56 protein-coding genes and 3 tRNA genes (2 of these 59 only partly in view) are annotated in these 55,408 nt (G+C 67.7%); 19 read left to right on the top strand and 40 right to left on the bottom strand.

Features of this window, described 5'->3' with window-relative positions:
• Positions 1-101, top strand: partial view of a hypothetical protein gene (locus DK368_RS06770; protein ID WP_114393188.1) — the 3' portion only. It extends 1,180 nt beyond the left edge of the window; only the last 101 of its 1,281 coding nucleotides appear in the window; the start codon falls outside the window, past its left edge; its stop codon occupies positions 99-101.
• An 8-nt stretch (positions 102-109) separates the two neighbouring features.
• On the opposite strand, the gene DK368_RS06775 is transcribed toward DK368_RS06770, so the two are convergent.
• The 5 genes from DK368_RS06775 to trxA form a co-directional block, all read right to left on the bottom strand.
• Entirely contained in the window at positions 110-910 is an 801-nt protein-coding gene (locus tag DK368_RS06775; protein ID WP_162305919.1) for a sensor histidine kinase, read from the bottom strand.
• A gap of 296 nt (positions 911-1,206) precedes the next feature.
• The gene (locus DK368_RS06780; RefSeq protein WP_114393190.1) at positions 1,207-1,611 is read right to left on the bottom strand and encodes a gamma-butyrobetaine hydroxylase family protein; all 405 of its coding nucleotides are present in this window, start codon (positions 1,609-1,611) and stop codon (positions 1,207-1,209) included.
• A 22-nt stretch (positions 1,612-1,633) separates the two neighbouring features.
• Entirely contained in the window at positions 1,634-1,828 is a 195-nt protein-coding gene (locus DK368_RS06785; RefSeq protein ID WP_114393435.1) for a Trm112 family protein, read from the bottom strand.
• A 58-nt stretch (positions 1,829-1,886) separates the two neighbouring features.
• Positions 1,887-2,543: an LON peptidase substrate-binding domain-containing protein gene (locus DK368_RS06790; protein ID WP_114393191.1), complete on the bottom strand. Its 657-nt coding sequence runs from the start codon at positions 2,541-2,543 to the stop codon at positions 1,887-1,889.
• Complete coding sequence (gene trxA, locus DK368_RS06795; RefSeq protein WP_114393192.1) at positions 2,540-3,469, bottom strand: thioredoxin; 930 nt, start codon at positions 3,467-3,469, stop codon at positions 2,540-2,542. The genes DK368_RS06790 and trxA overlap by 4 nt, the downstream gene beginning before the upstream one ends.
• Before the next feature lie 252 nt (positions 3,470-3,721).
• Here trxA and DK368_RS06800 point away from each other — a divergent pair.
• Positions 3,722-3,796: transfer RNA gene (locus DK368_RS06800), tRNA-Gly, on the top strand.
• Between the two features lie 436 nt (positions 3,797-4,232).
• Here the strand turns inward: DK368_RS06800 and DK368_RS06805 are convergent.
• Positions 4,233-4,580: a helix-turn-helix domain-containing protein gene (locus DK368_RS06805; RefSeq protein WP_114393193.1), complete on the bottom strand. Its 348-nt coding sequence runs from the start codon at positions 4,578-4,580 to the stop codon at positions 4,233-4,235.
• 86 nt (positions 4,581-4,666) lie between these two features.
• On the opposite strand from DK368_RS06805, the gene DK368_RS06810 reads away from it, so the two are divergent.
• A complete protein-coding gene (locus DK368_RS06810) occupies positions 4,667-5,116 on the top strand; it encodes a hypothetical protein (protein ID WP_240002397.1) in 450 nt (149 codons plus the stop codon).
• A 7-nt stretch (positions 5,117-5,123) separates the two neighbouring features.
• Here the strand turns inward: DK368_RS06810 and DK368_RS21295 are convergent, their stop codons facing one another.
• The 8 genes from DK368_RS21295 to DK368_RS06840 form a co-directional block, all read right to left on the bottom strand.
• Positions 5,124-6,515, bottom strand: a complete 1,392-nt coding sequence (locus DK368_RS21295; RefSeq protein WP_155524503.1) for a restriction endonuclease subunit S — start codon at positions 6,513-6,515, stop codon at positions 5,124-5,126.
• A complete protein-coding gene (locus tag DK368_RS06815) occupies positions 6,508-8,865 on the bottom strand; it encodes an N-6 DNA methylase (RefSeq protein ID WP_114393195.1) in 2,358 nt (785 codons plus the stop codon). Before DK368_RS06815 ends, DK368_RS21295 begins: the two co-directional genes overlap by 8 nt.
• Entirely contained in the window at positions 8,862-9,068 is a 207-nt protein-coding gene (locus tag DK368_RS06820; protein WP_114393196.1) for a ribbon-helix-helix domain-containing protein, read from the bottom strand. The genes DK368_RS06815 and DK368_RS06820 overlap by 4 nt, the downstream gene beginning before the upstream one ends.
• A gap of 56 nt (positions 9,069-9,124) precedes the next feature.
• Positions 9,125-10,132, bottom strand: coding sequence for a DNA-primase RepB domain-containing protein (locus DK368_RS06825; RefSeq protein WP_114393197.1), 1,008 nt, complete (start codon positions 10,130-10,132; stop codon positions 9,125-9,127).
• Positions 10,133-10,267: 135 nt separating this feature from the next.
• On the bottom strand, positions 10,268-10,891 hold the full coding sequence (locus DK368_RS06830) for a helix-turn-helix transcriptional regulator (protein ID WP_114393198.1): 624 nt from the start codon (positions 10,889-10,891) through the stop codon (positions 10,268-10,270).
• 3 nt (positions 10,892-10,894) lie between these two features.
• Positions 10,895-11,695: a hypothetical protein gene (locus DK368_RS21300; RefSeq protein WP_155524504.1), complete on the bottom strand. Its 801-nt coding sequence runs from the start codon at positions 11,693-11,695 to the stop codon at positions 10,895-10,897.
• A 147-nt stretch (positions 11,696-11,842) separates the two neighbouring features.
• Positions 11,843-12,037, bottom strand: coding sequence for a helix-turn-helix transcriptional regulator (locus DK368_RS06835; RefSeq protein WP_114393199.1), 195 nt, complete (start codon positions 12,035-12,037; stop codon positions 11,843-11,845).
• Positions 12,038-12,252: 215 nt separating this feature from the next.
• Complete coding sequence (locus DK368_RS06840; RefSeq protein ID WP_114393200.1) at positions 12,253-13,527, bottom strand: site-specific integrase; 1,275 nt, start codon at positions 13,525-13,527, stop codon at positions 12,253-12,255.
• Between the two features lie 417 nt (positions 13,528-13,944).
• Between DK368_RS06840 and DK368_RS06850 the strand changes: the two genes are divergently transcribed.
• The 4 genes from DK368_RS06850 to DK368_RS06865 all read left to right on the top strand — a co-directional run bounded on the left by DK368_RS06850 (position 13,945) and on the right by DK368_RS06865 (position 18,733).
• Positions 13,945-14,021 (top strand) — tRNA-Arg (locus DK368_RS06850).
• A gap of 330 nt (positions 14,022-14,351) precedes the next feature.
• Positions 14,352-15,401: a cytochrome-c peroxidase gene (locus DK368_RS06855; RefSeq protein WP_114393436.1), complete on the top strand. Its 1,050-nt coding sequence runs from the start codon at positions 14,352-14,354 to the stop codon at positions 15,399-15,401.
• Positions 15,402-15,566: 165 nt separating this feature from the next.
• Entirely contained in the window at positions 15,567-16,808 is a 1,242-nt protein-coding gene (locus DK368_RS06860; protein ID WP_205028086.1) for a phosphatidylinositol-specific phospholipase C1-like protein, read from the top strand.
• 5 nt (positions 16,809-16,813) lie between these two features.
• Positions 16,814-18,733, top strand: coding sequence for a metallophosphoesterase family protein (locus DK368_RS06865; protein ID WP_114393202.1), 1,920 nt, complete (start codon positions 16,814-16,816; stop codon positions 18,731-18,733).
• 8 nt (positions 18,734-18,741) lie between these two features.
• Here the strand turns inward: DK368_RS06865 and DK368_RS06870 are convergent, their stop codons facing one another.
• The 4 genes from DK368_RS06870 to DK368_RS06885 all read right to left on the bottom strand — a co-directional run bounded on the left by DK368_RS06870 (position 18,742) and on the right by DK368_RS06885 (position 22,813).
• Positions 18,742-19,458, bottom strand: a complete 717-nt coding sequence (locus DK368_RS06870; RefSeq protein ID WP_114393203.1) for an endonuclease V — start codon at positions 19,456-19,458, stop codon at positions 18,742-18,744.
• A 110-nt stretch (positions 19,459-19,568) separates the two neighbouring features.
• Positions 19,569-20,672: a hypothetical protein gene (locus DK368_RS06875; RefSeq protein WP_114393204.1), complete on the bottom strand. Its 1,104-nt coding sequence runs from the start codon at positions 20,670-20,672 to the stop codon at positions 19,569-19,571.
• A gap of 190 nt (positions 20,673-20,862) precedes the next feature.
• Complete coding sequence (ribA, locus tag DK368_RS06880; protein WP_114393205.1) at positions 20,863-22,017, bottom strand: GTP cyclohydrolase II; 1,155 nt, start codon at positions 22,015-22,017, stop codon at positions 20,863-20,865.
• 1 nt (position 22,018) lies between these two features.
• Entirely contained in the window at positions 22,019-22,813 is a 795-nt protein-coding gene (locus DK368_RS06885) for a CDP-alcohol phosphatidyltransferase family protein (RefSeq protein ID WP_114393206.1), read from the bottom strand.
• On the opposite strand from DK368_RS06885, the gene DK368_RS06890 reads away from it, so the two are divergent.
• Genes DK368_RS06890 through DK368_RS06910 form a run of 5 tightly spaced genes read left to right on the top strand, consistent with a single transcriptional unit; the run spans position 22,812 to position 27,140 of the window.
• Positions 22,812-23,939: a zinc-dependent alcohol dehydrogenase gene (locus DK368_RS06890; RefSeq protein ID WP_338045695.1), complete on the top strand. Its 1,128-nt coding sequence runs from the start codon at positions 22,812-22,814 to the stop codon at positions 23,937-23,939. The genes DK368_RS06885 and DK368_RS06890 overlap by 2 nt on opposite strands.
• A gap of 18 nt (positions 23,940-23,957) precedes the next feature.
• Complete coding sequence (locus DK368_RS06895) at positions 23,958-24,371, top strand: 6-pyruvoyl trahydropterin synthase family protein (protein WP_114393207.1); 414 nt, start codon at positions 23,958-23,960, stop codon at positions 24,369-24,371.
• Entirely contained in the window at positions 24,368-25,480 is a 1,113-nt protein-coding gene (locus tag DK368_RS06900) for a glycosyltransferase family 4 protein (RefSeq protein WP_114393208.1), read from the top strand. Before DK368_RS06895 ends, DK368_RS06900 begins: the two co-directional genes overlap by 4 nt.
• Positions 25,477-26,382 carry a class I SAM-dependent methyltransferase gene (locus DK368_RS06905; protein WP_114393209.1) on the top strand — a complete coding sequence of 302 codons (906 nt, stop codon included), beginning with the start codon at positions 25,477-25,479 and terminating at the stop codon, positions 26,380-26,382. The genes DK368_RS06900 and DK368_RS06905 overlap by 4 nt, the downstream gene beginning before the upstream one ends.
• A 53-nt stretch (positions 26,383-26,435) precedes the next feature.
• Complete coding sequence (locus DK368_RS06910) at positions 26,436-27,140, top strand: response regulator transcription factor (RefSeq protein ID WP_205028088.1); 705 nt, start codon at positions 26,436-26,438, stop codon at positions 27,138-27,140.
• Between the two features lie 64 nt (positions 27,141-27,204).
• Here DK368_RS06910 and DK368_RS06915 read toward each other — a convergent pair whose 3' ends face one another.
• The 6 genes from DK368_RS06915 to DK368_RS06940 all read right to left on the bottom strand — a co-directional run bounded on the left by DK368_RS06915 (position 27,205) and on the right by DK368_RS06940 (position 29,581).
• Entirely contained in the window at positions 27,205-27,426 is a 222-nt protein-coding gene (locus tag DK368_RS06915; RefSeq protein ID WP_114393210.1) for an envelope stress response membrane protein PspB, read from the bottom strand.
• A 51-nt stretch (positions 27,427-27,477) separates the two neighbouring features.
• Complete coding sequence (locus DK368_RS06920) at positions 27,478-27,729, bottom strand: hypothetical protein (protein ID WP_114393211.1); 252 nt, start codon at positions 27,727-27,729, stop codon at positions 27,478-27,480.
• A gap of 94 nt (positions 27,730-27,823) precedes the next feature.
• Complete coding sequence (gene pspC / locus DK368_RS06925) at positions 27,824-28,432, bottom strand: envelope stress response membrane protein PspC (protein WP_114393212.1); 609 nt, start codon at positions 28,430-28,432, stop codon at positions 27,824-27,826.
• Positions 28,429-28,659 carry an envelope stress response membrane protein PspB gene (gene pspB / locus DK368_RS06930; protein WP_114393439.1) on the bottom strand — a complete coding sequence of 77 codons (231 nt, stop codon included), beginning with the start codon at positions 28,657-28,659 and terminating at the stop codon, positions 28,429-28,431. The genes pspC and pspB overlap by 4 nt, the downstream gene beginning before the upstream one ends.
• Positions 28,660-28,695: 36 nt before the next feature.
• Positions 28,696-29,373 (bottom strand): phage shock protein PspA, encoded by a 678-nt coding sequence (gene pspA, locus DK368_RS06935; RefSeq protein ID WP_114393213.1) that lies wholly within the window; start codon positions 29,371-29,373, stop codon positions 28,696-28,698.
• 13 nt (positions 29,374-29,386) lie between these two features.
• Entirely contained in the window at positions 29,387-29,581 is a 195-nt protein-coding gene (locus tag DK368_RS06940; protein WP_114393214.1) for a hypothetical protein, read from the bottom strand.
• Positions 29,582-29,869: 288 nt separating this feature from the next.
• Here DK368_RS06940 and pspF point away from each other — a divergent pair, with 288 nt between their 5' ends.
• Entirely contained in the window at positions 29,870-31,036 is a 1,167-nt protein-coding gene (pspF, locus tag DK368_RS06945) for a phage shock protein operon transcriptional activator (RefSeq protein WP_114393215.1), read from the top strand.
• A 40-nt stretch (positions 31,037-31,076) separates the two neighbouring features.
• On the opposite strand, the gene DK368_RS06950 is transcribed toward pspF, so the two are convergent.
• Both DK368_RS06950 and DK368_RS06955 read right to left on the bottom strand, forming a co-directional pair.
• Positions 31,077-32,690 carry an alpha-glucosidase family protein gene (locus DK368_RS06950; RefSeq protein ID WP_114393216.1) on the bottom strand — a complete coding sequence of 538 codons (1,614 nt, stop codon included), beginning with the start codon at positions 32,688-32,690 and terminating at the stop codon, positions 31,077-31,079.
• A gap of 109 nt (positions 32,691-32,799) precedes the next feature.
• Entirely contained in the window at positions 32,800-33,366 is a 567-nt protein-coding gene (locus DK368_RS06955) for a PH domain-containing protein (protein ID WP_114393217.1), read from the bottom strand.
• A gap of 222 nt (positions 33,367-33,588) precedes the next feature.
• On the opposite strand from DK368_RS06955, the gene DK368_RS06960 reads away from it, so the two are divergent.
• Entirely contained in the window at positions 33,589-34,662 is a 1,074-nt protein-coding gene (locus DK368_RS06960) for a lysine-2,3-aminomutase-like protein (RefSeq protein WP_114393218.1), read from the top strand.
• Positions 34,663-34,665: 3 nt separating this feature from the next.
• Here DK368_RS06960 and DK368_RS06965 read toward each other — a convergent pair whose 3' ends face one another.
• Positions 34,666-35,382: a DUF599 domain-containing protein gene (locus DK368_RS06965; RefSeq protein WP_162305920.1), complete on the bottom strand. Its 717-nt coding sequence runs from the start codon at positions 35,380-35,382 to the stop codon at positions 34,666-34,668.
• A gap of 94 nt (positions 35,383-35,476) precedes the next feature.
• Positions 35,477-37,270 (bottom strand): gamma-glutamyltransferase, encoded by a 1,794-nt coding sequence (gene ggt / locus DK368_RS06970; RefSeq protein WP_240002373.1) that lies wholly within the window; start codon positions 37,268-37,270, stop codon positions 35,477-35,479.
• Between the two features lie 234 nt (positions 37,271-37,504).
• On the opposite strand from ggt, the gene DK368_RS06975 reads away from it, so the two are divergent.
• Complete coding sequence (locus DK368_RS06975; RefSeq protein WP_114393220.1) at positions 37,505-38,380, top strand: alpha/beta fold hydrolase; 876 nt, start codon at positions 37,505-37,507, stop codon at positions 38,378-38,380.
• 165 nt (positions 38,381-38,545) lie between these two features.
• Here DK368_RS06975 and DK368_RS06980 read toward each other — a convergent pair.
• Positions 38,546-38,619, bottom strand: a tRNA-Gly gene (locus DK368_RS06980).
• A gap of 92 nt (positions 38,620-38,711) precedes the next feature.
• Complete coding sequence (locus tag DK368_RS06985) at positions 38,712-39,416, bottom strand: GNAT family N-acetyltransferase (RefSeq protein ID WP_114393221.1); 705 nt, start codon at positions 39,414-39,416, stop codon at positions 38,712-38,714.
• 489 nt (positions 39,417-39,905) lie between these two features.
• On the opposite strand from DK368_RS06985, the gene apaG reads away from it, so the two are divergent.
• A complete protein-coding gene (gene apaG / locus DK368_RS06990) occupies positions 39,906-40,298 on the top strand; it encodes a Co2+/Mg2+ efflux protein ApaG (protein ID WP_114393222.1) in 393 nt (130 codons plus the stop codon).
• A gap of 197 nt (positions 40,299-40,495) precedes the next feature.
• Entirely contained in the window at positions 40,496-41,128 is a 633-nt protein-coding gene (gene folE / locus DK368_RS06995; RefSeq protein WP_240002398.1) for a GTP cyclohydrolase I FolE, read from the top strand.
• 78 nt (positions 41,129-41,206) lie between these two features.
• On the opposite strand, the gene DK368_RS07000 is transcribed toward folE, so the two are convergent.
• The 3 genes from DK368_RS07000 to znuC all read right to left on the bottom strand — a co-directional run bounded on the left by DK368_RS07000 (position 41,207) and on the right by znuC (position 43,618).
• Complete coding sequence (locus DK368_RS07000; RefSeq protein WP_114393223.1) at positions 41,207-41,791, bottom strand: hypothetical protein; 585 nt, start codon at positions 41,789-41,791, stop codon at positions 41,207-41,209.
• Positions 41,792-41,919: 128 nt separating this feature from the next.
• Entirely contained in the window at positions 41,920-42,708 is a 789-nt protein-coding gene (locus DK368_RS07005) for a metal ABC transporter permease (protein WP_114393442.1), read from the bottom strand.
• Positions 42,701-43,618: a zinc ABC transporter ATP-binding protein ZnuC gene (gene znuC / locus DK368_RS07010; RefSeq protein WP_114393224.1), complete on the bottom strand. Its 918-nt coding sequence runs from the start codon at positions 43,616-43,618 to the stop codon at positions 42,701-42,703. The genes DK368_RS07005 and znuC overlap by 8 nt, the downstream gene beginning before the upstream one ends.
• A gap of 156 nt (positions 43,619-43,774) precedes the next feature.
• Here znuC and DK368_RS07015 point away from each other — a divergent pair, with 156 nt between their 5' ends.
• Both DK368_RS07015 and dapB read left to right on the top strand, forming a co-directional pair.
• Complete coding sequence (locus tag DK368_RS07015) at positions 43,775-44,722, top strand: zinc ABC transporter substrate-binding protein (RefSeq protein WP_114393225.1); 948 nt, start codon at positions 43,775-43,777, stop codon at positions 44,720-44,722.
• A 93-nt stretch (positions 44,723-44,815) separates the two neighbouring features.
• Complete coding sequence (gene dapB, locus DK368_RS07020; protein ID WP_114393226.1) at positions 44,816-45,613, top strand: 4-hydroxy-tetrahydrodipicolinate reductase; 798 nt, start codon at positions 44,816-44,818, stop codon at positions 45,611-45,613.
• Positions 45,614-45,620: 7 nt separating this feature from the next.
• Here the strand turns inward: dapB and DK368_RS07025 are convergent, their stop codons facing one another.
• The 7 genes from DK368_RS07025 to DK368_RS07045 form a co-directional block, all read right to left on the bottom strand.
• Positions 45,621-46,028: a 3TM-type holin gene (locus tag DK368_RS07025; protein ID WP_114393227.1), complete on the bottom strand. Its 408-nt coding sequence runs from the start codon at positions 46,026-46,028 to the stop codon at positions 45,621-45,623.
• 11 nt (positions 46,029-46,039) lie between these two features.
• The gene (locus tag DK368_RS07030; protein WP_240002374.1) at positions 46,040-46,573 is read right to left on the bottom strand and encodes a lysozyme; all 534 of its coding nucleotides are present in this window, start codon (positions 46,571-46,573) and stop codon (positions 46,040-46,042) included.
• 49 nt (positions 46,574-46,622) lie between these two features.
• On the bottom strand, positions 46,623-46,961 hold the full coding sequence (locus DK368_RS07035; protein WP_114393228.1) for a phage holin family protein: 339 nt from the start codon (positions 46,959-46,961) through the stop codon (positions 46,623-46,625).
• Between the two features lie 130 nt (positions 46,962-47,091).
• On the bottom strand, positions 47,092-47,814 hold the full coding sequence (locus DK368_RS07040) for a hypothetical protein (protein ID WP_155524505.1): 723 nt from the start codon (positions 47,812-47,814) through the stop codon (positions 47,092-47,094).
• 154 nt (positions 47,815-47,968) lie between these two features.
• Entirely contained in the window at positions 47,969-48,700 is a 732-nt protein-coding gene (locus DK368_RS21305) for a hypothetical protein (RefSeq protein WP_155524506.1), read from the bottom strand.
• A 3-nt stretch (positions 48,701-48,703) separates the two neighbouring features.
• Positions 48,704-49,030 carry a hypothetical protein gene (locus DK368_RS21310; protein ID WP_155524507.1) on the bottom strand — a complete coding sequence of 109 codons (327 nt, stop codon included), beginning with the start codon at positions 49,028-49,030 and terminating at the stop codon, positions 48,704-48,706.
• A 4-nt stretch (positions 49,031-49,034) separates the two neighbouring features.
• Positions 49,035-55,408, bottom strand: partial view of a host specificity factor TipJ family phage tail protein gene (locus DK368_RS07045; RefSeq protein ID WP_114393230.1) — the 3' portion only. It continues 1,144 nt past the right edge of the window; only the last 6,374 of its 7,518 coding nucleotides appear in the window; its start codon lies beyond the right edge, outside the window; it ends in the stop codon at positions 49,035-49,037.

The raw sequence follows: 55,408 nt of genomic DNA on the forward strand, positions 1-55,408 counted from the left end.
TGGCGGCGGCGGGCCGGCTGGTCAGCATCGGCGCGCCGGGCCTGGCACTGCCCGGTCTCGGCACCCCGGACGATCTGCGCCAGGCCCTGGCCGGTCTCTGAGACCGCCGTCAGGGACCCTTTCCCACGGGCGCCGGCAGGTCCTCCGCGGTCGTGGCCTGCTGCACGGGCAGGCGGATCTCGAACCGCGTGCCCCGCCCGGGAGCACTGTCCAGCTCAACCGTGCCGCCGAGAGGGCCGGTCACCAGGTCCCGCACGATGTGCAGGCCAAGGCCGCTGCCCCCGTCCCCGGGCCGGGTGGTGAAGAAGGGGGTGAAGGCCTGTTGCCGGACCCCGTCCGCCATGCCGCAGCCATTGTCGGCCACCCGCAGCAGCAGATGTCCCTCGCCGTCCGCCGTGGCGGCAAGGCGGATCAGGGCCTTGTCCGCGGGACTTGGAAAGGCGTGCATCACGGCGTTCTGCACCAGATTGGTGACCACCCGCGCCAGCAGCCCGGGCCGGGTGGTGAGGTAAAGCCCGTCCGCGCCCTCCACCTGCAGGGCGATTCCCCGGCGACGGGCCAGGGGCGTAAGGCCGCGGGCGATATCGCGCAGATAAGCCGTCAGATCCAGGCGACGCGTGGCCGGGCTGCAGCCGTCGGCCGAAACCTGCTTGCAACTGCGCAGCAGCTCGGCACTGCGGCCGAGATTGGTTTCCATGACGGCAAGCCCTTCGCCCAGCAGGTCGAGGAAGCGCTCCAGGGCCGCGCGTGTCAGCCGGTTCTGCCGGAACAGCCCCGCCAGATCCTGGTGCTCCGCCGCCAGATGGCTGGTCAGGGTCAGCGCCACGCCGACCGGCGTATTCAGGTCATGGATGACGCCGGCGGCGAGAAGCTCCAGCCCGCGCGGCTGCTCGCCCTCCCGGTCGAACATCCGGGCTGCCCGGGCCAGGCCCGTCCCGTGGCGGTCGGCGTGGTCGCTTCCCGGGCGGCCGGGCATCCGGCCATCACGGCCACACCCATCATCGTCGTGGTCGTCAGAACCGGAACTGTCTGACCGGGCACGGTTCGGGCCGGCGGGCTGCAGCCGCAGACCATGGGGCGTCCCGTCCTGGTTGTCGTCGCCGTCCAGAATCATGTGCTTCCATAGGGTGTCGTGGCAAAATTCTCGTGCCGCGAGAGAACCCTACGGATTTTCTAAATGGGAGGCAATGCCATCCGCGGCGGCACTCACCGCTGGTGCGGGTCGCGGGACAGTCCCCGGCCGGTCAGGGCCTGCAGATAGGTGCCCCAGATCTCCTCCTGCCGACTTCCCAGCGTGTAGAGGTAGGTCCAGGAGAAGATACCGGTGTCGTGCCCGTCGTCGAACAGCAGCTTGACGGCATAATTACCCACCGATTCGACGCCGGTGATGCCGACTCGGGACTTTCCGGCCACGATCTGCTTCTGGCCGGGGCCATGGCCCTGGACTTCGGCCGACGGGCTTTCCACCCGCAGATATTCCGCCGGCAGCCGGAACAGGCTGCCATCCTCGAAGCGGATCTCCAGCACCCGCTCCTCCCGCTTCAGCCGGATCTCCTCCGGCCAATGGCGGCTGCCCTGGCTGTCGCTGGCGAAGTCTTCCGCGATGGGCATGGTGTCGTGCTCCCGGTCCGGCTCAGGCGGCCGGCTGGTCCAGGGGGCGGGCCTCGTCCACCAGCATGATGGGGATGCCGTCGCGGATGGGATAGGCCAGGCCGGCCCGGTCGCTGATCAGCTCCTGCCGTTCGACATCATAGCGCAACGGACCCTTGGTCAGCGGGCAGACCAGGATCTCCAGCAGCTTCGGATCCACCTTGGCGGCTTCGGGCATGACGGACTCCTCGTTGTCCGCCGGCAACCGGCGGCATCAGGGGCAGGGGGCGATGGCGTCAATGGCAGCAGGGGTCGCCGCCGCCCTTGTCGTGCACCGCCATTTCGATCAGTGCAAGCAGCATCTTCGCCCGTGTCGGCAGGTCGGGCGCCTCCAGCAGCGCCTGTTTCTCCGGCGGCTCGAACGGGCAGATCATCGACAGCGAGGTCACCAGCCGCTCGTCCGGCGCCTCGCCGATGGCGTCCCAGTTGGCGCTGATGTCCTGCTGGCGGAAATAGGCCTTCAGCCCGGCCAGCAGGCGGGGACGGTCGATGCCGCCGTCCGTCTCCTCCAGGTCCGCCTCGAACCCGCCCCAGTCCGGCACGACGCGGCGATAGCCGCGGGTCGTCGCCAGCTCCAGCCCCGGCCGGAAGCGGCAGACGCCGGTGAGCGTGACGAGGAAGCGCCCATCCTCCGTCTCGGTGAAGGAGGTGATGCGGCCGGCGCAGCCCATGGGATAGAGCGAGGGGGGGCCTGCCCCCTCCCGCGGCATGGGCTGGATCATCCCGATCATCCGGTCACCGGCCAGGGCGTCGCGCGTCATGGCCAGATAGCGGGGCTCGAAGATGTTCAGGGGCAGCTTGCCGCGGGGCAGAAGCAGCACCCCCGTCAGGGGAAAGACGGGGATGCTGTGCGGCAGCTGGTCGAAGGTCGGGTCGAAGGGGTTCGGGCTCATGCAAATAAGATAGAGGACAATTTCCGACGGGCCATGACCGTCAGCTTGTCCGTGGGCCCGAAAGCCTCGAAAAGTTTCAGCAGCTGCTTGCGGGCAGCCTGCTCGTTCCACTCCCGGTCGCGCTTGATGATCTCCAGCAGCGCCTCGACGGCGGCTTCGCGCTGGTCGGCCGCATAAAGCGCCATGGCCAGATCATAGCGCGCCTGATGGTTGTCCGGCTCCCGGGCCACAATGTTCGTCAGCTCGGGGATGGGACCGGCCTGCTTGGCCTGCTCGGCCAGATCCAGCTGGGTCTTCACCGCGGCCAGCTCGGCCGACTTGGCCACGGCGTCCGGAGCGCCGTCCAGCATCTGCTTGGCTTCCTCGACCTGGCCGATGGCCAGCAGACAGCGCACCAGACCGGCATAGGCGGCGGCATTCTCCGGCTCCGCCTGCAGCACCTCGTTGTAGATGGCGGCGGCGGTCTGGATGTCGCCCTGGCCCAGGGCGGCGGCGGCTTCCTCCAGGATGGCCTTGATGTCGGCCGCACCGGGCGCGCCGCCGGCCGCCTGCACCAGCCGGTCGACGAAGGCCTTGATCTGGGATTCCGGCAGGGCGCCCTGGAACCCGTCGACCGGCCGGCCCTGGTAGAAGGCATAGACGGTGGGGATGGACTGCACCCGCAGCTGCCCGGCCACGCCCGGGTTCTTGTCGGTGTCGATCTTCACCAGCTTCACCGCGCCCTTGGCGGCGGTGACCACCTTCTCCAGGATCGGACCCAGCTGCTTGCAGGGGCCGCACCAGGTGGCCCAGAAATCGACGATGACCGGCACCGTGCGCGAGGCCTCGATCACGTCGGCCATGAAGGTGGCGTCGCTGCCGTCCTTGATGACATCGGTGGCGGCCGGCTTCGGTCCGGGGCCGGCGTTGGGGGAGATGCTGAACATCGGTGCGGTCCCTGGGGTTTCTCGGGGTCGGTTGATGAGCGGCGATCGCCGCACCGGTTATATAGTCCGCGTCCGCCGCAACCGCAAACGGGGCAGCCGGAGGATGGAAGAGGCGGAGCCGGCGGGCAGGCCGACCGGTCGTGACGGAACGGTGAAGAAAGTGCTTGCAAGCCGGAAAGAGCTGGCTATATTCCGCGCTCACCGCCGGACAGCAACCGGCGGCGCCGCGAAAGCGGACATCCGGACTGGCATGCGGGCGTAGCTCAGGGGTAGAGCACAACCTTGCCAAGGTTGGGGTCGAGGGTTCGAATCCCTTCGCCCGCTCCAGTTTTAGAGCGGAATATCAATGACTTAGGGGCCGTCTGTTCAGCAGACGGCCCCTAGTCGTTTGGGCTGGTGTCCACATGGTGTCCACCGGAACGAAAGTGGTGGACACCAGCGCCGTCCGTGGTGTCCACCGTCCGTTCGGCGGGACGCTCGGGGCGATGCCCAAACGATATCGAGCGACGCGGCTTCCATATCGGAAGCGTCGCTTCGTTCAACGGCGAGCGTCGCGCCAGCGCGGGAGCGTCAGCGCATGATGGTGCGTGGTCGGCGCGGGGCGGAAGGGTTCACCTTCGATCACCCGCCACACCTCCCCCCGCCAAATCCAAAAGGGGGCTTTCATGAGCGCCGGGCACGGCTTGTCAGGTCCGATGCCACGCACTTCGCCGGGCGGAAGCCTTTCCGTGGATGGCGTCACGGGGCAACGATCCCGATTGCGCTACTCCGTCACCGAATCGGTGCGGTGGAAGTCCATCAAGACGGCGGATTGCTTGATGGCGATGCGCAGCCCGTCATCCGACAGCGAACGGATCACCGACAGAAGCTCGCTCACCAGCCGCTCGCGCTCTTCCGGCTCTTCCCGCACGTCGGCAACGCCAAGCAGTTCGTTCGGCGTGACGTCGAGCGTCCGGCTGATCCTCACCAGTGTCGCAAGGTCGGGTTCGCGCGTGTCCGCGACATAATGGGCGTACCGACGCTCACCCAAGCCGACACGTCGGGCGACTTCCGCGTCCGACATGCCCAAGAGCCGCGCTCGCTCGCGCAATCTGTCGCCAAATCCCTGCATAGGAACAAAATGGACTAGCCAGACGGCACGTATCTATGCACGTTATGGGCTCTCTAATCCGTCCATAACGGCATGTGGTGTTGACCGTGCTGCCTCTGAGCTACAATGCGCGCGCAAACGCGGTTCTTGCTGCCGCCCTTACGTTCTCCGTCGCCGCAGGTGACTCACATGCGCAAGAACGTGGCTCCGGCTATCTCGCGTTTCAGCGGTGGTTACACGCGGCGGACGTGGCCGCGAACGATGCCATCACATACGAAGTATGCGGCTGGGGCATGATCGACCTGCGCACACCGTTCCTCGCCGCAGCGATCAAGCAAAGCGTGGACGTGACAGCGTGGGATGATCTGGCGAAGCGGTACGACAACGCGGCCCGTGAACGTCGGCGGACGGAAGCGGTGTTGACCGCGCACGGGGCAAACGCGCCGATGCAGCGCACAAGCGGCCTTTACGCCACGGGAGGATGCACCGACGCGGTTCGGGAGCGGACCGAGCAACAGGTATCGGTGCCTATAGCCTTGAAAGAGAAACAGTTCTGAAAATTGGTCACGCGATAACCGCAACCTGTCCAACGATTATTCTTTCGACATTCCTTATAGAGGCCGATGAAATTTTGTGTGCTGAATCAGTAATAGTGGAAACCTTTGCTTGCTCAATGCGAATTTTATTCATCAGTTCCTGCTGAACATTCAGCGGAGGCAGGGCAAGGCGAAGGTTCAGAAGCGCACCCTTCGTTATGTTTTTCATCGTCGGTGACGTTCCGGTGACGTTCGCCTCAATCTGTTCTCGAAGGAATGGCGTCTTGGTGATGTAATCAAGATACTCTGCATCAATGGGACTATCTGGCAGCCAAACCGCCCGGAATATCTTGTCGCAAAGCATCAATCGCTTTGGGGTATCCTTAACCAACACAGACGCTCCGACAAGCCTAGTAATGTTTGCGCGGCTTATCAGCCAATCTCCGGTCATAATTTCCAAATTTGGACGTGGGTCGAGCGTTTTTGGAAGAGCCTTATTTTCCAGCGGGTTGAATTTCCCAAAGGAAACCGCGCCAAGCCTCAGAACACCCCATTCATCGTCTTCAGCCCGGCGTTCAAGGCATTTCGGGCTCCAACCATTCACCAAATCCGCAATGGTGTCGCCAAGCCGAACAACAGGGTATTTGCCTTCGGATATATCCGAGCGAACAAGCCCCTTCTGATTGACATCTACGCCCCATCGGGCATCAAGCTCACTCCAATTCAGCGCAAATGCTTTTTCAGACCGCCCCGCGCCGGGCATTGTCAGACCCAATGCGGCAAGGAATTCGACTTCAATCGACCGCTCCAAAATGGCAGCTTCGTTTCGCAAACGCTCTGCTTCCAATTGCGCTTGTTGCCATTCGCGCACGATTGCGCGCTGCACGTCCCTTGAGGGAAGCGGCACCTCGATATGCTCAAGATCATCAGGCTGAACGCGTTTCCGTCCACTTGCTCCGCTGATCATGCCATTGATCTTACGGCGAAAAGCCTGAGTTCTGAATAGAAGTTTAATGTAATCTGGATCTGTGACGCTTGTATCTACAGAATACACGGGAAATTCGCTGGTGACAGCGACAGTGCCGAGTTTCCGCGGAATGACGCCAATAGCACCATTTCTGACATCAATTTTTGAGAATACAACATCGCCTGCATCAGCACGGAACAAATTTCCTTTCAGTGCCGATGCTTCCCGCTCGCGCGGAACGATGTCGCCCGTGAACTGGATTGTAATGAGCTTGATGTCGGCGTTACCGTCTTGGCGTGGATCAAGACCAATCGATTTTCTTTTCAACGCCTTCCCAAGCGGGCTTATCACCTGTTTGGGCCAATGCCAATCCAACACGGCGAAACTTGAAACACTCCATCGGTCAATTTCGCTGAAGTTGACGGCAAATGCTTTCCGCATACCGCTAGGCATCGACGTTATCCCCCTGCCGCGCGTCACCTTCTGCCGTTGACATGAAAAACGTGCTCGGATCGTCGCGGAAGCGGCGATACTGGACCAAGGCCGTGTCGTCGGCGCTGAAGTCCGGGGGGAAGCCCAGGGTGTCGTTCGGGTACAACTCGCATGTGTCCTGTTCGCCGGTCGCGGTGATGCCGACGTGTTGGGCGTCGTAGAGGAAAATCGGATAGTCGAACCGATCCTTCAGCAATTGGCGCGCTTCCGCCGTCTTCAGGTCGGTCATGCGCTTCAGATAGCGGGCAAGCTCCGCTTGCGCGGCCTTGCGCGCATCCGCATCACGCGCCCGCTTCGCGGCGGCAATCTCCTGTTCGATCCGGGCGGTTTCCCGGTCGATCTCGGGTTGGTACTTCGCGTCGATCTCCGCGTTCGCGGTGTACCGCTTGTCCTCGAAATCCGCCGCCTCAAGGTCCGTGAACTTCTGCATGAACAGCAACGACGCCTTTACCGTGGCTCCGGCGGAATAGAAGGTTTCTTGCGGCAGGCTGACCACGGCGCGGATGAACGCGCGGTCCTCGCAGAACTCCCGCACATAGGCCAGCGACGGGTTGTTGAAGATGCCTTCCGGCAACACGATGCCGAACCGCCCGCCGGGCTTCAGCAGCGACAGGCACCGTTCGATGAACAGGATTTCCGTCTTGACCTTGCCCAGCTTGCGGTTCGCGCTGTCGTCGCCCCGCTTGGGTAGGTCGAACAGCGACGCGATGGGCACCTTGTCTTCCGCCGCCTTTTGCACCCGCGCTTGCGCGTCGCGGTAGGCGTCGCCGTAGATGCCTTCGTAGAGCCTGCGCTGTTCGTCGGTGGACCGCACGTCGCCGGGGCCAAGCCTGTCGGTGGGTTCGACGTTCGCCCCGAACGGCGGGTTGGTCAGAATGATGTCGAACCGGCCTTCGAAGATGCCGTTGACGTTGATGAAACCGTTGTGATGATGCACGCCGCCGTGACCGTCGCCGTGCATGATCATGTTCATCTTGGACGTGCGCGCCATGCGTTCGTTCGCGTCGCACCCGTAGATGCAGCGGTTGGCGAGCGTCCACAGGCGGGAACCTTCGCTGGCCGGATCGATGGTCGCCTGAAGCTCTTCGTACCGCGCCCGCAGCCGTTCCGCGCGTTCCTCGTCCGACAGGGGAAGCGCGTTCAGGTCGGTCACGGTGGCCTGATACTGACGGTCCACGTCGGCAAGGATTTGCTCGCGCACCATCTCGAAGAAGCGGATGAGGAAGCCGCCCGAGCCGCTGGCGGGATCGCACACTACGTCGCCTTCCTTCGGCTCCACCATGCGCACCATGAATTCGACGATGGTGCGCGGGGTGAAGAACTGCCCGATCTCCCCCCGGAAGGTACGGCCAAGGAAGCGTTCGAAGGCGATGCCCTTGATGTCCTCGCTCGTGTCCGACAGGTTGTAGCGTTCGAGCAACTGGACGATTTCCCGCCCGGTTGGGGCCTTCAGGTTCAGCCGTTCGGTCGGCGCGAACAGGTTGTCGTAACGGAAGGCGTCCTTCGTCTGGCGGAACAGTTCTTGAAGCGGGTCTTCGCCAAGCTGAGTGTCCAGCCAATCCGCCGTGAACAGGTTGAGCCGCTGTTTCTTGCGGCGCATCTCTCGTTCAACCCACGTCTTGATGAACAGAACCTTGGCGATTTCGTCGAACGCCGCCGCCGGGTCCAAATGTTCGCGGTTGCGGATGACGTTGTGGCACTTGTGCAGAAGGTCCGCGAACTCGTCTTCCTTGAAGGTGCGCAGCTTGGCGATGAGTTCATCAATCTCCCGATCCGACGCATCGGCGTGCGGGATGTTCTCGATTTCCTCGATATAGCCCGGCATCTTGTCCTTGCGGACACGCCAGAAGCGGGTTTCGCGCGTGTTGTGGGTGACGAAGAAGGGCGCACCCGCCATGCGGGCGTAGTGTTCGCCCTGGTGGTAATCGTCCTGCTTGATCGTCACGTTGTCGGACTTGCATTCAACGATGATCAAGGGCGGCTTGTCGTCCGCCTTGTCTTGCATCGTGCGCCAGACGATGAAGTCCGCCCGCGCTTGACCGGCCCCACGACCGATCACGCTTTCCTCTTCCTTGATCTGTTCGGGACGGAACCCGTATTCGTTCACCAGCACGGTCAAGTAGGTTTGCCGGACGCCTTCCTCCGGTGTCTCGACCAACCACTTGTGCCGGACATGGCTCCAGATACGCCCTTTCTCGCGGCGGATCGCGATGGACGCGGACGTGTCGCCGTTCGGAACCGCGTCGGTCTTGGCTTTGCGGGATCGGGAACGCCCGTTGCCGTTGGTCTTACCGGCGGATTGGTCGGTCATTCTCCGATGTCCTTCTTCACGTCGAAACGCACCTCAAAGCTCCCATCGTCCGCGTGCCGCTCCAGAAACTCGCGCATCGCTTTGCGGACCAACCACGATGCGGAAACGCCCGTCCGTTTGGCGATGCGGTCGAACCGCTCGTAATCGTCGGCGTCAACGCTCAACGTCACGCGGCGAAGGGGCGGGGTGTCGGCGGTTGACATGCGATGCCTCACGGCGGGTATGAGCCGCTGTGGTGTCGCTCATACCGAATCAGGTGTCAAGAATCGACGGAACCGCCAAGCCGCCGCAGCGCCATCGCCGTTCGATTGCGCGCATAGGATCGGGCGTTCTCCGTGGTGCGTTCCGTCGCCTTGTCGCTGCCTTCCATGATCGCGGCTTCTACGTCGTCGGGCGGCAGGTCGCAGCACAGCATGAAGGCGGCAACGTCGATGTCGCGGCGGCTGCGGTCAACGTCGCCATCGGCACGGCGCGGGAGGGGGTAGCCGTCAGCGAGCATGTGCCGAAGCGCGTTGTCGAACGCCTCCTTTCCCGCTCCGAGTTTCGGCGGGGCGCTGAATTTCCCGACCACCTTTCCCCGATCCAAAAGGATGATGTCGCCGTCGCTTCCGTCATCCAATGAAGGACGCTGTGCCCGAGCGACAGGAACACCAGCCGCGCCCGCTGGCGCGCGGGCAAGGGCGGATCGGGCTTCGGTCAAGATCGCGGTCGCGCGTCGCCCCGGACGGGAATGGATGATCCGAACCAAGGGGAAGTGATTGTTCTCATCCCGGTACTTGGGCTTGCGGTTGAAGAAGCCCGGTGCGCGGCCAAGCTGCATCCGGCCCGTCGCGCCCATGTCGCCACCGTAGCGGCGCGCGAGGATACGAGCGGCTTCCGCGCCTTCGTCCGCCGTCACCTCGCGCATGGTGCCGATGTCGATCCAGGCTTGCACATGATCGGGGCTGGTGCGGACGGCCAAGGCGACGGGAACGCCGTCGTCGAGCAGCGCCTTCAAGCGCGCGTCGCCGTCCGCATCGAAGTCCACCAGCACGTAGTTCGCGAGGCCGGGACGGATGAAGATGTCGGAGTCGTCGGCGTTCGCCGCTCTCAGGAACTTGATGGTGTCCGGGGCCAGCAGCACCGCGCGGGTCCAGTTTCGCGTTGCCGGGCGGTTGCCGCGTTTTCGGGGGATGATGCGCACGTCGTAGCGGTGGGACGGCAAGGCGTTGGTGAAATCGCGAAGCGCGTCATGGGTCAGGCGTTGTTTCTCCGCAAGGTCCAGCATGCGGAACCCTCCCTCGCCCCGGCGCGCAGCGCGCGCCCGTCGGTGTTCATGTCGTTGACGGCCACGGGGCGGAAGTCCGATCCGTGTACCGGCTTAACCCGTTGCCCCGACTCGGATTTTCGATGGTGCGGGGCGCTATGCCGCCGCTCCCGTCCACGTCATGTCCAGATCGAGCGTCCGTGTTGCCGGTTGGTGGGATGACACGCCGTCACTCACGGTCGAGCGGTGGGTGATCCGCGTGACCGAGGTGCGCCGCGTCTCCGTCCAATCGACGATGTTCAGCACGGCGGCATGCCGTCCACGCTCCGCGCACCACGTCGCCGCGTCCGCTGCCGCGATGAACAGGCGGTTGGCGCGACGATGGACGGCGGGAGCTTCACCGCGTGCGCGAAGCGCGTAGAAGGTGCTTCGCGCCATGCCAGTGATGTCGCAGAACTCCGCCAGCGTCATCACGGGTGCGCTGGTAGTGAGCCGCCGCAGGATGTCGGGCGCGGCCAACGTCTCCCACGGATCGGGTTCACGCCACGCGGCACCGCGCCACACCCGTTGACCGTGCGACTTCCCGTGCGCGTAGCCCATTGACCGCATCGCCCGCGCAATGTCGCGCACGGACGGCACGGGCAAGCGGTGGACCGCGCACCAGTCGGCGCAGCGTTCCGACACGATGCGGGATGGAATGCGGTCGGCGTTGTCCGTCGCGGCCAGATGCAGCCGGACGAAGACAAGCGCGGTCGCCGCGCGAAGGGGAGCGTCGATCATCCTTCATCCTTCCACTTCGCCAGGATCATGCGGGCCTTGCGGCGCATCAGCACCGTGCGACGAAGGCCGAGTGCGAGTGACCGCTTTCGGTACTTCTTGCGCAAAAGATCGAGAAGTGTTGGCGGGTGCTTCTTCATCGTCATCCTCCAGTTCGGTGTTTACATCACCGTCTTCGAATGCACCTGTGGTCAGATATCCGATACCATCGGAGAGAGAACCGTTCCATGCATGCAGTGGATTGATTTCGTACCGAAAATATCTCGGTGGACGGCCGCGCGTTTCTGCGCGAGCCTTGCGAATTTTTGTAATTGACTGTTGAGGTATGGTGCGTGGCTTGATCAAACCAATACTCTCCAGCCTTGCCAGAGAATCTCTGACAGATCGCACATCGGCCCGAACCATCTGCGTAAGGTCGTCATAGGTGAATGTTTTTGTTAGGTTTCCGGGTGTGATCAGCACCGCTTGGGCGTAATCCTGATTGGGATGCACGTACAGGGGTTCCCCCGAATGCTCATCGTAGAGAACCTCTGAAACACTTCGATGGCACATGCCCTGTAGCTGCATGAAAATGAAAACATCAAGAAGCGTAAGCGAACCGCCAAGATGACAATGCTCTTGGATGAATTTGTTACGGATACCAACGGTGTAAAGACTTCTGTCAACATACGGCGGGGAACGTAGGATGTACAAAGGCTCCCCATTCCGATCTCGCTTGACGCGCCCTTGTTCATCGCGAAGCACGAACGGTGCGCCAACCTGGATCGTGAAGCGGCGTCCGCGCTTGGAAGAAGGTCGAGTGCGCATGGCGCCCGCTCACAGGGTGGAGCGGCATTTCCGGAAGCGGAGTTCCGGAAATACCCCCTTATCGGAAATCCCAAGCCGACACGGGCCGAAAAGCCATGAGATATCAGCGAGTTCTTGGGTGAGTTGCGGATATACATACATATCCGCTCACGCCGCAGGCTGGGCCGTTTCCAGGGTGTGCGCCTTGGCCCATGCGTCCGCCGCGTCCACGGGGATGAGCACGCGCCGTCCGACGCGCATCACGGCTGGCCCCTGCCGCCGCTCCCACAGGCGGTACAGGGTGGACCGGCTCAGGTTGTAGGCTTGAAGGAACTGTTCAACGGTGTAGGCTCGCGGAGCCATGACACATCTCCCGCCGATAGGGGCGGGGATGGTCGCACCTCACCCGCCCACGGTTGATCCGTAGAGCGGTGAGGGGGTGGTCCGACAGGACGCTCTCACCAATACACCCGAGGCAAAACATAGCCGATGGGGAAAGAAGTATCAAGAGGCGAATTGAGACGTCCCGGCATTTCCCGTCAATTCATCTATTGAACCCTAATGCACGCCGCTGTACTTCATGCTGCGTTCTTGTCTTTGAGAACGACAACATTGCCATTGATCTTTCCTGACATCGCATTCGCGATGCGACGTGAGATGCGATCCGCCGCTTGCTTTGCCGGGTCTTGCGCGATGTGCGAATAGCGATCCGTCGTTCGTGCGTTCGCATGGCCGAGCAACGCGCCCGTCATCGGCAACGTCTCGCCGTTCGACACTGCTTCGCTGGCGACGGTGTGACGCAGTGTGTGCGGCATGACGTTGGGCAAGCCGGCAAGCTCACGCACACGCTTCCACACCCGCTTCAAGCCCTGGAAATGCGAGGAACCGCTTGTCGCAGGGAACACATAGTCGGTTCCGTCGTGACGCGGCAGCGTGCGCAGCAGTTCAAGCGCGGGCGCACCCAGCGGGCGCACGGATTTGCCCGTCTTGGTGTCAGCAAGCCGCAGGCACGCATGCTCGAAATCCACTTCACCCCACCGCAGTCCGCAGATTTCGTTGCGGCGACACCCGGTGAACGCCAACAGACGGATGATGTCCACGGCCATGCGGTTCGCGCCTTCGGCGGCTGCGGTTTCCAGCGCAGTTCCGATCCTGGACAGTTCATCGGCGGAAAGAAACGTTTCGCGCTTGTTGTCGGTGGGCTTCTTGGCGCTTTCGCACGGGTTCTCGGCAACGATGCGGTGCCGCTTGGCGAAGGTGAACACACCGGACAGGTCGCGCACCACCTTCGCGGCTGCGCCGCGCCCGCCTTTGACGATGACGCGGGCACGCGGGCCGACCTTCTCATCCTTCGCGGTCTTGCCGTTGATGACGGCGCGGATCATGCGCTCAATGTCCGCCGGACCAACCTCCGTCACCTTCTTCGTGCCCAGCGTCGGGATGATGTGGTGCTGAAGCCGGGCCAAGGTGTACTTGCGCGTCAGCGGCTTCAGATGTGACGTGCCTTCGTCGGCGTAGATGTCGATCAACTGCGCGATGGTCAGTTCCTTGCGCTTGGCGGAACGCTCCCCCGCCGGATCGTCGCCCTTCGCGGCGGCTCCCAACAACTCCTTCGCCCGCTTCCGCGCATCCTCCATGCAGAGCGTCGGATAGCGCCCCACCGTCATGAACCGACGCGGCGCGGTGCGCCCGCCACCGTTGGCGCGATAGCGGATGATGAACGTCTTCGTGCCGCTCTTCTCGACGCGAAGACCGAAGCCGGGCAACTCGCTGTCCCACAGATCGTAGCGGGCTTCCTTCGATTCGGCACCGTCAACGACGCGCTTGGTGAGCTTCTGCGAGGGGCTGGACATGGCCGTTCTCCGGTGCCGTGGTGGACACCATTGAATCATGGTGTCCACATGGTGTCCACCAAAATTGGAATGTTGGGGAATCTGCCGCGATAGAGCGGCACAGAAAACGCCGTGAAATCAGTAAGTTATGGACATAGAGAGACAACAGGAAACGCCACGAAACAGCCGACAACAACCTTGCCAAGGTTGGGGTCGAGGGTTCGAATCCCTTCGCCCGCTCCAGTCGGATCAGGCCGGATGCCGCAAAGGCGTCGGCGTGTTGCGCTACCGAAAAGGCCGCCTCCGGGCGGCCTTTTGGTTTTCCGGCCCGGTTCCGGCGGTTTGTGCCGCTGTCCCGCCGCCCACGGACCGGCTGGTTGGCGCGCACCGGAAAACCCGTTGTGTTTCCGCCGGGATTGCCTATCTTTGCGCTCGCGTGGCCCCGTAGCTCATCAGGATAGAGCGCGAGTTTCCTAAACTTGAGGCAGCAGGTTCGAGTCCTGCCGGGGTCACCACCTGTCGCCCGCCGCGATGATGCGGCGGTGCCATATCCCAATATCCAGGCGCGCTGATGCGCCGTTCCCGTCCGGGGCGTCATGGCCTGCCGCATCGCCGGACCCGCGGGCAAGCAGGGCCGTGCCGCGTGCGCGGCCTGGCCGGATCCGGGCCGCCCTGCGACAGAATGGACAGTGCCGCCGATCGGCCCCGCGCAGTTGCGCCAGATCAATCCGCCCATCGAGAGGGATACTTTAGACTTCTTCTAGTTCTAAACTGCGCCGCCGGGACCTCGGGGATGGGGGATGCGGCGCGCCACCGGAAAACCAGAAGAAGAGGTGCCGCCCATGATGAAGGTCCTGCTTGCCGGTACCGCCCTGATCGGTGCCGCCCTTGTCGGCCTGTCCGTCCCGGCCCTGGCCGCGGACACGCTGATGCAGGAGGCCAAGGCCGCCTTCCAGCCCATCACCACCAACGTCGTCATCAAGGACAATCCCACCTCGCCCGCCCGGGTCGAGCTGGGGCGTATGCTGTTCTTCGAGCCGCGCCTGTCCGCCAGCCACATGTTCTCCTGCAACTCCTGCCACAACATCGCCACCGGCGGCGTCGACGGCATGCCCACCTCCATCGGTCATGGCTGGGCCGCTGGGCCGCGCAACGCGCCGACCGTGCTGAACGCCGTCAACAATGTGGCCCAGTTCTGGGATGGCCGCGCCGCCGACCTCAAGGCCCAGGCCAAGGGGCCGATCCAGGCGGCGGTGGAGATGAACAGCACGCCCGACCGGGTGGTGGCGGTGCTGAACAGCATGCCGGCCTACCGCGAGGCCTTCGCCCGCGCCTTCCCCAACGAAAAGGACCCGGTGACCTTCGACAATGTGGCCAAGGCCATCGAGCTGTTCGAAGCCACCCTGGTCACGCCCGACTCCCCCTTCGACCGCTACCTCAAGGGGGATACCAAGGCGCTGACCGACAAGCAGAAGCAGGGACTGGCCCTGTTCATGGAGAAGGGCTGTTCCGGCTGCCATAACGGCATCAATGTGGGCGGCCAGGATTACTTCCCCTTCGGCGTGGTGGAGAAGCCGGGCGCCGAGATCCTGCCCGTGGGCGACAAGGGCCGGTTCCAGGTCACCAACACCGCCGATGACGAATATGTGTTCCGGTCGCCGACGCTGCGCAACGTGGCGCTGACCGCACCGTATTTCCATACGGGCAAGGTGTGGGATCTGCGTCAGGCCGTGGCGGTCATGGGCACCAGCCAGCTGGGCGCCACCCTGACCGAACCGGAGATCGACGCCATCACCGCCTTCCTGGACTCGCTGACCGGCAAGCAGCCGGCGGTGGAGATCCCGATCCTTCCGGCCAGCACGCCGGCCACGCCGCATCCCGTGACCACGCGCTGAGTCCGGCACCGGCCGGGGGCGCCTGCGCCTCCGGCCGGCCCCCACTGCCCCCGCAGGGCAGCGTCGCGGTGCCGGGGACGGAAAAATACCCGCACTGTCAACGAACTGTCATCCAATGTCTGTTTTATGCCGCTCCGTTCGTCCCGTCCGGAGAAAGGCATACCGATGCGTGTTCCGCTGTGGCTGGCGCTGGTGCTGGCGTCGACCGCCTCCGTCGTCGCTGCCGCGACGTCTGCCGCTCCAGCCTCTGCCGCTCCAGCCTCTGCCGCTCCAGCCTCTGCCGCCCCGGCCTCTGCCGCCCCGGCCAAGGCGGGGTGCGATCTGGCGGCCGCCGACGCCCGTGCAGCCGGGCCGGGCTGCGCCCGGGCCTGGATGGATGCCAATCTGCGCCTGAACGACATCGTCACCATGGGCACGCACAACAGCTACAAGCAGCGCCAGTCCGCGGCGGAATTCGCCCTGATCGCCGCCAGGAACCCCCAGGCGGCGCAGTCCATCGATTACGGCCACCGGCCGCTGGCGGAGCAGCTGGACGCCGGCGCCCGCCAGCTGGAGATCGATGTCTATTACGATCCGGCGGGCGGCCGCTTCGCCGCCCCGCTGGGGCCGGCGCTAACGGGCCAGACACTGCCGGCGGACTATGCCGCCACCATGGCCAGGCCGGGTTTCAAGGTCTTCCACATCCCCGACATCGACCCGCACAGCTCCTGTCTGCTGTTCGCGGACTGCCTGCGCCGGATCAAGGCCTGGTCCGATGCCCATCCCGACCATGCTCCCATCCTGATCACCATGAACACCAAGCAGGACGCCTCGCCGGTGCCCGGCGGCACCGGCGCCCTGCCCATGACCGAAGACGCCTTCGATGCGCTGGACCGGGAGATCCGCGCGGTGCTGCCGCCGGCCAAGCTGATCACGCCCGACGATGTGCAGGGGGCCTATCCCAGCCTGCGTGCGGCCGTGCTGGCCAACAACTGGCCGACGCTGGGGGCGTCGCGTGGCAGGATCCTGTTCGCCCTGGATGAGCCGCCGGGCGTTGTCGCGGTCTATCGCGGCAGGCGCCATGCCCTGGAGGGGCGGGTGCTGTTCGTCAACACCGATGAATCCTCCCCCGCCGCCGCCTACCTGACCCTGAACGAGCCGCAGGAACTGGCGGCCCGGATCGCCGCCGCGGTCGATGCCGGGTTCCTGGTCCGCACCCGCGCCGATGCCGACACGGTGGAAGCGCGGACCAACAGCACGGGCCGGCGCGATGCCGCTCTGGCCGGCGGCGCCCAGTATGTCTCCACCGACTATCTCTGGCCCGACATGCGCTTCAGCCCTTACACCGCCCGCCTGCCCGGCGCGGCCAAGGCCCTGTGCAATCCCCGGCGTGCGGCGGCGCGCTGCCAGGGTCTGCCGGTGGAGTGAGCGGCATGCTGCGGTGGCGGAGTGATGTCTGGTGCGTCGGGCTGTCGGCGCTGCTGTTCCTGGTGGCCTTGCCGGGATGCGATGAGCGGCCGGCCAAGCTGCCCGCCGCGGCGGCCGATCCGGTGGCCGTCCGTGTCGCCTTCATGCCGGATGTGCATTTCCACGACATCCACGCCCGGTTCAGCGACGGCGCCTTCCCCGGGCTGCCGCCGCTGACGCCGGGGGGCGAGCCGGCCACCATCCGCACCATGGCGGCGCAGCTCTCCTCCACCCGCCTGTTCAACGAGAACTATTTCGCCCTGCGGGCAGCCCTGGACGACGCTGTGGCCCGCGGGATCCGCATCATCGCCCTGCCCGGCGATTTCAGCGATGACGGACAGCCCATCCATCTGCGCGGGCTGCACCGGCTGCTGGATCTGTATGAGCGGCAGTACGGCGTCCGCTTCTTCCTGACACCGGGCAACCATGATCCGGTGCGGCCGGTGGACCAGCCGTCAGGCAAGCCGGATTTCCTGGGGTCGGACGGGCGGCGCCAGCCGCTCTACAGCCCCGGCACCGCGGCCTGTCCGGCCGATGGCGGGGTGCCGCCGGATGCCGCCGGCGACGATCCGCTGCCGGTGATCTGCACGCCGGAAATCCGCAGTCTGGGCTATGCCGGGATTCTGGCCGAGCTGGGCGGCTTCGGTTTCGAGCCGCGGCCCGACGATCTTCACTGGGAAACCCCTTACAGCGCCAAGGGTCCCTACAGCTATGCCGCGGCCCGGGAAGCGGCCATGCCCGACGCCCGGCAATACGAGATCTGCCGCGAGGGCACCGGCGGCGCCTACCGCAAGCCCGGCTATACCGATTGCCGGATGGTGCCGGACGCCAGCTATCTGGTGGAGCCGGTGGCGGGGCTGTGGCTGCTGGCCATCGACGCCAATGTCTATCGGCCCAGGGACGGGGGAAGCTTCGCCGGGTCCGGGGATGCCGGCTATAACCGGGTGCTGACCCACAAGGCCCAGCTGATCGACTGGGTGCGCGATGTGGCGGCCCGGGCCAGGACCCAGGGCAAGACCCTGGTCACCTTCAGCCATTTCCCCATGGTGGAGTTCCTCAACGGTACCGGCGCACAGGTGCAGGCCCTGTTCGGGCCGAAGGCGCTGCAACAGGAGCGGCTGCCGGCCGACGCCACCAGCCGCGCCCTGGCCGCGGCCGGCGTGCGGGTGCATGTGGGCGGCCACATGCATTACAATGACACCGGGGTGCGGCGCTTCGGGCCGGGGGAATTCCTGGTCAATATCCAGGCGCCGTCGCTGGCCGGCTATGTGCCGGCCTACAAGATCCTGACCTTCTCCCCCGGCGCGGTGGAGGTGGAGACACCGGTGCTGGCGGATGTGCCCGGCTTCGACAGCCTGTTCCCCTATTACCGGCAGGAGCACCGCCATCTCCAGGCCGTACACTCCCCGGAGCTGTGGGACGAGGCCATCCTGTCCAGCCCCGATTACCGCAGCTTCACCCGTGACCATCTGCGCCAGCTGGCCCAGCGCCGTTTCTTCCCCAAGGACTGGCCGGCCGATCTGCGTGCCGCCCTGCTGGATGCCAGCGGGCGCGACCTGTGGCAGCGGGCCGGCGGCGGGGCGCTGGCGGACGCGGCCCTGCTGGATGGCTGGACCGGGCTGGATCTGGCCCTGGATTTCCACCGTCTGGCCAATGCCGGTGATCTGGCCCTGCCCGACGTGCCGGCGGCCCGGCTGGCGGCCTACCGCCGGCTGGAACAGGCCCTGGACCGGACTCCGCCGGCCGATCCGGCCCTGGCCGCGCTGCTGCGGGAGCGGCTGGCCCGTCTGCTGGCCGTGGTCGATGGGTTATCGCAGGGGGCGCCCAGCGATCATTTCCGCATCGACATGACCATCGGCGCGCTGGAGGCCCTGCCGCCGGGCTGAGCCGGCGTTCAGCGCCCGTGCTCGGCCGTCCAGGCCAGGCGGAAGGCGTTGGCGGCGTTGTGGGCGGCCCGCGTCGGTTCCGGCAGGCGGTAGCGGGTGGTGGCGGCCAGCGTATGGGCCAGCGCGGCCTCGGGCGTGACGCGATGGCCGACCGAGACATAGAGCGGCGCCACCTTGTCCTTGCTGCGCAGGACGCTGGCGATGGTCCGCCCCTTCCAGACCAGCGGCACGGAGGCGCCGCGGGCCGGGGGCAGGTCGCCCTCCGGCCGGCCGACCAGGACGCTCTTGGCCACGCCGATGGTGGGGCGGTCCAGCAGCACGCCCAGATGGGTGGCGATGCCCAGGCCGCGGGGATGGCTGATGCCATGTCCGTCCACCAGGATCAGGTCCGGCATCTCCGGCAGCTCGGCGAAGGCCGCCAGCAGGGCCGGCACCTCGCGGAAGCCCAGATACCCCGGCACATAGGGCATGGGGGCGATGCGCATGGCCGTGGCTGTGGCCCGGACCTGGAGCGTGGTGGCGTCCAGCAGCACCACGGCAGCGAAGATGCGGCCGGCGGGATCTCGGGGAAAGGCGCTGACATCGACCCCGGCCAGCAGCCGCACCGGCTGTGGCGGCCCCTCCATCACCATCTGCGCCGCCAACCGGCGCTGCACGGCCGCCGCCGCGGTCAGATCCGGCGGGGACAACACGTCATCGGGAATGGGCGGCAGGGTCAGGGGCATGATCACGCGGGGGAAACGGGCGGGCGCGGGCAGGCTGGCCCGTGCTTGTCGTCCCGTCAATGCGCCGGCCGCTGCCGGGGTTCCGCCGCAGGGGGTGACGCCGGCGCCGGTCAGAGTGCCGTGTCGGTGCCGGTGGCCTTGGCGGCGGCGGCACGGGCGCGGGTCTGCGCCTCGTACTTGTTCATGGCCTGCATCATCAGGTCGGCGATGGCGGCCTTGGGCACGGCCCCCGGTCCGCCGGGGGGCCAGCCTGCCGGTGCGCCCGCGGGCGTGCCGGGCTTGGCCGCCTCCGCTGTCCCGGCCTTGGCCGTATCGGCTCTGGTCGCCTCTGCCGCGGCCGGCGTGCCTGCGGCCTGTGCGCCAGCGTCCTGCTGCGGGGTGCCGGCGCTTGCCGTGGCGGGCTTGGCGGCGGGCGCCAGGGTGGCCGTGGCCAGATCGGTGACGCGGCCGCGATCGGGCATGGCCGTCTGCACGGCGGCCGTGGGCACATAGATCTTGCGCACCGGCCCGGACAGGCCCTGCGCCTCCTGCCGGTACTGGGCCAGGGTCTTGCCCTTGGCCTGCTGCGTCTTCGCCGGTGCGGACAGGGCGGCGATGGCATTGGCGTCGGCGGCATCGCCCGGCGCGGACAGGCTGGCCAGCGCCGCCTGCGGCGGCAGACCGGACGCCGCCATGGCCGCGGCGGAGGCACCGGGCATGTGCTTCAGCTGGTTGCGCCTGTAATCGTCCAGCACGGACCCGGGGACCGGGGCGGCGCCGGCGGCCTGGGGGGCTGTGCCGGCGGGCGCCGCGGCGGCTGCGGCGCGGTCGCCGGGGGCGGCATCGGCAGTCGCGGCATCGGCTGTGGCGGCCGGGGCGGCGTCCGGCCCGCCGTCCTTGGCCTTATCGTCTTTGAACAGCGAGGCGATGTTGTCGACCGTGTCCTTGCCGGTGGCATGCTCCACCGCCATGTCGGCGGCGGTGGCGGCCAGACCGATGGGGCCGAAGAACAGGGTGGCGCCCGCCATGCGGGCCGGTCCTTTGATTTCGTCGCCGGTGACGGCGCGATAGATCTTGTTGACGACGGGGATGTGCTGCAACGGATTGACCACGTCCAGCAGGTCCCAGAAGGACATGCCGTCCTCCTGCTTGGGCTCCTTCTGGGCGACAACCTCCACCTCCGGCAGCATCGGGGCCTGGGGCGGGCTGTGGTTCTGGATGGCGCTGATCGACATGCGTGATCCTCCCGGTCGGGCCGAGAGGAAGCAAGGCGCATGCCAAACAACGCTCGTCGCTGAATCAAAGGCTTGGCGGGTCGCAGGCCGGATCGGTCCGGCCCGTTTCCCCCGGCCTGGTCCCGGGCTGGGCGGAATCTGCCGGGCAACCCCGTCCCTCCGCCGTGCCGGCGGCCGCGGCGCCGGCGGGTCAGAACAGGTGCCCGGCCCGCTCGGCCTTGGTGCGGAGATAGGCCTCGTTGTGGCCGTTGCTGGGGAAGATGTGGGGCACGCGCTCCACCACCTCCACGCCCCAGCGCGCCAGCTGGGCCAGCTTGTCCGGGTTGTTGGTCATCAGCCGCACATGATCGAATCCGAGCTGCTTCAGCATGGTGGCCGCCGGCAGATAGACCCGCTCGTCGGCGTCGAAGCCCAGCACGGTGTTGGCGTCCACCGTGTCCAGCCCGCCATCCTGCAGCCGATAGGCCCGCAGCTTGTTGATCAGGCCGATGCCGCGCCCTTCCTGCGCCAGATAGAGCAGAACCCCGGCCCCGGCGGTGGCGATCTCGGCGATGGCGCCGCGCAGCTGCGGGCCGCAGTCGCAGCGCAAGGACCCCAGCAGGTCGCCGGTGAAACATTCCGAATGCAGCCGCGTCAGCACCGGCTGGCCCGGTGCCGGGTCGCCGATGACGATGGCCAGATGCTCCGGCCCGCCATCGGAGGGGCGGAAGGCGACGATGCGGGTGCGCTCGGCATCGGCCAGCGGCACTGTCGCCTCCACCACGCGGTAGAGCGTGCGGGCGGACTGGTGGCGGTAGGCCAGCACATCGGCGGCCCGCACCTGCATCAGGTCGTTGCGGCGGGCGAAGGCGGCGGCATCCTGCACGCCGGCCACGGTGGCGACCAGGGCGGCCGGCAGCAGCCGCGCCACCTTGGCCAGCAGCACCGCCGCGGCCTCCGCCGCGCTGTCGCCGTCCAGGGCGGTGGCCGCGACCAGGCGGACGCGGTCGGCCAGGGTCGTGTGCGGGGGCAGGACCCGGGTGGGGTCGGCCAGATCGCGGGCCAGCTCCGCCGTCAGCGGGCCGGTCAGCAGGACCGGCTGCTCCACCGGCAGGTCGAAGCCCAGGGCGCGGGCGCGCTGGCCGCTGACCACCAGGGCGGGCGTGGCGCCGGACAGGCTGGCCAGGGCGGCCAGGGCCGGGGCGGTCACCGCCTCCGCCGCCAGCATCAGCAGCACGCGTCCGTCCTCGCCCGCCAGCACCACCGGCTCGCTGCGCCGCAGCTCCGACAGGACCCGGTCCACGGCACGTTGGGCGGCGCGGTCCAGGGGGCGGGCAAGGTCGGCGGGGGCGAATTCCAAGGGCATGCTATCCATCGATCATCCGGTCGGCGGCCGTGCCGTGGCGGAAAAGCCAGACGGTATCGACCGCGAAAGAGAAAAGCAAAAGCGCAAGCGCTGCACCGGCCGCAAGCCCGCTCAGCGGCGGGGCCACCAGCGGGGTCAGGGCCGCGGCCGGCACCGCCACCTGCACCACGCAGACAGCACGGCGGCGGCGGCTGAAGGGCAGGGGCGCCGTCAGCCAGGGCCACAGCCATCCGGCCGCCACGAACAGCGGACGCAGCAGCCCCAGACCCAGAACCCAGATCCCCGCCTCCCCCAGACGCCAGACCAGCAGGGCCAGGACCAGGGTCAGCAGCGTGTCCAGCTCCATGTCGAAGCGGGCGCCATAGGGGCTGCTCTGCCCGTGGCGGCGGGCCAGCCAACCATCGACCCCGTCCAGGGCCAGGGCGATGACCGCGGTCACAGCCAGCCCCCACTGGACCGCCGGCCCCAGGCCGGGAGCCAGCGGCACGGCGCCGGCCAGCAGGCAGGTCAGCCCGCCGCGCAGCAGGGTCACGCGGTTGGCATGGCCCCAGCCACGCCCGGAATCATGGCCGTCCAGGCCGGTGCAGGCCAGAGCCGCCACCAGGGCGAAGGTCAGCAGCGTGGCGGCCGGCACGCTGGGCGGCAGCAGGCGCTCCAGGCTGAGGGTCAGCCCGCCGCCGCCCAGCAGCAGCCCGGCGGCGGCCAGATGCAGGCCGACCTCAACCCGCAGGCGGGCCGGGGACCCCGCGGCGGATCGGTGGCCGGATTGGCGGACAGGGGCGGAGGGCGGCGTCATGATCTCCCAAGGTTGTGCCGATTGCGGCGGGGACAAGCCCCTTTCGGCCTATCGCCAGCGGCGGGGCGGACTGGCACAGTGTCCGCTCCCGATCCTTGCCGCGCTGTCCGCCATGCCCCGCACCGCCCGCGCCTTCTGGATCGTCTCCCCCGGCCGGGGGGAGATCCGCAGCGAGACCCTGCCCGATCCCGGGCCGGATCAGGTGCTGGTGCGCGCCCTGGCCAGCGGCGTCAGCCGCGGCACCGAACGGCTGGTGTTCCAGGGCCGGGTGCCGCCGGCCCTGGCGGCGGCGATGCGCTGTCCCTTCCAGGCCGGGGATTTTCCGGGGCCGGTGAAGTACGGCTATTGCCTGGTCGGCCGGGTGGAGCAGGGGCCGCCCGCCCTTCTGGGCCGCCGGGTCTTCGTGCTGCATCCGCACCAGGACCGGCTGGTGGTGCCGGCCGCGTCCTGCCGCCCGGTGCCCGACGGGGTGCCGGACCGCGCCGCCGTGCTGGCCGCCAATCTGGAAACGGCGCTGAACATCCTGTGGGACGGCGGCGCCACGGCCGGCCAGCGCATCGCCGTGGTCGGCGGCGGCGTGGTGGGCTGTCTCGCTGCCTGGCTGGCCGGGCGGCTGCCGGGGGCGTCGGTGACGCTGGTGGACATCGCGCCGGAGCGTGCGGCGCTGGCGGCGGCGCTGGGTGTGGGCTTCGCGGCCCCGGCGCAGGCGCTGGACCGGCTGGCCCCGTCGGGGCGGGACCCGGCCGGGTGCGATCTGGTGGTCCATGCCAGCGCCAGCGAGGCCGGGCTGGCCACGGCGCTGGCCCTGGCCGGGCCGGAGGCCACGGTGGTGGAGGCGTCCTGGTACGGCGACCGGCCGGTGGCGGCACCGCTGGGCGCCGGCTTCCATCCGCGGCGGCTGCGGCTGCTGTCCAGCCAGGTGGGACAGGTGGCCCCGTCCTTCCGGCCGCGCTGGGATCCGGCGCGCCGGCTGGATCTGGCCCTGTCGCTGCTGGCCGATCCGCTGCCGGCGCTGTTGCCGGCGCTGTTAATTGACGGCGAAAGCCGTTTCGGCGCCCTGCCGGAAACCATGTCGCAACTGGCATCGACACCGGGTCTGTGCCATGTCATCCACTATGATCCTTGAACCGCATCCCGCCCCCGCATGTACGCCCTGACCGTCCGTGACCATCTGATGATCGCCCACAGTTTCGTCGGGGCGGTGTTCGGCCCGGCCCAGCGCCTGCACGGTGCCACCTTCGTGGTGGATGCCGAATTCCGCCGCAGCCGCCTGTCGGCGGACGGGCTGGTGGTGGATATCGGTCAGGCGTCCGCCCTGCTGAAGGACGTGCTGGCGCCGCTGGGCTACCGCAATCTCGACGATCTGCCGGAGTTCCGTGGCCGCAACACCACGACCGAGTTCCTGGCTGGTGAGATCCACCGCCGTCTGGCCGCCGGCATCGCCGCCGGCCGGCTGGGCGACGACGGCGCCGCGCTGCACAGCCTCAAGGTCACGCTGCAGGAAAGCCATGTCGCCTGGGGCAGCTATGAGGCACCGCTGACCGGGGGGGCCGGATGAACCGCAGCATCGGCCGCCCCGTCCATATCCTATCGCCGGGTCCCATCGGGCAGCGCACCGGCGGCTATGTCTTCCTGCGCCGCATCGCCGAAGGCCTGGCCGCACGGGGGGAGAGGGTCGGCATCCATGCCCTGCCCGGGCAGCATCCCTGGCCGGACGAGGCGGCCCGGCTGTCGGCGGACGCCATCGTCGGCCGCATTCCCGACGGCGCCGTGGTGCTGGTGGACGGGCTGGCCCTGCCGGCCGCCGCCAATGCCCTGTGGATGGACCAGTACCGTCTGCGCCTGACGGCACTGGTGCATCATCCGCTGCATCTGGAGACCGGGCTGTCCACAGAGCAGGCGACCCTGCTGCGGCAGATCGAGCAGGCGGCGCTGGGTCCGATGCGCCGGGTGCTGGTGCCGAGCGCCGCCACCGCCGCCGCTGTCGTTGCCCTGGGGGTTCCGCCGGCCCGCATCGCCATGGTGCCGCCCGGCACCGACCGGGCGGACAAGGCGGCCGGCAGTGCCGGCGGCGGCCCCCATCGCGCCGATGGCGTCCCGCAGCTGCTGAGCCTGGGCACGCTGACCCCGCGCAAGGGTCATCATCTGCTGATCGGGGCGCTGGCGGCCCTGACCGATCTGCCCTGGCGGCTGGTGCTGGCCGGCAGTGACAGCCGCGATCCCGCCTGTGCCGCCGCCCTGCGTGCGGCGGTGGCCGGTGCCGGTCTGGCTGGGCGGGTCACCATCACCGGCGAGCTGGACGAGGCCGGGCTGGCGCGGCTGTGGGCCTCCAGCGACCTGTTCGTCTTCCCCAGCCTGCATGAGGGCTATGGCATGGCCGCGGCCGAGGCGCTGGCGCGCGGCCTGCCGGTGGTGACCACCACGGCCGGTGCCCTGGCCGAGGTCGTTCCCCCTGGCGCCGGCGCCCTGGTGCCGCCGGGCGATGCCGGCGCCCTGGCGGCCGCCCTGCGCCCGTTGCTGGCCGATCCGGGGGTCCGCGCCGCCGCCGCCCGGGCCGCGGCGGCGGCGGGGGCCCTGCTGCCGGACTGGGAGGACTGTCTCGACCGGGTGCGGTCGGAGCTGGGGCGGGCCGTGCCCGCCGACCAGCGGATCGAGCGCATCGCATGAGCGGTTTCGCCCTGGACTGGCTGCGCCTGCGCGAGCCGCTGGACGGGCGGTCGCGCGCCACGGCCCTGGTGGCGGACTTCGCAGCGGCCCTGCCGGAGCGGCCGGCCCTGCTCGACCTCGGCGCCGGCACCGGCTCGACCCTGCGCCAGCTGGCTCCGCGGCTGGGACGGGCCGCGCAGGGCTGGACCCTGCTGGACAACGACCCGGCCCTGCTGGCCCAGGCCCCGCGGGAGATCGCGGACTGGGCCGCGTCCCGGGGCTGGCAGGTTTCGGACCCTCAGGTTTTGGGCCAGCCTGGTTCGGACGATGCGGGCATCGCCCTGCGCGGGCCGGATCTGACGCTGGATGTGGAAACGCGGCGTTTCGACCTGACGGGCGACCCGGCCGGGCTGGCGCTTGGCCGTTATGACGGCATCCTGGCCAGCGCCCTGCTGGATCTGGTTTCCGCCGCCTGGGTCGGGCGCTTCGTGGCGGCGCTTGCCGCCGCCGGACGGCCGCCGCTGCTGCTGGGGCTGACGGTGGACGGGCGCGTGGCCTTCACCCCGCCGCTGGACGATGATGCGCTGGTCCTGGCCTGCTTCCACGGCCATATGCGCCGCGACAAGGGCTTCGGTCCGGCGCTGGGGCCGGCGGCGGCCGCAACCCTGGCCGGGGCGCTGGACCAGGCCGGTTACCGCGTCGCCCTGGCGCCGTCCGACTGGTGCCTGGGGGCGGAGGAGACCGCGGTGCAGCGGCTGATGATCGACGGCTATGCCCGCAGCGCCGGCGCGCAGGATCCGGCGGTGGCCGGCCGGATCGGGGCCTGGGCCGGGCGGCGGCAGGCGCTGCTGCAGGCCGGCGGGGCCGCACTGGCGGTGGGCCACACCGATCTTCTGGCGCTGCCCCGGCGCCAGCGCTGCTAGTTTATGGCGGTGGCGGGCGTGCTAAGGTTGTGCGCCCCGCCGATGGATGGACCATGACCGGACCGATGAAGACCACGGGTAAACGCGTTCTGCTGGTGGATGACGATGACGCGCTGCGCCAGTCGCTGGCGGAGCAGCTGAGCCTGCACGAGGAGTTCGAGACGGTGGAGGCGGCCAGCGGGGCCGCCGGGCTGGAGGCGGCGCGGGCCGGCCTGTTCGATGCCATGCTGGTGGATGTGGGCCTGCCCGACATGGACGGGCGCGATCTCTGCCGGCTGCTGCGGCGCGACGGGGTGAAGTGTCCCATCATCATGCTGACGGCGGCGGCCAGCGACGCCGACACCATCCTGGGCCTGGACAGCGGCGCCAATGACTATGTGGCCAAGCCGTTCCGGCTGGGGGTGCTGCTGGCCCGGCTGCGGGCGCAGCTGCGCCAGTTCGAGGCGTCGGACGACGCCGTGTTCGCCATCGGCCCCTACAGTTTCCAGCCCGCCGCCAAGCTGCTGCAGGATGAGGGGCGCGGACGCAAGATCCGGCTGACCGAGAAGGAAACCCAGATCCTGAAATATCTCTACCGCTGCGGCAATGCCGTGGTCGGGCGGGAGACGCTGCTGGGCGAGGTCTGGGGCTACAATGCCGGGGTCACCACCCATACGCTGGAGACCCATGTCTACCGGCTGCGCCAGAAGATCGAGGCCGATCCGGCCAATGCCCGCATCCTGGTGACGGAACCCGGCGGCTACCGGCTGGTGCCCTGATCCGGGGCAGCGGGGTCCGGCGGCATCGCCCCGGCTGCCCGCGCGGGACGGGCACCTTCCGGCATCAGTGCTTCAGGCGCCAGCCCGGCGCTTCGGCGTCGAGGATGCGTTCCAGCTGGGCGACGCGGTCCTCCAGCCGTTCGGCCCGGCTGGTCAGTTCGCCGGCGGCGCCCTCGGACAGGCCGCCCGCCCGCAATTCGCGCCATTTCGTCAGATGCTTCATGACGATGCTGACGATGGGGATCATCAGGGCGACGACGGGAACGATGAAGGGGCTGTTGAACATGGCGCGGGTCCGTCGGCGTGGATCGGTGGGGGAGCGGGACGGGCGTCCGGCTCAGTTGCCTTTGTTGTCGGCCAGGCTGCGGAAGCGGCGGTTCAGCTCGAATTCCGGGCTGGTGACATAGCGTTCGATATCGGCGATTCGGCGTTCGGCCTCGTCGAAGGCGCGGAAGCGCCGGCGCAGGTCCACATCGGCCTCGGCCCGCCGGATCTCCAGCTCCTGCCAGCGGCGCAGGGTCTTGGCGATGATGGCGACGATGGGGATGCAGAGCGCGATGACGGGGACGATGAAGGGGGAGCTGAACACGGGCGGCGTCCCTTACTGGCAGGATGGTGCTGACCGGTTGGCGGGCGCTGGGGCCGGGTGACCCGGTCTCTGTCGGCGGAGACCGGGCATCCCGTCACTTGCGCTCCAGGTCGCGGAACTGGCGGTTGAGATCATACTCGCGGGAGGCGATATAGCCCTCCAGGCGGGCGATCTCGCGGTCCAGGTCGCGGAACTTGGCCTTCAGCGCCGCCGCGGTCTGTTCTGGCCGGGTGGAGACCGAGCGCCAGAACTGTTCCTCTTCGACCGTTTCGAACAGGTGACCGGGGCGTGGCTTCAAGATCCACCACAGGGCGACATAGCCGATGAAGAACACCGGCGTGAAGAAGAACAGGCCCAGCAGCGCGCCCAGCCGGACCATCCAGCTATCCACATTGATGTAGTCGGCGATGCCGGCGCAGACGCCGGCGATCTTGCCTTCCGCCACGTTGCGGTACAGCCGGTGCGGATTGGGGGAGCGGGTCAGCGGGTCCTGGCTGGCCATGGGATCCTCCTGTCTCCACCGCGACCCGCCCTTGCGGAACAGGCCTGGATCGACACCCAGATACTGGCTCCAGCTCTGGCCGGGTTCCTTTCCCAGCCACTCCGACTGCCAGTCGGAAGGCCGGCGCGACCCGCTGTAGCGGTAGCGGTTGCGCCGGCCGGGGAAGGGCGGCGGCCCTTCCGGCGGGACATGGTCGCTCATGACGCCTTGGACCTCCAGTTGGGGGCTTCGGCGTCCAGGATCCGCTCCAGCTGGCGGATGCGGTCTTCCATCTTGCCGGCGCTGTGCCACAGATCCGCGAGCATCTTCTCATCGTCGGCGGACAGCGTCTTGGCGATCCGCCATTTGGTGATGTAGTGGAAGATGATCCAGACCGGCGCCACGAACACCAGAAAGAGCACCGCCGGGACGATTACGGCTTCAGACATGCTTGCCCCCATTTAAGGCTGGCCCCCCGGTGGAGGTCAGCCCTGCTGCTGGTCCTTGCCCGCCAGCCTGGCCTTCAACGCCTGCAGTTCGGACTCGACCTTGGCGTCGGCCTCCAGCTCGGCGATCTCTTCGGCCAGGCTTTTCTTGCGACCCATCTCCAATACCTCGGACCGGCCTTCCAGCATATCGAGATTGCGCTCGACCTGCTCGAAACGGGCGAAGGCATCGGTGATGCGCTCGTCATGCAGCTGGGTCTTGACCTTCAGCCGGTCGGTCGCCGTCTTGTGGCGGGCGATCAGGGCCTTTTCGCGGGCCTTGGCGTCGGCCAGCTTCTGCTGCAGGGCGCCGATATCCTCGTTGGTCTTGGCCAGCGCGCTGTCCAGGCGCCCCAGCTCCGCCGACAGGGATTCCGCGGCCTCCATCAGCTTGGTCCGGGCGACCAGGGCGCCCTTGGCCAGATCCTCCCGGTCCTTCGACAGGGCGAACTCGGCCTTGCGTTCCCAATCCCCGGCCTCGCGGCGGAGATCGGTGAGCTTGCGCTCGATTTCCTTCTTGTCCGCCACCGTCTTCACCGCGGAGCTGCGGACCTCCACAAGGGTGTCCTCCATCTCCTGGATGATCAGGCGGATCAGCTTCTCCGGATCCTCGGCGCGATCCAGGATGGCGTTGATGTTGCTGTTCACAATGTCGCCGAGACGGGAAAAGATGCCCATGTCAGGGTCTCCTTCAGGCAAGGGCAATGAAAAGGTTGCTCATCACGGTGGCGACCGCAAGGATGATCCAGGCTTCCACGGGAACCGCCCGGAAATCCTCGTAGAGGTCCCGGAGAAGTCCGCCATGCGGGGGGGCGAAGAAGCCGCCCCGGGTATCCTCCACGGAAGCACGATCGGCAAGATCGCTCTGGAAGGTGAAGTCGGTCATCGTTCGATCCCCAGCATTTTGAGTTCCCCGGTGTCGCGGAGATAAAAAGCAAGGGGCGTGCCAACCGCGGGAAATCGGCGGCAAAGCCTGGAAAACCGCGGGTTTCCCACCCCTTTCGCTTGACCCTGGCCGCGGGGCGCCTGTAGCCTCCATGCCAATCCTTCGTGATTTTCGCCACGGGATGGCCGATTTCGCCAATCCCGCCATCTGGCGCCGAAACGCGAACGGGGAGGCCCCATCCGGCCCGGACCCGCCTGTCGGGACCGGCCCCCTTGCAGGAGCGCGCCCATGTCGCCCAGCAGCCCGCCGTCGCTGATCGGTCAGGCACCGTCCTTCCTGCGGCTGATGGAGCATGTGTCCCAGGCGGCGCCGCTGAACCGGCCGACCCTGGTGATCGGGGAGCGCGGCACCGGCAAGGAGCTGGTGGCGGCCCGTCTGCATTACCTGTCGCCCCGCTGGGACAAGCCCTTCGTCAAGCTGAACTGCGCCGCGCTGAGCGAGACGCTGCTGGAGACGGAGCTGTTCGGCCATGAGGCCGGCTCCTTCACCGGGGCGCAGAAGCGGCATGTCGGCCGCTTCGAGCTGGCCGATGGCGGCACCCTGTTCCTGGACGAGATCGCCACCGCCAGCCTGCGGGTGCAGGAGAAGATCCTGCGCGTCATCGAATATGGCGAGTTCGAGCGTGTGGGCGGCACCACCACCATTTCCATCGATGTCCGCGTGGTGGGCGCCACCAATGCCGACCTGCCGCGCCTGGCCGACAGCGGCAGGTTCCGCGCCGACCTGCTGGACCGGCTGTCCTTCGATGTGGTCACCATCCCGCCGCTGCGGGCGCGGCCCGAGGATATCCCGGTCCTGGCCGAGCACTTCGCCGTGGCCATGGTGAAGGAGCTGGGACGCCCCTTCTTCGGCGGTTTCAGCCCGGCGGCCATGGCGCAGCTGCTGGACTTCCCCTGGCCCGGCAATGTGCGCGAGCTGAAGAATGTGGTGGAGCGCGCCGTCTACAAGGCGGCCGACCCGGAACGCGCCATCGAGGAGGTGCAGTTCGACCCCTTCGACTCGCCCTGGCGCCCCCGGCAGATGGCCATCTACGAGGACGGGCCGCAGCCGATCATTGTCCATGCCCCGGCGGCAGCGCCGGCGGGCGCGGATGGCGCCGCCGGCACTGCCCGCCCGGTCGACGGGGTGTCGCAGCTCTGGCCGGCCGATGGCAGCCCCTGCGATTTCCTGGCCCAGGTGGCGGATTTCGAGAAGGCGCTGCTGCGGGCGGCGCTGGAGCGCAACCAGTACCACCAGAAGCGCGCCGCCGCCGATCTGGGGCTGAACTACCACCAGTTCCGCGGTTATCTCCGCAAGTACGAGCTGCTGGAGAAGCGCCACGGCCCCCGCGGCGCCGAGGATGGTGCCGGCGACGGGGCGGATGAGGGGGCCGGCGAGGGCGCGGACGGGGCGTGAATCCCCGTCCGTCTGCCTTCCGGAGGGAGGCCCGGCCGGTTCAGCGCAGGCTGCGGCCCAGGAAGGCGCCCAGCGGCGGCAGGGTGACATTGCCCTTGAACAGGATCGGTTCCGGCGCCCCCGGCGGTCGTGGCAGCAGCAGGGCCGTCACATCCGGGTCGGGCAGCGGATAGGTCACCGACTCGCCGCTGAAATTGAAGATGCAGGTCAGCCGCTCCTGCCCCAGCACGCGGACGAAGGCCAGCACCGGCCCGTCCTCGTCCACCTGGGTCAGGGCGCCGCTGTGCAGCGGGGCGCGGCTGCGGCGCAGGGCCAGGGCCGCGCGCCAGATGGCCAGGGTCGAGCCGGGGCGCCGGTCCTGCACGGCCACGGCCTGGGCCAGATGCGCGGCGGGCACGGGCAGCCAGGGCTTCGCCTCCGGCGGGCAGAAATCGCCGTGGGGGGCTGTGGGGGTCCAGGGCAGGGGCGTGCGGCAGCCGTCTCGGCCCTTGAACTCCGGCCAATAGGCCTTGCCGAACGGGTCGCGCAGGTCCTCCTCGGCCAGATCGGCCTGGCCCAGACCCAGCTCCTCCCCCTGGTAAAGGCAGACCGTGCCGGGCAGGCAGGCCAGCAGCAACGCCTGAAGCGCGGAGGCGGCGGCCGGATCGCAGCCGGGGGGACACCAGCGGCTGGCGGCCCGCTCCACATCATGGTTGCTGAAGCTCCAGCAACTGTTGCCGCCCACCGCCATCAATGCAGCGTGGAAGGCGGCCGGCGTGAAGGGACGCTTGGGCAGGTCCAGCGTATAGGCGGAGTGCAGGCCGCCAGGGGCGGTGTAATGGGCGATGCGGCCGGTGGCGCCGGGCTGGCTCGACAATTCGCCCAGCAGCACCGTGCCGGGATACTCGTCCACCACCTGCCGCAGCTGTTCCAGCACGGGGCGGACGGCATCGAACACCATGTCGTGGACATGCCGCTGCATGCCGAACAGCTTGGCCGGGATGCTGGCGGGATGGGCCGTGGCCGGCGGATTGTCGCGCAGGGCCGGGTCGTGCATCAGATGATCGACGGCATCGACACGGAAGCCGTCCACGCCACGCTCCAGCCAGAAGCGGGCGACATCCAGCACCGCGGCCAGCGCCCCGGGATGGCGCAGGTTCAGGCTGGGTTGCTCGGGCAGGAAATGGTGCAGGTAATACTGGCGCCGGCGTGGCTCCCAACTCCAGGCCGAGCCGCCGAACACCGAGAGCCAGTTGGTGGGCGGGGTGCCGTCCGGGCGGGGATCGGCCCAGACGTACCAGTCGGCCTGGACGCCGCTGCGGCTGCGGCGGCTGTCCTCGAACCAGCGGTGGCGGGTGCTGGTGTGGCCGATGACCAGATCCATCAGCACCTTCAGCTCCAGCCGGTGGGCCTCGGCCAGCAGGCGGTCGAAGGTCTCCAGATCGCCGAACCGCGGGTCGATGGCGCAATGGTCGGCCACGTCATAGCCGAAATCGGCCAGCGGCGAGGTATAGACCGGCGACAGCCAGATGGCGGTCACGCCCAGGGAGGCGATGTGCGGCAGCCCGTCGATGATACCCTGCAGATCGCCCCAGCCATCACCGTTACCATCCCGGAATGACAGCGGGTAGATCTGGTAGAGCGTGGCCCCCTGCAACCAGTGTCCCGACTCCATCAACCGACTCTCCTTCACCCGCGGACGGGGATGGCATCCGCCGTCAGTGCGGATGTCCTACCCCCTTTGCGCGGCGCAGCCTGCGCCCGCGGTGGTTAAGGAGCGGTTTTCAGACGATTTTGCCATCAATATTCCGCAACAGGTCGCGGATCTCGGCCAGCAACGGGGCTGTTGCGTCCCCGACCGGGGCCGATACGGGGCCGGGGGCCTCCGGCCGGGCCTCGCTGTGCATCTGCTGGTCGCGTTGGGCCAGAACCCGTTCCTGGAAGGCTTTGGCCCCCACCAGCCCGACCAGATCGGCGGCGCTGCTGCCCGGCGTGGCGCTGGCGCCCGCCGTCTCGATGCGCAGGGTGCACAGCCCCAGCGCGTTCAACAGCGGCCCGCGGATCAGCGACAGGTCCTGGATCTTGTCCAGCGGGATGGTGCGCTCGCGCTGGAACAGGATGCCATAGCTGAAATAGAGCCGCCGCCGTGTCAGCCGGCAGCGGATGGTGGTGAAGAAATGGCCGGACCACCACCAGGCCGCCCACAGCGACAGCGGCAGCAGCACCAGCCCGATGCCGGTCACGGCCAGCAGCAGGCCGGCCTTCAGGAACAGATACAGCCGCAGCTTGGGATCGAAGACCGCCGTTTCCAGCAGATCGGGATCGGGGCCGGTGGATGGAACGGGCGCCATGGGATCTCCCCGTCAGGGTTGTGCTGCTCTATCCTGCCGTGTCGGAGGGGCCGATGCCAGCCCGCCGGGCATGGCTGCCCGCAAGCGGCTGCCGCCGGCGTGGGGTTGACAGGCGGGGGCAGCGGGGCACCTATCGCCCCCATCATGCCGCGCGATCCCCGTTCCCCCCGCCAGACCCCGCCCGCCCGCTCCGCCCAGGCCAACCGGACCGGACCCGGCCCGATGGCGCCGACCCAGTCTCTGCCGGACCACAGCCCGCCGGCCCGGACCCTGCGGCGCCCGGCTGAGCTGGTGGAGCAGGGGCTGGTATCCGCCGAGCGGCTGCCGGCGCTGGAGGCGGTGGCCCGGTCTTTCGCCGTGGCCGTGACCCCGGCCATGGCCGCGGCCATCGACCCGGCCGATCCGGCCGATCCTATTGCCGCCCAGTTCGTGCCGAGCGAGGCCGAACTGACGGTCCTGCCGGAGGAACGGGCCGATCCCATCGGCGACGAGCCCTTCTCCCCCGTCAAGGGCATCGTCCACCGCTATCATGACCGGGTGCTGCTGAAGCCGGTGCATGTCTGCCCGATCTATTGCCGCTTCTGCTTCCGGCGGGAGATGGTGGGGCCGGGCGGCGAGGGGCTGGACGCGGCCGAGCTGGATGCGGCCCTGGCCTATATCGCCTCCCGGCCGCAGATCTGGGAAGTGGTCATGACCGGCGGCGATCCCATGATCCTGGCGCCGCGGCGCATGGCCGAGCTGGTGGAGCGGCTGAACGCCATTGCGCACCTGGGGCTGGTGCGCATCCACACCCGTGTGCCCATCGTCGATCCCGACCGCATCACGGCCGAACTGGTGGCGGCGCTGAAGGGCAGCCGCATCCCCACCTGGGTCATGCTGCATTCCAACCACTGGCAGGAACTGACGCAGGCCGCCCGCGCCGCCATCGGCCGGCTGGTCGATGCCGGTATCCCCATGCTGGCCCAGACCGTGCTGCTGAAGGGCATCAACGACGATGTGGAGACGCTGACCCGCACCTTCCGCGCCCTGGTCGGCGCCCGGGTCAAGCCGCACTATCTCCACCATGGCGATCTGGCCAAGGGCACCAGCCATTTCCGCACCAGCCTGGCCGAGGGCCAGGCGCTGATGCGGGCCTTGCGCGGCGATGTCTCCGGCCTGTGCCAGCCCACCTATGTGCTGGACATCCCCGGCGGCCACGGCAAGGTGCCGGTGGGGCCGGGCTATCTCACCGACCATGGCGACGGGCAATGGACGGTGGAGGACCCCCGCGGCAACCGCCACGCCTACAGGGGGTGAGGATCAGCCCAGGCGGTCCGGCCGCTCGCCGAGGTAGCGCTGCACCGCGGCCAGGGCCGGCGAGCGGAACTGGCGGCTGTAGAGGATGAAGGTCACCCAGGCCACGGCGGCCATGGACGCATAGGGGTGGACGAACCAGCCCAGCGAGGCGAAGGCGTAGTAATAGGCGCGCATGCCGGCGTTGAAGTTGCGCACGGCCATGGACATCATCTGCGCCGCCCCTTCCGCCATTTCCTCCACCCGCGGGCCGGGGTCCAGTGGTGCTGCGCCGATCAGGGCGATGGTGTAGTTGTACTGGCGCACCGCCCAGGTGAACTTGAAGAAGGCATAGACGAAGATACCGATCAGCAGCAGCAGCTTCACCTCGAACAGAAGCTGGCTGGTGCGGCTGGCCACGCCCAGGTCGGTGGCCAGCTGGTGCGCCTTGTCCGACCCGGCCAGACCGCCCACCAGACCGGCCAGCAGCAGCACGCTGGTGGAGGCGAAGAAGGACACGCTGTTGATGAGGTGGCCCATCAGCATGCCGTCCATCACCCGGTTGTCCCGGTGCAGCATGTTGCGCATCCAGTCCACCCGCACCATGGCCATGTGCCGGTTCAGGCTCAGCGTGCCGCCGACGCTGCGGTTGGCCAGCCGGCTGTAGACGATCCAGAAGCCGAACAGCCAGACCAGGAACAGCCAGTCGGGCGGGGTCAGGTCGGCAAGCAGGCGCTGAAGCATGGTCATCGGTCCGGAAAGGGCGGGGACATGCCGGCGGGGACGACCCGCCGGCGCTGAACGGGATAGGACGGGGGGCTTGCGGATCGGCGGCGGGTCAGAAGCCGGCGGCGTGGCCGTCCACCCGCATTTCGGTGGCCCCCCGGTAGACGCCGGTGGCGGCGTCGCGCTGGATGCCCTCGTAGCTGCCGTAATGGGTGCCGGGCTTGTACATCACGGCATGGCCGCGGCGCTTCAGCTCCGCCAGCACCGCCGGGTCGATGCCCTGTTCCAGATACAGCTCGCCCACGCCCTTGCCCGGTTCCCCGGTCGGTTCGGCGCTGCCGTCATGCTGCCAGCGGGCGGCGTCGCCCGCCTCCTGCACGCCCATGCCGAAATCGATCATGTTGACCAGCACCTGCACCTGCCCCTGGGGCTGCATGGCGCCGCCCATGACGCCGAAGGCCAGCCAGGGCTCGCCATTCCTGGTGACGAAACCGGGGATGATGGTGTGGAACGGGCGCTTGCCCGGCGCATAGGCGTTGGGATGGGCGGGGTTGAGGGCGAACTGCTCGCCCCGGTCCTGCAGCATGAAGCCCAGCCCGTCCGGCACCAGGCCCGAGCCCATGCCGCGATAGTTCGACTGGATCAGCGCCACCATCATCCCGTCCTTGTCGGCCGTGGCCAGGAAGATGGTGTCCTTCGATTCCGGCATGGTGCCGGGAGCGGGGTCGGCCGCCGCCCGGTCCATCCGGATCAGCGGCCGGCGCTCGGCCGCATAATCCTTGCTGACCAGACGCTCCAGCGGAACCTTGACGAAGGCCGGGTCGGCGTACCAGCGGGCGCGGTCGGCGAAGGCCAGCTTCTTGGCCTCCGCCATCACATGGATCATGTCGGCGGAATTGTGCCCCATGGCCTTGAGGTCGAAGCCCTCCAGCAGGTTCAGCATCTGCAGCGTGGCCAGCCCCTGCCCGTTGGGCGGGATCTGCCAGACATCATAGCCGCGGTAATTGGTGGAGATGGGCTCGACCCAGGTGCTGCTGTGGGCGGCGAAATCCTCGGCCCGCAGCGGACCGCCGATCCGCTTCATATAGGCGTCGATGGTGCCGGCCACCGGCCCCGTGTAGAAGGCGTCGCGCCCGCCCTTGGCCAGCAGCTCATAGGTGCGGGCCAGATCCGGGTTGCGGAAGACCTGTCCGGCCGCCGGCGCCTTGCCGTCGATCAGATAGGTCTTGCGGGCGTTCTCCTTCTCCTCGATGACGTCCATCGCCAAGATGCGCGTCATGTTGCGGTTCCAGGCATAGGCCACATAGGGGCTCAAGGGGAAGCCGTCGCGGGCATAGGCGATGGCCGGGGCCAGGATCCTGTCCATGGGCAGCTTGCCGAAGCGTTGGTGCAGGCTGAACCAGCCATCCACCGCCCCCGGCACCGTCACCGAAAGGGAGCCGTGACTGGGGATGGCGTCGCGGTCGCCCAGGCGCCGGCGCAGCTGCTCCAGAGTCTGTCCCAGCGGCGCCCGGCCGGAGGCGTTGAGCCCCACCACCTTGCGCGTTTTGGGGTCCCAGACCAGGGCGAACAGGTCGCCGCCCATGCCGGACCCGGTGGGTTCGACCAGCCCCAGCGTGGCGTTGGCGGCGATGGCCGCATCCACGGCGGAGCCGCCCTGCTGCAGGATGCTGATGGCCGCCTGGGTGGCCAGGGGCTGGCTGGTGGCGGCGATGCCGTTCCGGGCGATGATCTCGGCCCGCGTGGCGAAGTTGGCGCCCACCAGCCGGTCGCCGCGGCCGGGCTGGGCCAGCGTCTCGGCCGCCCCGGCGATCTCCGTCATCAGCGGCATGGATACCAGCGCCGCCAGCAGCAGCGCCCCCGCCCGCCACCGGTTCCGTCCGTCCCGGCCTGCTCCATGCTGCATCCCCCGCTCCATGTCCGTTGCGCCTTCCCGCCGGTCATTGCCTGTGCCAGGTCCTTCGGACCCCGCCCGGTCTTCCGCCCATCTAGGCCATGGCGGCCCCGCCGGTGCAAGATGCGCTTGACCGGCGGGGGGCGGGCCGGGGCACTCTGCCCCGGCAGGGGCCACGCTTCCGGAAGGGGCGGCGATCGACGGCCCCGGTGATCAATGGCCGTGGCGATGACGGGGAGAGGGGCGGTGCAGGTTCAGGTCAATGGTGTCCCCCTGTTCTTCGATGTGGAGGGTGCCGCGCTGGTGCCGGACGGCGATATCCTGCGTCCGCGGCCGACAGTGCTGCTGCTGCATGGCGGTCCCGGATTCGACCATGCCAGCTTCAAGCCGGCCTTCACCGCCCTGACCGATTGCTGCCAGCTGGTCTATCTCGACCATCGCGGCCAGGGCCGCAGCGGCGGCGGCCGCTCCGGCTGGACGCTGGACCAGTGGGCCGACGATGTGCGCGGCCTCTGCGACGCGCTGGGCATCGTCAAGCCGGTGGTGCTGGGCAACAGCTTCGGCGGCTTCGTGGCCCAGGCCTATCTGGCCCGCCACCCCGACCATGCCGCCGGGGTGATCCTGTCCTCCACCGCCGCCCGCATGACTCTCGACCTGATCCTGGCCGCGTTCGAGCGCCGCGGCGGGCCGGCCATCCGCGATGCCGCCGCCGCCTTCTGGCAGGATGTGCGGGCCGAGAAGGTGGAGGCCTATGCCCAGGTCTGCATGCCCTTCTACACGGCGGCCCGCCCGCGCGACGGCGTGCCCGGCCGCGCCCGCTCCATCGTGCGGCCGGAGGTGCTGGAGCATTTCTCCGGCCGCGACGGCGAGATGTGGCGCATGGATTTCCGCGACAGCCTGCGCCGGGTGCGGGTGCCCGTGCTGCTGCTGGCCGGCGACCTGGACCCGGTGACGCCGTGGGAATGCGCCGAGGAGCTGGCGGCGTGTCTGCCGCCGCGGCATCTGACCTATCACCGCCAGCCCGATTGCGGCCACGGCCTCTGGCGCGACCAGCCCGACCGCACCTTCGCCGCCATCCGCGCCTTCATCCGGCGGGTGGCGGCCGAGTGCCAGTGCGGCTGATGCCGACCCGGTCCAATCCAAGCGGGCCGTTGCAGGGGGCCGTTGCATCCCCGACGCGCCTGTTCCCCCCGTGATTCCACAGAGTCAGAGGACCGACCCGGCGGCAAAAGACAAACCCCAGGGCACCGGAGCGCCCCGCGACTGTCCCGGAATGTCGAGGAAAGCTGGAGCGGGTGAAGGGAATCGAACCCTCGTCGTAAGCTTGGGAAGCTTCTGCTCTACCATTGAGCTACACCCGCGCTGGGACGGCTTTATACGGTGTCCGCCGCTGCGGTTCAAGGGTCTTCGCGGCGATGGGGGCGCGGGGACCCCGCCGGAGGGTCAGGAGGCGTCAGCGCGCGGCGCGCCGCAGTCGGCGTCGTCCGCCCCCGGACGGGGCCGCGGCATCCAGATCGGCGGGGCGGCCATCCTCGTGCACCGCCAGCGGCGTGATCGCGGCGACCGCATCCGCCGTCACGCCGGCCGTGGCCGGCAACGGATGGGCGAGGGGCGGGGTCTGCTGGCCCGGATGCGGGGTGCGGCCGGCCTTCGACCGGGACACGCGCCCGACCATGCCGGTCACCCCGTCCAGGGCGCCGGGCACCAGCTCCAGCCCCAGGAAGCGGGCCGGGTCCACCGGACCCGGCAGGGCCAGGGCCAGTGTCTTCTCGCGGCTGAAACCGAAGCGCACATAGTAGGGCGCATCGCCCACCAGGATGACGATGGCGTGGCCCAGCTCGGCCGCGCGGGCCAGGCTGTGCCGGATCAGCCGGCCGCCCAGCCCCTGGCTGCGCCAGGCCTCGGCCACGGCGATCGGCCCCAGCAGCAGGGCCGGCGTGGTGCCGCCCAGCAGGATCGGCCAATAGCGGATGCTGGCCACCACCTGCTCCTGCCCGGCGGCGTCGGTGTCGATGGCGACGAAGGACAGGTCGGCGATGGGCGCCACGTTCCGGCGCAGCCGGTACACGGTCTTCTTGTTGCGCTTGGGGCCGAAGGAGGTGTCGAGCAGGGCTTCGATGGCGCCGGCATGCGCCGGCTGCTCAAGCGTGATGTTCATCTCTGTGGGGTGTCCCGGCACTACGGAAACGGGGGAAGCGAATTCTTCGCCGGCCGGGGCCCCCGTGCGCATGGCGCCGTCAGCCCAGGGCGGAACGAATGGACCGCCCGGTCAGGGGGCGGACGCAGGGTCGTCGTCGCAGGGAAATGAGGCGCAGCATTGCGCGGCTCGTCGGCAGTTGCATCTGATCGCGGTATATGACGGCAACCGCCCCGGCACGCAAGGGCGATTTTCCAGTCCGATCCCCGCGCCGGGCGGCCAACGGCCCTGCGAACTTTGCGCGGCGGCCACCATCCCCCGGCCGCGGCGGCCGGTCGGCCCGGACCGGGCCGGAAAAGGCGGGGCCGGACCGGCGGCTGTGCGCTTGCAACAGGCATTGGACCCGGCCCCGTCCCGCCCTATAGTGCAGCCGCAACACAGTTCCGCGTCCTTGCAACGCGGCGGATGGATGTTCACGGCCCGGCGGACGTGGACCGGAGGGAGTGACAGGTGTACAGCGAATCCACGCGGTCCATTCGCGTGTCGGTCGAGCCGCGCTATCTGCCCGACCAGTCGGACCCGGCCGAGGGCCGCTATCTCTGGTCCTATACCGTCCGCATCGAGAACCAGGGCGGCGAGACGGTGCAGCTGCGCACCCGGCACTGGCAGATCACCGACGCGCTGGGCCGGCGGCAGGAGGTGCGCGGCGCCGGTGTGGTGGGCGAACAGCCGGTCCTGACACCCGGCGCGGCCTTCGAGTACACCAGCGGCACCCCGTTGCCCACACCGTCCGGCATCATGGTCGGCAGCTATCGGATGGTCACGGCCGACGGCGAGCCGTTCGATGTGCGCATCCCCGCCTTTTCCCTGGACAGCCCGCACCAGCAGCGCTGCCTGCAGTGAGGTGAGGGTGGCCGCGGCGCCGGTGGTGCGGGGCGGCGCCGCCACCCGGAGGGCGTGATCCGGCTTGAAAGCCCCCCCTTTGCGCTCCACCTTGCCTGCGGAGGCAATGTGCTCCGCTGCGCCGGCCGGTACAGCGGATACCAAGGTTGTTACGAAGGAGCCTACCCGTGACGTCACCCAAAGCGTCGACCGGCACCGTGCTGCCGGGTCCGGCCCATGGCCGCCGCAGCTCGCCCGCCCTGTCCAAGCCCAGCCGTGCCGAAGCCGAGGCCGCCGTGCGCACGCTGATCCGCTGGGCCGGCGACGATCCCGACCGCGAGGGGCTGGTCGGCACCCCCGACCGTGTGGCCCGGTCCTATGAGGAGTTCTTCGCGGGTTATGAGGTCGACCCGGTCGAGCTGCTGACCCGCACCTTCGAGGAGACGGACGGCTACGACGAGATGGTGGTCCTGCGCGGCATCCGCTTCGAGAGCCATTGCGAGCACCATATGGTGCCGATCATCGGCAAGGCCCATGTGGCCTATCTGCCGCGCAACCGGGTCGTGGGCATCTCCAAGCTGGCCCGCGTGGTCGAGGTCTATGCCAAGCGCCTGCAGATCCAGGAGAAGATGACCTCCCAGATCGCCAACACCATCGAGGAGGTGTTGCAGCCGCTGGGCGTGGCCGTGGTGATCGAGGCCTCGCACCAGTGCATGACCACCCGCGGCGTGCACAAGCCGGGCGTGACCATGGTGACCAGCCGCATGCTGGGCGCCTTCCGCAGCGATCCCAAGACCCGCCGCGAATTCCTGGCCATGATCGGCAACCCGTCCAGCAATCTGGAGGCCTGAGCGGCTCCCGGCCGTCCCTGGTCCCGTCGATGGAACCGCCCCCGTGCCGCCGGCCGGGGGCGGTTGCGTTCTGGGGGCTTACAGGATCACCACCTGGAACAGGGCCGTCTTGATGGCCTGGGACAGTTGCGCATCGAGGTCGCCGGTCAGTTCCCGCACCAGGGTCAGCATGGTCTTGTCGCGGTCGGCCAGGCTGACATCCTCGCGCACGCTGGTGGAGCGGGCGACCGCGGCGCTGGCGGACCCGGTGAAGCCCGAGGGCTTGTCGATCAGCACCTCCACGGCCAGACGGCCGGTGTAGCGCTCGGACTGGTCCTTGGTGAACCAGCCCTTGACGCCCCCGGTCCGCTTCAGTTCCTCCTCCACCACGGCGGCGTCATGGATGACGATGCGGGCGCGGCCCGCGCTGCCGCCGGCTTTCAGCCGGCTGGAGGCCCACAGCCGCACGGCGTCCGACGGGGTGATGGGGAGCAGATGCTCCACATTGGGCTCCTTCATCGGCGCCACATAGTCGCTGCTCACCTCGATCTCGGCCACGTCCAGGGTGATGACGCCACCGCTGGTGAAGGAGAAGCCGTTGGGGTCCTGCGCCCGGGCCGGAAGGGCCAGGGTGGCCAGCGGCAGCAGGGCGGCCAGGAACAGGCGGGCGAACAGGCGGCGCATGGACGGAGACCTCGTCGAAAGGGGAACCCGGGCGCATGTTTGCGCCGGGAAGCCGGCAGGATCAAGGCGGTCGCACAGGGTCTGCGTGCACCGTGGCGTCCGGCACGCAGCGGCGGTTGCGCGCCGGCTCAACGCCCGCGGGCCGGCAGCAGATGTCCGGCCAGGAACAGGCCGGCGGCGGCAGCGACGATGGCCGGACCGGTCGGCAGATCGGCGGCCAGCGACAGGCCCAGCCCGGCGGCCACGGCCAGCAGCCCGGCTCCGGCCGCCAGCACGGCCATCTCCTCCGGCCCGCGGGCGAAGCGGCGGGCGGCGGCGGCCGGGATGATCAGCAGGGACGTCACCAGCAGGATGCCGACGATCTTCATGGCCAGGGCGATGGTGCCGGCGATCAGCAGCATGAAGATCAGACGGATGCGGCCCACCGGCATGCCCTCCACCCGCGCCAGGTCGGGGTCCACGGTCAGGGCCAGCAGCCGGCGCCAGATCAGGGCCAGGATCACCAGCACCACGGCCCCGCCGCCCCAGATCCAGGCCAGATCGCCGCCGGTCACGGCCAGGATGTCGCCGAACAGATAGGCCAGCAGATCGACCCGCAGCGACTCCATCAGGGCGATGGCGATCAGCCCCAGGCTGAGGGCGGAGTGGGAGATGATGCCCAGCAGCGTGTCCGTGGCCAACCGCCGCTGCTCCTGCAGCAGGCTCAGCAGCACGGCGATGCCGACACAGACCAGGGCCACGCCGGTGTTCAGCCCGATGCCGAACAGGAAGCCCAGGGCCACGCCCAGCAGGGCGGAATGGGACAGGGTGTCGCCGAAATAGGCCATGCGGCGCCAGACCACGACACAGCCCAGCGGTCCGGCCACCAGGGCCAGCCCGGCACCGCCCAGCAGGGCCCGCAGCAGGAAATCATCCATGGCGGTGTTCCCCCGGCGTCCGGCCGTGATCATGGGGGGCAGGCCCCTGCGGGCCGTGGTCCTGATCACCCCCGTCCTGATCTCCCTGGTCCTGGTCACCGTGGGCGTGGTCGCCGTGGTCATGGTGGTGCAGGGCGTGGGGCGTGTGTTCCTGTCCGACCGGCACCACGCAGCCATCATCGGCATGGGCGTGGTCGTGCATGTGGTGATAGATGGCCAGGGCCTCCGCATGCTTGCCGAACAGCGCGACATAATCGGGATGGCGGCTGACATCCTCCGGCCGCCCCTGGCAGCAGATATGCCGGTTGAGGCAGACCACCGTGTCGGTGCGGGCCATGACCAGATGCAGATCGTGGCTGACCAGCAGCACGCCGCATTGGCGCCGCCGCCGGATCTCGCCGATCAGTTCGAACAGGGCGATCTGCCCATGCACGTCCACGGCCTGCACCGGCTCGTCCAGCACCAGCAGATCCGGCTGGCGCAGCAGGGCGCGGGCCAGCAGCACGCGCTGCATCTCGCCGCCGGACAGGGCCTGCACGGCCCGGTCCAGCGTGTGGGCTGCCCCGACCTCGGTCAGGGCGGCCTCCAGCGCGTCGGTGCGCACCGGTCCCCACAGCGACAGGAAACGGCGCACGCTGAGCGGCAGGGTGGCGTCCACCGCCAGCCGCTGCGGCATGTAGCCGACGCTGATGCCGTCGCGCCGGAACACCGACCCGGCGCTGGGCTGGACCAGCCCCAGAACGGTCTTGACCAGGGTGGTCTTGCCGGCACCATTGGGGCCGATCAGGGTGACGATCTCCCCCTCGCCCACCGACAGGCTGACATCCTCCAGCGCCATGCGCCCGTTGTAGCGCACGCTGAGATGCTCGGCCCGCAGCAGGGGAGCGGATGCGGAAGCGGTGGCGGCCATGAACCTAATCTCTGGTGGGCCCATCCCGGACGGGTTGGATGCGGACCCCGTCCGACGCAGGGCAGCGGGCAGATGTACGCCGATCCGACCGCCCTTGACAAATGTTATACTATAACAATCTATGCGCCCCCGATGCTGCTGTTAAGGTCTGCCGCCATGTCCCTCCTGAAACCTCTTGCGGCGCTGCTGCTTCTGGCCGGCTTGGCTGCCGGCCCCGCCCGGGCGGACGCACCGCCGGACGCACCGCCCGACGTGGTGGTGACGGTGAAGCCGCTGCATGCGCTGGTGGCCGGGGTGATGCAGGGGGTGGGGGAGCCGGCGCTGCTGGTGCCGGGCTCGGCCAGTCCGCATGCCTTCTCCCTGCGTCCGTCCGATGCCCGCGCCCTCAACGGGGCCGACCTGGTGGTCTGGGCCGGGCCGCGATTGGAGACGTTCATGGAGCGCCCGCTGCGCGCCCTGGCCGGCAATGCCACGGTGCTGGAACTGATGCAGGCGCCGGGGATGGAACTGCTGGACAGCCGCGGCGGCGGCGTCTGGCAGACGGACCATGGCGATCATGGCGATCACAGCCATGGCGACGGTGCCGGCGGCAAGGACGGGCACATCTGGCTGGACCCGCACAATGCCCAGGCCATCACCCGGGCCGTGGCCGCTGCCCTGATCCGGCTGGATCCGGCCCGCGCCGACATCTACCGCACCAACGAGGCCGCCCAGCTGGCGCGGCTGGCCGCGCTGGACCGCGAGATCGGGGAACGGCTGGCGCCGGTGAAGGACCGGCCCTTCATCGTCTTCCATGACGCCTACCAGTATCTGGAGCACCGCTACGGGCTTAACCCCGCCGGGACGCTGACGGTGACGCCGGACCAGAAGCCGGGCGCGGCCCGCCTGTCGGCCCTGCGCCGGCAGATCACCGAGGCCGGGGCCGCCTGTGTCTTCGCCGAACCGCAGTTCGAGCCGACCCTGGTGCGCACCCTGGCCGAGGGCACCCCGGCCCGCACCGGCGTGCTGGACCCGGAAGGCGCCAGCCTGCCCCCCGGACCGGGCCTGTACGAGGCCTTGATGCGCTTCAACGCCGACGCCCTGGCCGGCTGCCTGGGGCGATGACCCCGGCCGCCGCGGCGCATAGGCCTCCGCCGCTCCCCTGTGCTATGGGGAGCAGGAGAGGGCGGACTTGAAGCGGGCTTGAAGGAGAGTGCCATGCGCGTCGGGATCGTGGGCTGTGGCGGGCGGATGGGCCTGATGCTGGTGCGGGAAGTGGCGGCCACGCCGGGCGCCATCCTGGCCGGCGGCACCGAGCGGCCGGGTGCCGCCGGGCTGGGCCGGGATCTGGGCACGCTGGCCGGGCTGGACCCGCTGGGCGTTGCCGCCAGCGACGATGCCGCCGCCCTGTTCGCCGCGTCTGATGTGGTGATCGACTTCACCGCCCCCGCCGCCACCGTCGGCCATGCGACGCTGGCGGCGGAGACGGGCACGGCCCTGGTGGTGGGCACGACCGGCCTGTCCGCCGCCGACCATGCCGCGCTGGCCGAGGCTGCCAGCCGGGCACCGCTGGTGCTGTCCGCCAATTTCAGCCTGGGCGTCAACCTGCTGCTGGGGCTGGTGCGCAAGGTGGCGGCGACCCTGGGCGATGATTGGGACATCGAGGTGCTGGAAATGCACCATCGCCACAAAGTCGATGCGCCCAGCGGCACGGCGCTGGCCCTGGGCCGGGCGGCGGCGGCCGGCCGCGCTGTCGATCTGGACGCGGTCAAGGACACGGTCCGCGACGGGCACACCGGCGCCCGCGTGCCCGGCCATATCGGCTTCGCCACCCTGCGCGGCGGCGATGTGGTGGGCGACCATACCGTGCTGTTCGCCACCGAGGCCGAGCGCATCGAACTGACCCACAAGGCCGGCAGCCGCGCCATCTTCGCCCGCGGCGCCGTCCGCGCCGCCCTCTGGGCGCCCACGCAGCCGCCCGGCCTCTACGGCATGGAGCATGTGCTGGGCCTGTGAACCGGCCCTATTTGGCGGCGCCCCGCACCTTCTCCACCGACCGGGCGCCGACATAGCCCAGCATCACCCACTGGAACAGCTCCACAATGTCGGTCGGGATGGCGGCCAGCCAGGCCTGCATGCCGGCCGCCACCGCCTTCGCCGTCTCCGGCGCGAAGGCGGAGAGCACGCCCATGGGTAGTGAGGCCAGGATCAGGGCATAGACCACATAGAGGAAGGTCGGCCGCGCCCGGCTGGTCCAGGGATCGGCGCTCTGCGCCTCGGCCAGGATGGCCGACAGCTGCACCTTCACCTCTTCCAGCGCGCCGGCCTGCTGCTGGCGCAGCAGCTCCAGCTTGGCCGCTTCCCGCGCCTTTTCATCGGGCAGGACCCGGTCGATGACGGCCATCAGCGGGGTCAGCAAGGCGTCCCACATGGGTGCCTCCATCACGGGGTCAGGAACAGGGCGCGCTCGGCCGCCCGGCGGCGGACCAGGCCGGGCAGCACGCGGCCGCCGGCCCGGCACCAGCGCGGGAATTCATCCGCCGCGCCGGCCGTGTCGCCGGCCAGCAGCAGGCGGCGCAGGGTGGAGCCGCCCAGGGCGTCCAGGCCGATATTGTAGGCCAGGCTGCCCAGCGCGGCGAACTGGTTATCCGTCAGCGGGACGGGGCAGAGCCGGACGATGCCCGTCTCCACAGTGGCCAGGTCCTGGCGCAGCAGGGCGTCTGCGTCGGCCAGGGTCATGCCGGCCGGCCACAGGCGCCGCCACGCGGCCATGGCCGCGGCACGGTCGGCCCCGCCGCGCAGCTGGCGTCCGCCGTCGGTCAGGGCATGGCCCCAGCCGACGCTCCAGACGCCGGCCGGGCACAGGGCGGGCTCCAGCGTTGGTGTCGAAGGGTCGCCGTCATGCAGCCCCTCGAAGGATTTGATGAGGTCGAGTCCCGGCGCGTTGATGCGCCGGGACCGGTCCATGGTGGGCATCTGCCCCTCCTTGTCGGCACGGAAAGCCCGCCGGCAGGCGGGCGGGGGATCAGGACGCGTCGGCCGCGCCCTTGCGGCTGGCCGGCGCCGACCGGTCCAGCAGCCGCCAGATCACGGCTTCGGTAAAGCCGGGTCCGAGATAGCCGGCGACCACGATACAGGCCGTGGCCTGCCAGCCGGCCAGGCCCAGATAGTCCGCCACCCCCTGGCCGATGACGCCGGTGCCGACGGCAATCGGCAGCTCATAGAGCAGGCTCATGGACAGGAAGGGCCGGCGTCCACGCTGGGCAGCGCTGGCGCGGTACATCAGCCGACCGACCAGCGCCCACAGGAAGGCCAGAAGCCCTCCCATGACCGTCTCGCCCGGCGGCAGGGTCTCCAATGGCATCGCGGGATGCCTTTCCGATCTGCGGAATTGAGGGCCGCTCTGACGTTCGAGGGCCGGCGAGGGGAGGGCGCCAAGCCCTGCCCTCTACACCACGCGGGGTGTTCCTCGCATTGAGCGGGCTGACAGCCGCTCACGCAATGCCGTCGGGCCAGGCGACCCCGTTCAGGATCTGATCGACCTCATGCACCGTTTCGGCCGTCATCACCGCCCTTTTGGCGGCAAGCCGCGGCCCTTCAATGGCCGCAGCACGATTGTTGAAGGCGCGGGCCTTTTCGAGAACGACAGCGGCGACATCGCCAAGGGTTTCGGCGGGCTGTCCGTCGGCAAGGCGTCGGGTCGTGCCCACCTCGGCGCTCAGATAGGGGTACTTGTCCGACGACGTCAGGGTGCTGTCAGCCTCATCAATGGAGCTGGCCTCGGCAGCCTTGCCATCATAGACCATAGCCATGCCGCTTCCGCCGGTGATGATCTTCAAGCGGTGATTTTCCGCGGCCGCGTCGAGGCGCTGAATGGCCAGCGTGCGATACGTTTCGAGGTCGATGACACCGGGGGCACCATTCGTCGGCATGGGATCGGGCCATGCAATCTCCTTGGCCGCGTAGGCACGCAGAACCGCCGCCGGGATGTCATATGAGGAAGTGAACTGCTCATACTCCGCGGGAACGAGTGTCCCGAGACCGGAAGCTGCCATATGCACGTAGCGGCTGATGTAGGACGATCCTATGGCCGACAGGGCGACCACCGCGAAAAGGAAATCATGGGTCACGCGGCCATCGCTCTGCACGTGAGTGCCAGAGGCGAAATCCCGCTCAACAATGTTTCGAAGAGCCGTAATAAGATCAGGGGTGGGCATCCTATATGTCCTTCTTTCATTAGGCTGTAGGGGAGGGGATAGTGCTGCCCGTGGCGCATCCGGAAGTCAGAACAACTATGCCATATCCTCTCTGCAGAATGATAATTGCGTGAATTCAATTAAAATAAATCATGGTATTGTGTGTATTTTGCTGCTAATAGCCAGTCACGTCAACGAGCAGGATGTTTGTTGAGAAATTCATATCTTTGTATATGTCTGGGACTATTCCTTTTCCCTCTATCGTTCGTTCGTATAGAACATATACTTTTCCTGTTGTCTCTGTTGTTGTCATGAGGATGCCGGCATACCAGAAAAGCTTTGGCTTGGGGTCGGATGGGGGCGATTGCAACTCGCTTTGTTCGTATACAACCTTGGACTGACAAAATGCAGCAATTTTTCTACCCGAAAAATCTGCGATGGAACTCCTGAAGACACCAAGAGGCAGTGACTCCTGGTAGATCAAATCCCGGACAACGAGTGGCTTGTATGCCGAGCTCATGCGCAGCCGACCAGCGGCATCATACACTTCGATTCCGGTGCCACCCGATACTGTCGCCTGGGCCTGGTCGAAGAAGAAGCACTCCAGCGGTTGGCTACTCGTGGTGACGATATCCCAACTCCAGGTCTCCACGGCACCAACGATTTGCGATGACGTGCGCAGGACAGAAAATCCGCTATTCGGTGCATGAACAAACATCAATGGGGTGGAAATGGCCGAGCCGACATATTGGACGGTAGCTTTTCGGATTATTCCAAGCAATCCACCCTTCACAGGATAGGTTTGGTTTGGGATCACTGTCTGCTTTTGGACGAAAGCAAGATTTGAGGCGTTCTCATCAATCTGAACAGTCCCATTGTTCGCGTAGGAGACAAATCCGACGGGCATGGCTCAGTACTCTCCGTAGAAGATCGTTGCATGGGTGTAATCCAGGCTTACGACTTCGCCATCTGGCAGCTGTCTGCTATATATCAAAACTGATCTGTTGGGATTAGTGTCGCCTGAGCCGACAGTCACATCGTGAAATTCTCCATTTGCAACCACTGTCCACCATAATTTTTTGTTTTGATCTTTGTTTACAGTGATTTCCCCATATGACGGAGAGTGAGGTATTTCTTCCTTGGAAAGACGGAGCATCCCTATCTGCCTGGACGTAACAGTATTGGCGTCGAGCAGCGTCGATCCGTCCGGGGCAAAAATCTGCAATCCTTGTGGCATGGTGTCACCATATCCCTAATCGCACCCTCAAGGTGCCGTTACTGTCGAAGACCTGAATTAGGGAGTTGTTGATCTCCATCCTTTGACCCGTCTCAGAGTTTTTGATCACAAGCTGGTTGTTATCCAGATCGAAGTAAGTAAGCCCGTTTGTCGACTGCAACTTGCCAGTCTTGATTGATGCCCCGTCGATCTGGGTCACGCCTGCGGGCTGCCACAGGGGGGGCGTCGTCTGGTTCGGGAGCACCTCGGCCAGCATGCATTGTGTTGCAATACAAGTCGGGTTGCCCTCCCCAATGCCATACATGCGCAGGGCAAAGACAACTTTTGTGCAGTCGGCCGGGACGGTCACGAACCCCTCGGTCCGGCCGAAGGCGTCGATGCGCGTCCCGCCCCAGGCCCCCTGATAGAGGGGGGCGAGCGGAGAACTGCCGATCTGGTTCCCGGCATCGTCATAGAACCAGAGGAACACGGTTGCGGCACAGCGGATGGCCCCGATCCGGGCGCCGTAATAGTAACGGGCGCCGGGGGTGACGGAGTAGCCACCACCCTCCATGCCAGCGTTGACGACCTCGACGAACTGATCCGTGGGGACCGGCGTTGCCGTATTGGCCGCGATGTAGAGGGCATGGCTACCGACCGGGGTCCTGCCCTCCGGATCAACGCCGGAGGTTGCCGTTCCCCCGACAATATTTCCGGACGCCGTGGGCTGGCCCCAGCAGCGCAAACCCCAGGAGCCATCGCTGTTCTGCAGGAGGTTCGGAGAATTCCCGACAGCCAGCTTGTCCGCGGTGATCGCGCCGGTGGAGATCTTGTCGGCCGTGATGGCGTTCGCGGCCAGCTTGCCGGTGGTTATGGAGCCTGCGGCCACATGGTCGGCCGTCACGGCATTGGCCGCGATCTTGTCGGCGGTAATGGCCCCGGCCTTGATCTTGCCGGTGCTGATGGCGTTGTCGACGATCAGTGTTTCGCCAACGGCGCGCCGGAAGACAGCATTGCACCAGTAGGCATCCGATGGGAGCGGCTCTCCCGCATCAACCATCAGGATAAAACGTAGGGATTTGATGTCGGACGGTACGGTCCACTGGCCCTCAAGGAAAACCCACTGATTGGTCGCGTAGGTGTGGCACGGCCAGGCGTAATAGGCGACGGACCCGTCTCCGCGCCGGGCTTCGATGTATATGCCCGCCGGACCAGCATTCGTGTTCCAGACATGGGCCGCGACGTAGTAGGTCTCGCCCTCGACGACCGGGATAACCTTGTCCCAGGAAAGGGATCTGGCGCGTGTGCGTATCCTTGTCGGGGAGACCGGGTCCGAGGGGGTGCTTTCAATAGAGAAGGAGGCGCCGCTGGCCGTCCAGCCATCCATGCTAAGCTGGTCATTAAGGGAGAACCGCGGATTGGTGATGATGTTGCTGGCGTCGGCAATCGCCAGCCGGCTTGTCGTGATAGCCCCGGCAGCCAGCTTGTCGGCGGTGATGGCGCCCGCAGCGATCTTGTTTGCGGTTACGGCGTTGGCGGCAATTTTGTCTGCGGTTACAGTACCAGCCGTAATCTTGTCGGCCGTAATGGCATTGGCCGCGATCTTATCGGCGGTTATGGCATTGGCTGCAATCTTGTCAGTGGTTACAGCACCGTCGACAATCATCGAGGCGTTAGCCGCTCGGCGCATAACTACGTTGGACCATAGAACGTCGGGCCGGTTCCCATACTCACGTTCAGTCTGTAGGTCCAAACGTATGAAGAAAACACCGTCCGGAACAGTAAACCGGGCCTCTAGCAGCGCCCACTGGTTTTTTGTATTTGTGCCAACGATGTATGCGTATCCGAGAACGGAATTTTGTGGTGTGCGCTGCTCGATAACGATGTTTGCACTGGCGGCTTGGTCCGTGTTGTATACGTGGGCAGCGATATAGTACGCCTCACCCGGCAATACCGGTATATGCTTGGCCCAAAAAACATCACGGGAACGACCGATGATCCGTGTGCGCGCAACCGGATCGCTACTGGCCTGTTCTACCGTGTCAAAAGGACCTACCAGCCAGCCCTCAGTGCTTGGTTGCCCATTCACCTCAAAGCGCGGGTTCGTGATGATATTGCTGGTATCCGCAACTACCAGCGCCTTGGCAGTTACCGAATTTGCAGCGATCTGGTCCGCCCCGACGGCACCGGCGGCGATCTTTGCAGCGGTTATGGCATTGGCTGCAATCTTGTCAGCGGTTACAGCGTTAGCTGCCAATTCATCGGTGGTTACCGAATTTGTACTCAAGTGCAACGCTGTAACCGAATTTGCAGCGATTTGGTCTGCACCAACAGCGCCAGCGGCGATTTTGCCAGCCGTAATGGCATTGGCCGACAGCTTATCCGTGGTTACGGCATTGGCTGCAATCTTGTCGGCGCTGACCGCACCGTCGACGATGAGGGAGCCGCTGGCTGCCCGTCGCCAGACAATGTGGGTCCAGTAAGTATTATTGTAAGTCCCCTCAAGCCCGTGCCCGTTGTTTATGATAAGGCGTAGATACATGACATCGGCAGGTACCGTGTATTGTGCCTCCAACAGCACCCACTGGTTTTTGAGGTCTGTGCTGGCAAGCGTTGGATAGCCAACCGGGAATTTTGTACCATTCAACGTTTCTACCAGCAGGCGCGCGGGGGCTGGATCTTCCTGGAACGCATAGGCGGAAAAGTAATAGGTCTCCCCTGCACTCACAGGCACGTATGCGCCCCAATACGCTTCGGCATTGGTGCCAACCAACCTGAATGCGGAGATACCGGCCCCCGGATAGTAATCAGCACGGGCATCGCCGTTCAGTTCCCATCCCTCGGTACTCAGCCGGCCATTCACCTCAAAGCGCGGGTTCGTGATGATATTGCTGGTATCCGCGATGGCGATGGATTTTGCCGTAATGGCATTGGCCGCGATCTGGTCCGCCCCGACGGCACCGGCGGCGATCTTTCCGGCTGTAATGGCGTTGGCCGCCACCTTGTCGGCCGTGACCGCGCCGGCCGCGATCGTCTCTGCCACGACCGCGTTGGCCGCCAGCTTCGGTGTGGAAACGGCACCGTCAGCAAGCTGCGTCCGGGTAATCTGCCCCGCCAGGTCGGCAGTATCGACGTCCAGCGTGTAGCCGCTGTTGTCGGCCTTCTTGCGGTAAAGCTGGCCCTGATAGACCACCAGGGCGGGAGAAGAGGCCGTCGCCTGCAGGGAGGTCACGGCAATCGGGACGACCATGTCGGTCGCCAGCTGGTCGGCTTTGATCTTGCCGACGAGATTGGCGGTATCGACCTCCAGCGTGTAGCCGCTGTTGTCGGCCTTTTTGCGGTACAGCTGGCCCTGATAGACCACCAGGGCGGGAGAAGAGGCCGTCGCCTGCAGGGAGGTCACGGCAATCGGGACGACCATGTCGGTCGCCAGCTGGTCGGCTTTGATCCTGCCGACGAGATTGGCAGTATCGACCTCCAGCGTATAACCGCTGTTGTCAGGCTTCTTGCGGTACAGCTGGCCCTGGTGGACCACCAGGGCGGGGGATGATGCGCTCACCGCCGTGGGCACCTGTGCCACGACGATAGGCGGGGCGATGTCCGACGCCAGTTTCGCCGCACCGACCGCCGCATCGGCAATATCCGCGGCGGCGATCAGCGGCAGCATGTGCGGCCCGGTGGAAAGCCAGGGGCCGTAATTGCCGCTGGTATCGACGTAGCGTGCCGAGAAATACTGCGCCGAACCGGGCGCCAGCCCGGTCACCGGGATAAAGCTGGCCGCCACGGCGCCGGTCGGCGCCACGGTCACCCGGGGCAGCGCGACATCCGTCGCACCGGCAGAAGGCGAGCCGTCCGCATTCGGCGGGGTGCTGTTCCGGACCAGCTGAAGAAAGCTGTAGTCCAGCCCGACCAGGCCAGCGGGCGCCAGGACCGAAACATAGGCCGCCGACGGGGAGAGCGCCACGGAGATTGAGCCGGGGGCCGCCGGGGCCACCGTGTCCTTCCCCGTGGTGAAGGTCAGCGTGTTGCTGTAGGCGCTGCGGTTGCCGTTGGTATCGACGGCCAGAACCTTGGCGTTGATCGCCGTGTTGGCGGCATAGGTCCGCGGGATACGGAACTTCACCGCGGTGTCTTCGCCCTTGGGGACGGGGTAATAGTCCCACTGGCTGTCGGCCAACAGCTTGACGGCCACCTCATAGCTGTCCAGGTCGGCGTCGGCGGGCGCTGACCAGCGCAGGGTGACGGCGGTGCTGCCGTCCGCATGGGGAACGCTGCCGGCGGCAAGGTTGCCCGGGATGCCCGGCGGAACCGTATCGACCGTGGACCCGACAACAACCGACAGCTGGCCGGACATGTTCAGCCCGTCCGTCCCGAAGATGTCGTAATGGGCCGCGCGGACGTAATAGGTGCCGCCGGGCTTCGGCACGATGATCAGGCCACCGCCATCACCATCATAGACGAGATTGGCCGCTCCGGGCGCAAAGCCGTCCTCAGCGGAAATCCAGACCTGTGTGCCGGCGTAATCCGCTTCGGTCGGGCGGGCATAGGCGACGGAGATGGCCCCGGCCCGGGAGTCGACCGCCAGACCGGCCGGGGCCGCCGGGGCCGGGTTGGTCAGGGTTGCCGTCGCCGGGTCTCCGACCGGGTCTCCGGTCGCGTCCAGCAGCTGCACGGACAGGGTCAGGCTGCGCGCCAGCGCCACGCCCGCGGCGGCGGCATCGGCCACGTAGCGGTCATAGGCATAGGCGAACCGGGCTTCGGTCACGGTCTGTGTGCTCAGAACCGTGGTTCCGTGCAATACCTGCACCTGGAAGCCGCCGAAATAGGCGGAGTCGGTGGCAAGGGTGCTGTCCCAGACGGCGATCAGATCCGGCGTCGTCCAGGCTCCGCCCTCGGGGCGGACATTCGTGGCTGCCCCGGCGGGTTCAACCCCGACCGTGACCTCCGCCTCCACCGTGGGCGACCGCCGGCCGTCGGCGCTTTCAGCCCAGAGCCGGCCCAGCCAGGGGCCCTGCGCCACCGCGGTCAGGCGGAAGCCGGTCGGCGTGTCCGGCGTGACCGTGCGCCAGTCCCCGGCCGGGCTTTTCAGCTGCAGCACATAACGATCCACCCGCCTGTCATCCAGATGCAGCGGATTCCAGCGTCCGTCCAGCCGGGTGACCCAGGCGCCGCCCTGCATGACCAGATCGGTCGAGAGGGTGAAGCCGGTCGGGGCCGGCAGCCGGTCGATGACGATGCCCGGATCGAAGGGCGGGATGATCCCGGCGTCGGCCTGATGGATCTCGGGGGCCAGATCCACCAGCTCCAGCTTCGCCGTCAGGTCGGCGCCGGGGTAGATGCCTTTCACCAGCAGCGGCACCGTCACGCGCCCGGCCTCGCCGAAGGCGAACAGGTCCCCCTCCTTCACCGCCGCCGGCAGGGCCGACGTCAGCTGCAGCCGCGTGGCCTCTCCTGGCACCGTGGTCAGCGGCACCTCGGTCACACCCAGCGTATGGCGGATACGCAAGGCATAGCGCTTGCCCTCCTCCATCGGGCAGGCCTCGTCCGCCTCGATCGACAGCCGGTCGGCCCCGATGCCCGTGATGCGGCCGGAACTCAGGCCGACCAGCATGACGTCGTGCTGTACATCCACCCGGTCGCCCCGGCGGACGATGAGGGACTCCACGTCCTGGTTCAGCTCGTAGATGCTGGGGCGCAGGCGCAGCTGGGCCAGATGATAGCGGCCGGCCTTGTGGACCTGGTCGGCATTGGTGAGGCCGGGCAGATCCAGCACCTCGTACAGGGTGGCGTTGGCCTCGCTGTAGCCGTCGTCGAACACCAGACGTTCGGCGGTCTTGTAGTCGGCCTTCTCATCGGCGAAACGGCAGCGCAGGGCGTGCGGAATGTCCGCAAAGAGTCGTGTGAACTTGAAGCCCCAGCTGTTGCGCGGCGTGATCACGGTGACCGGCACGTCCTGCGGCACGTCACGGACCACGCTGTATTTGGCGTCACGGACCTGGAACTGGGCCCGGCCGACGGCGGCGATCTGCTTCAGCCGCTCGAAGACCGTCCCGGCACCGTCCAGAACGGCATCGTAGGTGTAGCCGGCCGCGGCACAGGCTTCATGCCAGGCCGCCAGGGTCGGCCAGTCGATCTTGTGGTCGGCGGCAGGACGCAGATTGGCGGGGCCGCGCGCCACCCACAGGAACAGGCTTGCCGGATTCCGGGTCGGACGCTCCACCCAGGTGCCGGTGGCCGCATCGTAATCCGGGCAGATCCGGGTCGCGATCAGGTTGAAGTTGGACACGGTGCCATTGATCTGGCCCGACGCGCGGATGCGCATGGCCACCAGGGCATGGGGCACACGTGTCTTCAGCGGCGCCTCGTTCAGCACGGCGCGCGCCGCGGCCCAGACCATGC

Source organism: Oleisolibacter albus, assembly GCF_003336875.1.
Taxonomy (GTDB): Bacteria; Pseudomonadota; Alphaproteobacteria; order Azospirillales; family Azospirillaceae; genus Niveispirillum; species Niveispirillum album.

Coding starts and splice junctions, on each gene's coding strand:
- DK368_RS06940 (WP_114393214.1), bottom strand. CDS start 29,581: ATGACCGACTTCACCTTCCAGAGCGATCTTGCCGATCGTGCTTCCGTG.
- DK368_RS06985 (WP_114393221.1), bottom strand. CDS start 39,416: ATGAACATCACGCTTGAGCAGCCGGCGCATGCCGGCGCCATCGAAGCC.
- ribA (WP_114393205.1), bottom strand. CDS start 22,017: ATGCCCTTGGAATTCGCCCCCGCCGACCTTGCCCGCCCCCTGGACCGC.
- DK368_RS07005 (WP_114393442.1), bottom strand. CDS start 42,708: ATGGATGATTTCCTGCTGCGGGCCCTGCTGGGCGGTGCCGGGCTGGCC.
- DK368_RS06915 (WP_114393210.1), bottom strand. CDS start 27,426: ATGTTCAACAGCCCCTTCATCGTTCCCGTCGTCGCCCTGATGATCCCC.
- trxA (WP_114393192.1), bottom strand. CDS start 3,469: ATGTTCAGCATCTCCCCCAACGCCGGCCCCGGACCGAAGCCGGCCGCC.
- DK368_RS07015 (WP_114393225.1), top strand. CDS start 43,775: ATGTCCCTCCTGAAACCTCTTGCGGCGCTGCTGCTTCTGGCCGGCTTG.
- pspF (WP_114393215.1), top strand. CDS start 29,870: ATGTCGCCCAGCAGCCCGCCGTCGCTGATCGGTCAGGCACCGTCCTTC.
- DK368_RS21305 (WP_155524506.1), bottom strand. CDS start 48,700: ATGCCCGTCGGATTTGTCTCCTACGCGAACAATGGGACTGTTCAGATT.
- DK368_RS06815 (WP_114393195.1), bottom strand. CDS start 8,865: ATGACCGACCAATCCGCCGGTAAGACCAACGGCAACGGGCGTTCCCGA.
- pspC (WP_114393212.1), bottom strand. CDS start 28,432: ATGAGCGACCATGTCCCGCCGGAAGGGCCGCCGCCCTTCCCCGGCCGG.
- DK368_RS06820 (WP_114393196.1), bottom strand. CDS start 9,068: ATGTCAACCGCCGACACCCCGCCCCTTCGCCGCGTGACGTTGAGCGTT.
- DK368_RS06780 (WP_114393190.1), bottom strand. CDS start 1,611: ATGCCCATCGCGGAAGACTTCGCCAGCGACAGCCAGGGCAGCCGCCAT.
- DK368_RS06805 (WP_114393193.1), bottom strand. CDS start 4,580: ATGCAGGGATTTGGCGACAGATTGCGCGAGCGAGCGCGGCTCTTGGGC.
- DK368_RS06830 (WP_114393198.1), bottom strand. CDS start 10,891: ATGATCGACGCTCCCCTTCGCGCGGCGACCGCGCTTGTCTTCGTCCGG.
- DK368_RS07000 (WP_114393223.1), bottom strand. CDS start 41,791: ATGCGCCGCCTGTTCGCCCGCCTGTTCCTGGCCGCCCTGCTGCCGCTG.
- DK368_RS06965 (WP_162305920.1), bottom strand. CDS start 35,382: ATGCTTCAGCGCCTGCTTGCCGACCTGACCCCGCCCGACTGGCTGTTC.
- znuC (WP_114393224.1), bottom strand. CDS start 43,618: ATGGCCGCCACCGCTTCCGCATCCGCTCCCCTGCTGCGGGCCGAGCAT.
- DK368_RS21300 (WP_155524504.1), bottom strand. CDS start 11,695: ATGCGCACTCGACCTTCTTCCAAGCGCGGACGCCGCTTCACGATCCAG.
- DK368_RS06840 (WP_114393200.1), bottom strand. CDS start 13,527: ATGTCCAGCCCCTCGCAGAAGCTCACCAAGCGCGTCGTTGACGGTGCC.
- DK368_RS06890 (WP_338045695.1), top strand. CDS start 22,812: ATGATCTCCCAAGGTTGTGCCGATTGCGGCGGGGACAAGCCCCTTTCG.
- DK368_RS06885 (WP_114393206.1), bottom strand. CDS start 22,813: ATGACGCCGCCCTCCGCCCCTGTCCGCCAATCCGGCCACCGATCCGCC.
- DK368_RS06835 (WP_114393199.1), bottom strand. CDS start 12,037: ATGGCTCCGCGAGCCTACACCGTTGAACAGTTCCTTCAAGCCTACAAC.
- DK368_RS21295 (WP_155524503.1), bottom strand. CDS start 6,515: ATGCCTAGCGGTATGCGGAAAGCATTTGCCGTCAACTTCAGCGAAATT.
- DK368_RS06860 (WP_205028086.1), top strand. CDS start 15,567: ATGCGTGTTCCGCTGTGGCTGGCGCTGGTGCTGGCGTCGACCGCCTCC.
- DK368_RS06775 (WP_162305919.1), bottom strand. CDS start 910: ATGTTCGACCGGGAGGGCGAGCAGCCGCGCGGGCTGGAGCTTCTCGCC.
- pspA (WP_114393213.1), bottom strand. CDS start 29,373: ATGGGCATCTTTTCCCGTCTCGGCGACATTGTGAACAGCAACATCAAC.
- DK368_RS07040 (WP_155524505.1), bottom strand. CDS start 47,814: ATGCCCACCCCTGATCTTATTACGGCTCTTCGAAACATTGTTGAGCGG.
- DK368_RS06955 (WP_114393217.1), bottom strand. CDS start 33,366: ATGGCGCCCGTTCCATCCACCGGCCCCGATCCCGATCTGCTGGAAACG.
- DK368_RS06865 (WP_114393202.1), top strand. CDS start 16,814: ATGCTGCGGTGGCGGAGTGATGTCTGGTGCGTCGGGCTGTCGGCGCTG.
- DK368_RS06905 (WP_114393209.1), top strand. CDS start 25,477: ATGAGCGGTTTCGCCCTGGACTGGCTGCGCCTGCGCGAGCCGCTGGAC.
- ggt (WP_240002373.1), bottom strand. CDS start 37,270: ATGCAGCATGGAGCAGGCCGGGACGGACGGAACCGGTGGCGGGCGGGG.
- DK368_RS21310 (WP_155524507.1), bottom strand. CDS start 49,030: ATGCCACAAGGATTGCAGATTTTTGCCCCGGACGGATCGACGCTGCTC.
- DK368_RS07030 (WP_240002374.1), bottom strand. CDS start 46,573: ATGCCCACCATGGACCGGTCCCGGCGCATCAACGCGCCGGGACTCGAC.
- DK368_RS06950 (WP_114393216.1), bottom strand. CDS start 32,690: ATGGAGTCGGGACACTGGTTGCAGGGGGCCACGCTCTACCAGATCTAC.
- DK368_RS06960 (WP_114393218.1), top strand. CDS start 33,589: ATGGCGCCGACCCAGTCTCTGCCGGACCACAGCCCGCCGGCCCGGACC.
- DK368_RS06790 (WP_114393191.1), bottom strand. CDS start 2,543: ATGAGCCCGAACCCCTTCGACCCGACCTTCGACCAGCTGCCGCACAGC.
- DK368_RS06900 (WP_114393208.1), top strand. CDS start 24,368: ATGAACCGCAGCATCGGCCGCCCCGTCCATATCCTATCGCCGGGTCCC.
- DK368_RS06895 (WP_114393207.1), top strand. CDS start 23,958: ATGTACGCCCTGACCGTCCGTGACCATCTGATGATCGCCCACAGTTTC.
- DK368_RS07025 (WP_114393227.1), bottom strand. CDS start 46,028: ATGTGGGACGCCTTGCTGACCCCGCTGATGGCCGTCATCGACCGGGTC.
- dapB (WP_114393226.1), top strand. CDS start 44,816: ATGCGCGTCGGGATCGTGGGCTGTGGCGGGCGGATGGGCCTGATGCTG.
- DK368_RS06870 (WP_114393203.1), bottom strand. CDS start 19,458: ATGCCCCTGACCCTGCCGCCCATTCCCGATGACGTGTTGTCCCCGCCG.
- pspB (WP_114393439.1), bottom strand. CDS start 28,659: ATGTCTGAAGCCGTAATCGTCCCGGCGGTGCTCTTTCTGGTGTTCGTG.
- DK368_RS06825 (WP_114393197.1), bottom strand. CDS start 10,132: ATGCTGGACCTTGCGGAGAAACAACGCCTGACCCATGACGCGCTTCGC.
- DK368_RS07035 (WP_114393228.1), bottom strand. CDS start 46,961: ATGCCATTGGAGACCCTGCCGCCGGGCGAGACGGTCATGGGAGGGCTT.
- DK368_RS06855 (WP_114393436.1), top strand. CDS start 14,352: ATGAAGGTCCTGCTTGCCGGTACCGCCCTGATCGGTGCCGCCCTTGTC.
- DK368_RS06875 (WP_114393204.1), bottom strand. CDS start 20,672: ATGTCGATCAGCGCCATCCAGAACCACAGCCCGCCCCAGGCCCCGATG.
- DK368_RS06785 (WP_114393435.1), bottom strand. CDS start 1,828: ATGCCCGAAGCCGCCAAGGTGGATCCGAAGCTGCTGGAGATCCTGGTC.
- DK368_RS06910 (WP_205028088.1), top strand. CDS start 26,436: ATGACCGGACCGATGAAGACCACGGGTAAACGCGTTCTGCTGGTGGAT.